Origin of the sequence: Micromonospora sp. NPDC050417 (genome assembly GCF_044458865.1) — a bacterium.
Lineage (GTDB): Bacteria > Actinomycetota > Actinomycetes > Mycobacteriales > Micromonosporaceae > Micromonospora_G.
Window position 1 is genome coordinate 1 of record NZ_JBITIH010000015.1, and the last position, 57,671, is coordinate 57,671.

39 protein-coding genes and 1 pseudogene (1 of these 40 running past the window's edge) are annotated in these 57,671 nt (G+C 69.8%); 21 read left to right on the forward strand and 19 right to left on the reverse strand.

What is annotated here, in order from left to right:
- A partial coding sequence (locus ACIBF5_RS19840; protein ID WP_396813614.1) for a hypothetical protein occupies positions 1-187 on the forward strand: 187 nt, incomplete at its 5' end.
- 172 nt (positions 188-359) lie between these two features.
- Here the strand turns inward: ACIBF5_RS19840 and ACIBF5_RS19845 are convergent.
- The gene (locus tag ACIBF5_RS19845) at positions 360-5,456 is read right to left on the reverse strand and encodes an NAD-glutamate dehydrogenase (RefSeq protein ID WP_396813616.1); all 5,097 of its coding nucleotides are present in this window, start codon (positions 5,454-5,456) and stop codon (positions 360-362) included.
- 294 nt (positions 5,457-5,750) lie between these two features.
- Between ACIBF5_RS19845 and ACIBF5_RS19850 the strand changes: the two genes are divergently transcribed.
- Entirely contained in the window at positions 5,751-7,727 is a 1,977-nt protein-coding gene (locus tag ACIBF5_RS19850; protein ID WP_396813618.1) for a penicillin-binding transpeptidase domain-containing protein, read from the forward strand.
- 677 nt (positions 7,728-8,404) lie between these two features.
- On the opposite strand, the pseudogene ACIBF5_RS19855 reads toward ACIBF5_RS19850, so the two are convergent.
- The 6 genes and pseudogenes from ACIBF5_RS19855 to ACIBF5_RS19880 form a co-directional block, all read right to left on the reverse strand.
- Positions 8,405-9,320 (reverse strand): annotated as a pseudogene (locus ACIBF5_RS19855) (arginase family protein); the annotation flags it as partial.
- 197 nt (positions 9,321-9,517) lie between these two features.
- A complete protein-coding gene (locus ACIBF5_RS19860) occupies positions 9,518-10,447 on the reverse strand; it encodes a tetratricopeptide repeat protein (RefSeq protein ID WP_396813620.1) in 930 nt (309 codons plus the stop codon).
- A gap of 328 nt (positions 10,448-10,775) precedes the next feature.
- On the reverse strand, positions 10,776-12,464 hold the full coding sequence (locus tag ACIBF5_RS19865) for a methylmalonyl-CoA mutase (protein ID WP_396813622.1): 1,689 nt from the start codon (positions 12,462-12,464) through the stop codon (positions 10,776-10,778).
- A 177-nt stretch (positions 12,465-12,641) separates the two neighbouring features.
- Positions 12,642-13,070, reverse strand: a complete 429-nt coding sequence (locus ACIBF5_RS19870) for an Asp23/Gls24 family envelope stress response protein (protein WP_396813624.1) — start codon at positions 13,068-13,070, stop codon at positions 12,642-12,644.
- Between the two features lie 224 nt (positions 13,071-13,294).
- Entirely contained in the window at positions 13,295-14,266 is a 972-nt protein-coding gene (gene meaB / locus ACIBF5_RS19875) for a methylmalonyl Co-A mutase-associated GTPase MeaB (RefSeq protein ID WP_396813950.1), read from the reverse strand.
- 2 nt (positions 14,267-14,268) lie between these two features.
- Positions 14,269-15,468: an acetyl-CoA C-acetyltransferase gene (locus tag ACIBF5_RS19880; protein ID WP_396813627.1), complete on the reverse strand. Its 1,200-nt coding sequence runs from the start codon at positions 15,466-15,468 to the stop codon at positions 14,269-14,271.
- Positions 15,469-15,532: 64 nt separating this feature from the next.
- On the opposite strand from ACIBF5_RS19880, the gene mce reads away from it, so the two are divergent.
- Complete coding sequence (mce, locus tag ACIBF5_RS19885) at positions 15,533-16,006, forward strand: methylmalonyl-CoA epimerase (RefSeq protein ID WP_396813629.1); 474 nt, start codon at positions 15,533-15,535, stop codon at positions 16,004-16,006.
- A 101-nt stretch (positions 16,007-16,107) separates the two neighbouring features.
- On the opposite strand, the gene ACIBF5_RS19890 is transcribed toward mce, so the two are convergent.
- Positions 16,108-16,989 carry a hypothetical protein gene (locus ACIBF5_RS19890; RefSeq protein WP_396813631.1) on the reverse strand — a complete coding sequence of 294 codons (882 nt, stop codon included), beginning with the start codon at positions 16,987-16,989 and terminating at the stop codon, positions 16,108-16,110.
- A 172-nt stretch (positions 16,990-17,161) separates the two neighbouring features.
- Here ACIBF5_RS19890 and ACIBF5_RS19895 point away from each other — a divergent pair, with 172 nt between their 5' ends.
- The 6 genes from ACIBF5_RS19895 (at position 17,162) to ACIBF5_RS19920 (ending at position 26,239) form a co-directional block, all read left to right on the forward strand.
- Positions 17,162-18,112 (forward strand): TIGR03621 family F420-dependent LLM class oxidoreductase, encoded by a 951-nt coding sequence (locus ACIBF5_RS19895; RefSeq protein ID WP_396813633.1) that lies wholly within the window; start codon positions 17,162-17,164, stop codon positions 18,110-18,112.
- 315 nt (positions 18,113-18,427) lie between these two features.
- A complete protein-coding gene (locus ACIBF5_RS19900) occupies positions 18,428-19,669 on the forward strand; it encodes a cell division protein DivIVA (RefSeq protein ID WP_396813635.1) in 1,242 nt (413 codons plus the stop codon).
- Between the two features lie 379 nt (positions 19,670-20,048).
- Positions 20,049-22,223, forward strand: coding sequence for a hypothetical protein (locus ACIBF5_RS19905; RefSeq protein WP_396813637.1), 2,175 nt, complete (start codon positions 20,049-20,051; stop codon positions 22,221-22,223).
- A 33-nt stretch (positions 22,224-22,256) separates the two neighbouring features.
- Positions 22,257-23,441 (forward strand): low temperature requirement protein A, encoded by a 1,185-nt coding sequence (locus tag ACIBF5_RS19910; RefSeq protein ID WP_396813639.1) that lies wholly within the window; start codon positions 22,257-22,259, stop codon positions 23,439-23,441.
- 104 nt (positions 23,442-23,545) lie between these two features.
- A complete protein-coding gene (locus tag ACIBF5_RS19915) occupies positions 23,546-24,778 on the forward strand; it encodes an AI-2E family transporter (RefSeq protein ID WP_396813641.1) in 1,233 nt (410 codons plus the stop codon).
- A 96-nt stretch (positions 24,779-24,874) separates the two neighbouring features.
- Positions 24,875-26,239: a hypothetical protein gene (locus ACIBF5_RS19920; protein WP_396813643.1), complete on the forward strand. Its 1,365-nt coding sequence runs from the start codon at positions 24,875-24,877 to the stop codon at positions 26,237-26,239.
- Positions 26,240-26,273: 34 nt separating this feature from the next.
- On the opposite strand, the gene ACIBF5_RS19925 is transcribed toward ACIBF5_RS19920, so the two are convergent.
- The 5 genes from ACIBF5_RS19925 to ACIBF5_RS19945 are packed head-to-tail and all read right to left on the reverse strand — an operon-like array spanning position 26,274 to position 31,647.
- On the reverse strand, positions 26,274-27,566 hold the full coding sequence (locus ACIBF5_RS19925) for a Coenzyme F420 hydrogenase/dehydrogenase, beta subunit C-terminal domain (RefSeq protein ID WP_396813645.1): 1,293 nt from the start codon (positions 27,564-27,566) through the stop codon (positions 26,274-26,276).
- Positions 27,563-28,864 carry a polysaccharide pyruvyl transferase family protein gene (locus tag ACIBF5_RS19930; protein WP_396813647.1) on the reverse strand — a complete coding sequence of 434 codons (1,302 nt, stop codon included), beginning with the start codon at positions 28,862-28,864 and terminating at the stop codon, positions 27,563-27,565. The genes ACIBF5_RS19925 and ACIBF5_RS19930 overlap by 4 nt, the downstream gene beginning before the upstream one ends.
- A 22-nt stretch (positions 28,865-28,886) precedes the next feature.
- Positions 28,887-29,525 (reverse strand): PIG-L deacetylase family protein, encoded by a 639-nt coding sequence (locus ACIBF5_RS19935; RefSeq protein WP_396813649.1) that lies wholly within the window; start codon positions 29,523-29,525, stop codon positions 28,887-28,889.
- On the reverse strand, positions 29,525-30,388 hold the full coding sequence (locus ACIBF5_RS19940) for a glucose-1-phosphate cytidylyltransferase (RefSeq protein WP_396813651.1): 864 nt from the start codon (positions 30,386-30,388) through the stop codon (positions 29,525-29,527). Before ACIBF5_RS19940 ends, ACIBF5_RS19935 begins: the two co-directional genes overlap by 1 nt.
- Positions 30,388-31,647: a methyltransferase domain-containing protein gene (locus tag ACIBF5_RS19945; RefSeq protein WP_396813653.1), complete on the reverse strand. Its 1,260-nt coding sequence runs from the start codon at positions 31,645-31,647 to the stop codon at positions 30,388-30,390. The genes ACIBF5_RS19940 and ACIBF5_RS19945 overlap by 1 nt, the downstream gene beginning before the upstream one ends.
- A 179-nt stretch (positions 31,648-31,826) precedes the next feature.
- Here ACIBF5_RS19945 and ACIBF5_RS19950 point away from each other — a divergent pair, with 179 nt between their 5' ends.
- From ACIBF5_RS19950 to ACIBF5_RS19965, 4 genes are all read left to right on the forward strand, one after another.
- Complete coding sequence (locus ACIBF5_RS19950; protein WP_396813655.1) at positions 31,827-32,867, forward strand: NAD-dependent epimerase/dehydratase family protein; 1,041 nt, start codon at positions 31,827-31,829, stop codon at positions 32,865-32,867.
- Positions 32,864-34,033, forward strand: a complete 1,170-nt coding sequence (locus tag ACIBF5_RS19955) for a methyltransferase domain-containing protein (RefSeq protein WP_396813657.1) — start codon at positions 32,864-32,866, stop codon at positions 34,031-34,033. Before ACIBF5_RS19950 ends, ACIBF5_RS19955 begins: the two co-directional genes overlap by 4 nt.
- Positions 34,034-34,117: 84 nt before the next feature.
- Positions 34,118-35,032 (forward strand): glycosyltransferase family 2 protein, encoded by a 915-nt coding sequence (locus tag ACIBF5_RS19960; protein WP_396813659.1) that lies wholly within the window; start codon positions 34,118-34,120, stop codon positions 35,030-35,032.
- Positions 35,032-36,540, forward strand: a complete 1,509-nt coding sequence (locus ACIBF5_RS19965; RefSeq protein WP_396813661.1) for a lipopolysaccharide biosynthesis protein — start codon at positions 35,032-35,034, stop codon at positions 36,538-36,540. The genes ACIBF5_RS19960 and ACIBF5_RS19965 overlap by 1 nt, the downstream gene beginning before the upstream one ends.
- A gap of 119 nt (positions 36,541-36,659) precedes the next feature.
- On the opposite strand, the gene ACIBF5_RS19970 is transcribed toward ACIBF5_RS19965, so the two are convergent.
- Positions 36,660-40,388 carry a PQQ-dependent sugar dehydrogenase gene (locus tag ACIBF5_RS19970; RefSeq protein ID WP_396813663.1) on the reverse strand — a complete coding sequence of 1,243 codons (3,729 nt, stop codon included), beginning with the start codon at positions 40,386-40,388 and terminating at the stop codon, positions 36,660-36,662.
- A gap of 608 nt (positions 40,389-40,996) precedes the next feature.
- Positions 40,997-44,680, reverse strand: coding sequence for a PQQ-dependent sugar dehydrogenase (locus ACIBF5_RS19975; RefSeq protein WP_396813665.1), 3,684 nt, complete (start codon positions 44,678-44,680; stop codon positions 40,997-40,999).
- Positions 44,681-45,141: 461 nt separating this feature from the next.
- Here ACIBF5_RS19975 and ACIBF5_RS19980 point away from each other — a divergent pair, with 461 nt between their 5' ends.
- From ACIBF5_RS19980 to ACIBF5_RS20005, 6 genes are all read left to right on the forward strand, one after another.
- Positions 45,142-46,458, forward strand: a complete 1,317-nt coding sequence (locus tag ACIBF5_RS19980; protein ID WP_396813667.1) for a glycosyltransferase family 4 protein — start codon at positions 45,142-45,144, stop codon at positions 46,456-46,458.
- Positions 46,459-46,519: 61 nt separating this feature from the next.
- Entirely contained in the window at positions 46,520-47,431 is a 912-nt protein-coding gene (locus ACIBF5_RS19985; RefSeq protein WP_396813668.1) for a Wzz/FepE/Etk N-terminal domain-containing protein, read from the forward strand.
- A 35-nt stretch (positions 47,432-47,466) separates the two neighbouring features.
- Positions 47,467-48,819, forward strand: coding sequence for an O-antigen ligase family protein (locus tag ACIBF5_RS19990; protein ID WP_396813670.1), 1,353 nt, complete (start codon positions 47,467-47,469; stop codon positions 48,817-48,819).
- Between the two features lie 25 nt (positions 48,820-48,844).
- Positions 48,845-49,687 (forward strand): glycosyltransferase family 2 protein, encoded by an 843-nt coding sequence (locus ACIBF5_RS19995; protein WP_396813672.1) that lies wholly within the window; start codon positions 48,845-48,847, stop codon positions 49,685-49,687.
- Positions 49,684-50,535, forward strand: coding sequence for a glycosyltransferase (locus ACIBF5_RS20000; protein WP_396813674.1), 852 nt, complete (start codon positions 49,684-49,686; stop codon positions 50,533-50,535). The genes ACIBF5_RS19995 and ACIBF5_RS20000 overlap by 4 nt, the downstream gene beginning before the upstream one ends.
- Positions 50,532-51,518, forward strand: a complete 987-nt coding sequence (locus ACIBF5_RS20005) for a glycosyltransferase family 2 protein (RefSeq protein ID WP_396813676.1) — start codon at positions 50,532-50,534, stop codon at positions 51,516-51,518. Before ACIBF5_RS20000 ends, ACIBF5_RS20005 begins: the two co-directional genes overlap by 4 nt.
- On the opposite strand, the gene ACIBF5_RS20010 is transcribed toward ACIBF5_RS20005, so the two are convergent.
- Together ACIBF5_RS20010 and ACIBF5_RS20015 are read right to left on the reverse strand one after the other, a co-directional pair.
- Positions 51,494-52,315, reverse strand: a complete 822-nt coding sequence (locus tag ACIBF5_RS20010) for an alpha/beta hydrolase (RefSeq protein WP_396813678.1) — start codon at positions 52,313-52,315, stop codon at positions 51,494-51,496. The two genes, ACIBF5_RS20005 and ACIBF5_RS20010, sit on opposite strands and share 25 nt — an antisense overlap.
- Before the next feature lie 133 nt (positions 52,316-52,448).
- Complete coding sequence (locus tag ACIBF5_RS20015; RefSeq protein WP_396813680.1) at positions 52,449-52,775, reverse strand: hypothetical protein; 327 nt, start codon at positions 52,773-52,775, stop codon at positions 52,449-52,451.
- Between the two features lie 182 nt (positions 52,776-52,957).
- Here ACIBF5_RS20015 and ACIBF5_RS20020 point away from each other — a divergent pair, with 182 nt between their 5' ends.
- Both ACIBF5_RS20020 and ACIBF5_RS20025 read left to right on the forward strand, forming a co-directional pair.
- Positions 52,958-54,070, forward strand: a complete 1,113-nt coding sequence (locus tag ACIBF5_RS20020; RefSeq protein ID WP_396813682.1) for an Ig-like domain-containing protein — start codon at positions 52,958-52,960, stop codon at positions 54,068-54,070.
- A 406-nt stretch (positions 54,071-54,476) separates the two neighbouring features.
- Positions 54,477-55,568 carry an Ig-like domain-containing protein gene (locus ACIBF5_RS20025; RefSeq protein WP_396813684.1) on the forward strand — a complete coding sequence of 364 codons (1,092 nt, stop codon included), beginning with the start codon at positions 54,477-54,479 and terminating at the stop codon, positions 55,566-55,568.
- Here the strand turns inward: ACIBF5_RS20025 and ACIBF5_RS20030 are convergent.
- Both ACIBF5_RS20030 and ACIBF5_RS20035 read right to left on the reverse strand, forming a co-directional pair.
- On the reverse strand, positions 55,558-57,240 hold the full coding sequence (locus tag ACIBF5_RS20030) for a 3-hydroxyacyl-CoA dehydrogenase family protein (protein WP_396813686.1): 1,683 nt from the start codon (positions 57,238-57,240) through the stop codon (positions 55,558-55,560). The genes ACIBF5_RS20025 and ACIBF5_RS20030 overlap by 11 nt on opposite strands.
- Positions 57,241-57,313: 73 nt before the next feature.
- Positions 57,314-57,671 carry the end of an alpha/beta fold hydrolase gene (locus tag ACIBF5_RS20035; RefSeq protein WP_396813688.1) on the reverse strand. It continues 554 nt past the right edge of the window, so the window shows 358 of its 912 coding nt (coding positions 555-912); the start codon falls outside the window, past its right edge — the gene reads right to left on this strand; it ends in the stop codon at positions 57,314-57,316.

Genomic DNA, 57,671 nt, shown 5'->3' on the forward strand with positions numbered 1-57,671 from the left:
GTACGAGGCCACAGGCTTCACGAGGCGGGACGCCCCGGCGCTGCTCCGGTCGTACGCGATGTATAACGACCCCACCCCCGCCAACATTCCACCGATCATGGCCCCGAGCATGTTGATCAAGCCCAAAAACCTCGCACCGAAGACAGCCGGTACGAGTGGTGGGCATAGGTCAGAGGGCCTGCGGTGAACCCCGAAGAGTGGGGCCGCCTGAAGCGAGCCAAGCCCCTTCGCAATCAGGCACCGAGTCGGCCGCACACACAAACGGGGCGGCCCGCCGACGTCGGCCAACCGCCCCCACGGGGTGTTAGGAAGGGCCCCTTGTTATACAAAAAGCGATAACAAGGGGCCCTTCCTTACTGCTAGCTGGCGCCGGAGGTGCGGACGAGGGTACGGATCTGGCGCAGCAGTACGGAGAGGGCCGCCAGATCGGAACGGGACTCGTCGAACTCGCCCATCGCCTTCTGCGCACGGTTGATCGAGGTCTCGTTCGACTCCTCCCACTCCCGTACGCGTTGCTCCGCCGGCACCGAGTCGGAGGTCGACTGGAGCACCTCGGCGGTGAGGGCGGCGAGGGCGGCGTACAGGTCGTAGCGGAGCGCCATCCGGGCCAGGGTCTGCCAGCGGTCCTCCCGTGGCAGCAACGAGATCTTCGACAGCAGCGAGTCGACCCGGAACCGGTCGGAGAGGACGAAGTAGACCGAGGCGACCTCGCCCACGTCGCGTCCGGTGACGGCCGCCGTTTCGACCACGTCGAGCAGGCCGAAGCTGTACATCAGCCGGGTCGCCTGTTCGGCGAGTTCCTGCGGCAGACCTCGGGAGACGAGCAGGTCGACGTGGGCGGCGAGCGCCTGACGTTCGCTGCCGCAGAAGAGGTGTCCCAGTTCCGGCAGGAGCCGGGAGACGCCGTCGCGGAGCCGGGCGATTTCGCCGGGTACGTCGATCGGCGAGCGCCGGTTGGTGACGAGCCACCGTACGGCCCGGTCGAGCAGGCGCCGGGTGTCGAGGTAGACGCCGGTCTGCACCTCGGTCGGCACCTTGTTGTCGAGCGCCTCGACCGCGTCCCAGATCTCGCGCAATCCGAACACGTCGCGGACCACCACGTAGGCCCGGATCACGTCGGCTGCGGTGGCTGCGGTCTCCTCGACGACCCGGTAGATGAACGAGATCCCGCCCCGGTTGATCGCCTCGTTGACCAGCACCGTGGTGACGATGTCGCGGTGCAGTCGGTGGTCGGCCATCCGGTTGGCGAACCGCTGGCGTAGTGGCGTCGGGAAGTAGCCGGCGAGCACGTCGGCGGTCCACGGCTCGTCGGGCAGCTTGTCGGCGAGGATCTCCCGCTCCAGGACGATCTTGACGTACGCGAGCAGCACCGCGAACTCGGGCGCGGTCAGCCCGTTCTCGGTGCGTACCGCCAGTTCCTCGTCCGGCGGCAACGCCTCCAGCTCACGGTTGAGGGCGCCGGACTTCTCCAGGTCGCTGATCATCCGGCGGTGCACCGGCAGCAGCGAGGCGGCCTGGGCCTGGGCGTTGCCGATCGCGCGGGCCTGGTCGTAGTTGTCCCGCAGCACGTGCTCGGCGATTTCCTCGGTCATCTCGGCGAGGAGTTCGTCGCGCTCCGGAACGGTCATTTCGCCGTCGGCGACCGCCGCCCCGAGCAGGATCTTGATGTTGACCTCATGGTCGGAGGTGTCCACCCCGGCGGCGTTGTCAATGAAGTCGGTGTACATCCGCCCACCGGCGAGCGCGTACTCGATCCGGCCGAGCTGGGTGAAGCCCAGGTTGCCGCCCTCACCAACGACTCTGGCGCGCAACGCCTTGCCGTCGACCCGGATGGCGTCGTTGGACTTGTCCCCGACCTCGCTGTTCGACTCGGCGGTGCCCTTGACGTACGTGCCGATGCCGCCGTTCCAGAACAGGTCGACCGGTGCGGTGAGGATCGCCTTCATCAGCTCCTGCGGCGACATGGCGTCCACCTCGCCGTCGAGGCCGAGCACCGCCCGGACCTGCGGCGTGATCGGGATGGTCTTCGACGTACGCGGGAAGATGCCGCCGCCTTCGGAGATCAGGTTGGCGTCGTACTCCTCCCACGACGAGCGGGGCAGGTCGAACAGGCGCCGCCGTTCGGCGAACGAGGCGGCCGGGTCCGGGTCCGGGTCCAGGATGATGTGCCGGTGGTCGAAGGCGGCCACCAGTTTGATGTGCTCGGAGAGGAGCATCCCGTTACCGAAGACGTCACCGGACATGTCGCCGACGCCGACCACGGTGAAGTCCTGGGTCTGGGTGTCGACGCCCATGTCGCGGAAGTGCCGCTTCACCGACTCCCAGGCACCTCGGGCGGTGATGCCCATCTTCTTGTGGTCGTAGCCGGCGGATCCACCAGACGCGAACGCGTCGGCCAGCCAGAAGCCGTGCGACACGGAGATCTCGTTGGCGATGTCGGAGAAGGTGGCGGTCCCCTTGTCCGCCGCGACCACCAGGTACGGGTCGTCGCCGTCGTGCCGGACCACCTCGCGCGGCGGCACGATCTGCCCACCGACCAGGTTGTCGGTCACGTCGAGCAGAGCGGAGATGAACTTCTTGTAGCAGATCACCGCCTCGTCCCGGTCGCCCGGCTTCTGCTTGAGCACGAAGCCGCCCTTGGCCCCGACCGGCACGATCACCGCGTTCTTCACCATCTGCGCCTTGACCAGGCCCAGCACCTCGGTACGGAAGTCCTCGCGCCGGTCAGACCAGCGCAGCCCGCCCCGGGCCACCGGCCCGAACCGCAGGTGTACGCCCTCGAAACGGGGTGAGTAGACGAAGATCTCGTACTTCGGGCGAGGTGCCGGCAGCTCCGGAATCGCCTGCGGGTCCAGCTTGAAGGCCACGTACGACTTCGGCCGCCCGTCGGTGGCCCGCTGGTAGAAGCTGGTCCGCAGGGTGGCCTGGATCAGCGTCAGGTACGACCGCAGGATCCGGTCCTGGTCGAGGCTGGTCACCTCGTCCAGCGCCTCGCCGATGCTGGTCACCAGTTGCTTGCTCTGCAGCTCCCGCTGGCCGGCGTCGAGCTGCGCCGTGGGCGAGAAGCGGACCTCGAAGAGCCGTACCAGCAGTGAGGCGATCTCCGGGTAGGTGATGAAGGTCGACTCCATGTACTCCTGGGAGAAGACCGTGCCGGCCTGGCGCAGGTATTTCGCGTACGCCCGCAGCACCACCACCTGCCGCCAGGTGAGACCGCCACGCAGGACCAGTTCGTTGAAGCCGTCCACCTCCGCCTCGCCACGCCAGGTGGCGGAGAAGGCGTTCTCCACGTGCGGGCGCACCTCGGCCAGGTCCCGCGCCCCGTCCTGCAACTGGAGGCCGAAGTCGTACAGGTAGATCCGGCCGTCGACGCGTTCCACCTCGTACGGGTGCTCGTCGACGACGCTGACCCCGAGCGAGTGCAGGACCGGCAGGACGGCGGAGAGCACCATCGGCTCGCCGTACCGGTAGACCTTGAACCGGACCTCCACCTCGTCGTCGGTGGGCAGACCGGCGGCGCCGGGACGGGGCGGGCGCTGCTTGCGGAACATGTGCATCTCAAGTTGGCCGGGCTCTTCCAGCAACTCCAGCTTGGCCAGGTCCTTCATCGCCTCGTAGGGCGTGTGGTCGTCCTTGTAGCCCTCGGGGAAGGCGTCGGTGTACCGGCGGAAGAGGCGCTTGGCCTGCTCGTCGCCGAGTTTGCGTTCCAGGACGAGGCGGTAGTCGTCGTCCCAGAGCCGGGTGGCGTCGGCGAGCCGCTCGGCGAGCAGGTCCGCGTCCACCGGGCCGGGCGGGTTGGCCGGGTCGGTCCGGACGATGAAGTGCACCCGGGCGAGCATCGACTCGGTGACCCGGGTGGTGTAGTCGACGCCGATCCCGTTCAGCTCACGCAGCAGGATCTCCTGCATCCGCAACCGGTTCTGGGTGGTGAACCGGTCTCGGGGCAGGTAGATCAGGCAGGAGATGAACCGACCGTAGCCGTCCCGGCGCAGGAAGAGCCGTAGTTGGCGGCGTCCCGCCATGCGCAGTACGCCGATCACCGCGTGGTACAGGTCGTCGGTCTTGATCTGGAACAGCTCGTCGCGCGGGTACGTCTCCAGGATCTGGAGCAGGTCCTTGCCGGAGTGGCTGCGCGGGCTCAGGCCGGAGCGCTCCAGCACCTCGGCGACCTTGCGTCGGACCACCGGCAGTTCCCGCACGCTGGTCCGGTACGCCGACGTGGAGAAGAGGCCCAGGAAGCGGCGTTCGCCGACCACCTCGCCCGCCTCGTTGAAGATCTTGAAGCCGATGTAGTCGAGGTACGCCGACCGGTGCACGGTGGCCCGGGAGTTGGCCTTCGTGATGATCAGAAGGCGCTTCTCCAGCACCTTGTCGTGCGCCTCCGGCGTCATCGACGCGAGCACCCGGGGCGAGGTCGAGTCCTGCCGGAGGATACCCAGACCGGTACCGAGAACCGCCTCCAGCGCCTGCTCCGCGCCGCTGCCGTCCGGTCCCACACCGGTGTCCGTGCCGACCCCGACGCCCTCCGCGTCGACCAGCCGGTACTCCCGGTAGCCGAGGAAGGTGAAGTGCTCGTGGGCGAGCCAGCGCAGCAGCTCCACCGAGTCGGTGATGTCCTTCTCCGGCACCGGTGGCCGGTTCTCCGACGTACGGGCGGCAGCCAGCTCGTCGGCGAGTTCCAGGGCCCGCTGACGCATCTTCGGCCAGTCCTCGACCGCTTCGCGTACGTCGGTCAGCACCCGCTGCAACTCGCCACGGAGCTTCTCGCGTTCGGCCGCGTCCCGGATCGGGTCGATTTCGATCCGCATCCAGCTCTCGACCACGTCGCCGTCGATCGCGTCGTCCGGCTCGACGTCGGCGGCGACCTCGGTCAGCCGGCCGAGCGGTTCACGGCGCACCACGACCAGCGGGTGCACCAGCATGTGCAGGTCGAGGTGGTGCGCGGTGAGCAGCGCGGTCACCGAGTCGACCAGGAAGGGCATGTCGTCGGTAACGATCTCGATCACGGTGTGCTGCTGTTCCGGGGCCGGCTCGTGGATCCGGAGCTTCAGCTCGCCCGGCACCCGCTGCTGGGCCAGGTCACGGTGGGCCTGGGCGGCGGAGAGCATCTCGGCGGCGGTGAAGCCGATCAGTTCCTCGTCCGGGGCGAACCGCCAGAACCGGTCCACCAGGGTCGCCGCGTCGTGATCGTCGCCGGCCAGCGCGACCGCGTGGGCGACCAGCCGTTCCGCGTTCGGAACCGGCTCGTCGAGATCAGCGTCCTCGACGTCGTCGGCCAACGCGTCCGCCGGCAGACCCAGATCATAGAGCGTGTCGACGCTGGCACCCGTCACGCCGCTGTCAAGGCGAGGGCCGTGGCCGTCGTCGTCGATCACCGGGTCAAAGCCGTCGTCCCGGCTGGTCTCTGCCTGCCGGAGATCGGGCTCCGGAAACTTTATCGCCGGACGCCGGTCCATCGGTGCCACTCCCCTCGACCCACCGCGTTGTGGGTACTCAATCCGCCCAGTATGCCTCTGTCGGTTCTCTCCTTGATCGGCGGACCGACAGCCGGACGTATGGATCGCGACTTCGCCCTTTCACCCCTTGTGGGTACGGAACACGGGTGTTCCTGAGTACCCCTACTCAGCGCGTCATCACACCTGGATCTCGACTGGTCGCGAGCCCGGTTCGTGGGCACGACCAGCCTCGACGCCCGTACTACCGTCAGGGGTCGAATCGGGGATGAACGACCGAAAGGTGCTTGACAGCACATGCGCCCACACGGACACCGCCACAACGACAACCTTGACCGACGGCGCCGTCTGCGGCGGCCGGTGCTCGCCGCGCTCACCGGACTCGGTCTGGTCGCCACGCTGCTGACCGGATGCTCCCGGGAGGCCCCGCCGGAACAGGCGGTGGACGACTTCCTCCGGGGGTGGCAGGAGCGCAAGCTCGACCAGGTCCGGTTCGTCGACGGGCAGGGGCAACAGATCACCGGACCCAAGGTGGCCGAGGAGATCGCCTTCCTGACCGGCGACCTGCCGACACCGGCGGTACGCCGCGACGGCGAGGCGTCGGTCGGCGGGGACGCCGCGACAGCGAAGCTGACGGTGGACTGGACACTGCCTGGTGGCACCCACTGGGCGTACCCCACGACGGTGCGGCTCAAGCGTGACACCGAGGACCGCTGGCGGATCATCTGGGAGCCGCGGATCGCCCACGACGAGCTGACCGAGGGCGACCAGCTGACCCTACGACGGGTCAGCGCCACGCGTGGGGCGATCCTCGACGGCGCCGGGGCACCGATCGTCACGCCCCGGTCGATCATCGTGGTTGGCGTCCAGCCGAGCGAGGTGACCGACGTACCCGCCCTGGTCAAGCAACTGGAGACGGCGTTCAAGGCGATCCGGCCGGCAATCAGCCCGCCGATCGAGCTGAGTGACCTGCCGGATCGGATGAAACAGGCGAAGCCGGACGCCTTTGTCGACGTGGTGAGTCTCCGGAAGGAGGCGTACCAGCAGATCAAACCCCGTATCTACGACCTGCCGGGAACGAAGTTCCGAGAGGAGCAGCGGGAACTCGCCCCGACCCGGGAGTTCGCCCGTGCCCTGCTCGGCTCGGTCGACCCGGTGCAGAAGGACGACCTCGACGCCAACCCCGGCGTCTACGTCGAGAGCGACCTGGTCGGCCACGGCGGCCTCCAGGGGCAGTACGAGAAACGACTGCGGGGCACCCCGGCGAACACCGTGGTGATCAGCCGGAGGAACCCCGACGGCAAGATCGAGCCGACCGACACCGAACTGTTCCGTACCGAGCCGACTCCGGGGACGCCGCTGCGGACGACCATCGACGTCAAGACCCAGAACGCCGCCGACGCCGCCCTCGCACCGGACCCGCACCGGACCGCGATGGTGGCGATCCGGATCAGCGACGGCTCGGTACTCGCCACCGCGAACGGTCCCGGCGGTGGGGCGGAGAACCTCGCCCTGACCGCACAGGTGCCGCCCGGCTCGACCTTCAAGATGGTCAGCACCCTCGGCCTGCTCGACGGAGGCGCGGTCAGCCTGGACGCCCCGGTCGCGTGTCCGAAGACCTTCACCGTCGACGGGCGGTCGTTCAAGAACTCGAACGACTTCGAACTGGGCAACGTACCGTTCCGTACGAACTTCGCGAAGTCCTGCAACACCGCGTTCGCCGCGGTGGCGCCGAAGCTCGGCGACACCGGACTGGCCGACGCGGGCCGCAGCCTCGGCCTCGAAGCCACGTGGGACCTGGGTGTCGAGGCGTTCACCGGCAAGGTCTCGACCGGCGGTTCGCCGGCCGAACGGGCCGCCGCCGCCTTCGGCCAGGGGACCACCCTGGTCAGCCCGATCGCCATGGCCGCCGCCACCGCCGCCGTCGCGAAGGGCCAGTGGCAGCAGCCGAAACTCGTCCTGGACCCGGCGCCGCCCGCGTCCGCGCCAGCCGGTCCGCCGCTGAAACCCACGTCGGTGGAGCCGTTGCGGACGATGATGCGCGAGGTGGTCACCGTCGGCAGCGCGACCGCGCTCAAGGACGTCCCAGGCGGGCCGGTCCAGGGCAAGACCGGGACCGCGGAGTACGACGACAACCCGGCACACACCCACGCCTGGTTCGTCGGCTGGCAGGGCGACGTGGCGTTCGCGGTCTTCGTGGAGAACGGCGGCGGCAGCGGTGAAACCGCGGTCCCGATCGCCGAGCGGTTCCTCCGCAACCTCGCCGCCCGCTGACGGCACCGGACGCGGAACCCTGGTCGTCGGTAGCCGCCGCTCCGTGCGGGGCGGCGGCGCCGCCGGTCAGGCGGGTTCGGCCGCCGTACCCGGGGCGTCGACCTCGGTCGCGCCGGTGCCGGCGGCCGGGTCCACCGCCGGGGTACGCCGAAGGCGCCCCGGGCCGGCGGACGGCGGCGGTCCGACCGGTTCCGGCGTACGTGGCAACGGCGCCGAAGCGGTGACGCCACGGCCCTCCTCCGGGTCCTCCTCTTCCCGTCCGGGCGCCGGAGAGAAGGGAGCCGCTTCGGTGGCGCGGCTGTCGTCGTCGCGCGTCAGCCGAGGCTCGACAGCCGAAGCGGAAACCGGGGCTGGTGTCGGCACGGAGACCGAAGCGGGCGCCGGGACCGGAACCGGCTCGACCGGGATCGCCTCGACACCCATGCCGGCCACCGACGACAACCCGCGCCGGGGTGCGTTCGACGCCTTCCCGGCACGGGCCGACGCACGATCGGCACCAACGTTCGCCACCTCGGCGCCGAACGCGCTGACCGGGCCGAACGCGCTGGTCACACCCGTCGCCCCGGTTCGCACGGAGGTGCCGGCGGGAGCCGACGCGGCGGCGGGTTCGCGTACGGACCGCAGCCCACGACCGGTGGCGGAGGGCTGGGTCGGCAGCAGCCGGGCCGGCGGGTTCTCCGGAGTCGTGACCGGGGCCAGTCCGGCCGCCAGGGTGCCGACGATCTCGGCCGCGTACGTACCCTCCGGGTCGTAGTCGGGGTCGAAGACGGTGATCTCGACGCCGAGGCAGTGCGGGGTGTCGACCAGCCCGGCAAGGAGCAGCTCCAGCTCCGGGAAGGCGATGCCACCGGGGTCGGGCGCGTCGACCGCGGGCATCACCGCCGGGTCGAGTACGTCCACGTCCACGTGCACCCAGTAGCCGGCGCAGTCGGCGAGCTGGTCGTGCGCCCACTGCGCGGTCCGGGCCGCCCCCTCCGCCCGCAACATTGGCACCGGGCGGGTCACGATGCCGGCCGCCTGGAGGTCGAGCCGGTACTCGTCCTGGGCCCGGACTCCGAGCACCACCACGTCGACGTCACGGAAGTACGGTCGGCGCCCCTCGATCGAGGCGAGGTCGGGCTGCCCCCGCCCGGTGACCAGAGCCAGCCCCTCCCCGGCGGCGGCGCCGACGTACGACGCGTTGCCGGGGTGCCGGAAGTCGGAGTGTCCGTCGACGTAGACCAGACCGATCCGGCCCCCTACCGCCTCGCCGAGGCGGTGCATGGCCAGCGCGGAGCCGAGCACGATCGAGCAGTCGCCACCGAGCACGACCGGAAACTCGCCCCGGTCGATGATGGCACCGATCCGCTCGGCGAGCGCCCGCGAGTACGCCGCGATCGCCCCGGCGTGGGCGACCCCGTCGCCGGGGCGCCAGTCGCCGGGGTCGTACCGCGACGGGGTGAGGCAGCCCGCGTCCCGGGCGCCGAGCCGGGCGATCAGGTCCTGGTCGCGCAGCGCCCCCGGTGCCTTGGCACACCCCGGCACCGACGTGGCGGTGGGTGGACGCAGGCCCAGGTTCGAGGGTGCGTCGAGGACGGCGATCCGGCGCATCATGAGCTCCCGTCCTCGTTGCCGACCGCGGGGCTGACCGGTGTGCTACTCGTACTCACCTGGTCAGGCCCTCCGAACCCATGTGATCACACTTTCCCCACGCCCTGGGTCAGGCATTTCGCACTTGCCTCAGCCGACTTTTCACGCTCCATGGTCATCCGTTGCGCCACCGTCCGGCCGCCCGGCCAGCCGGGCGCCGGTCAGAACAGCGCGCTGGCGAGCGCCCGCCGGGCCCCGGCCACGGCCGGATCGTCCGGACCCGCCACGGTGAACAGGGAGATCAGGTGCCGCCGGATTCCCTCCCGGTCGTCGCCCGAACTGCGCCGGACCAGGCCGACGAGCCGCGCGTACGCCTGCTCGGCCTGCCCGCTGAGCACCTCGATGTCGGCGGCCAGCAGGTTCGCCGGCACGTCGTCGGGCTTCTCGGCGGCGGCGGCGAGGGCGGACGTCGGGTCGACTCCGGTCACCCGCCGGGCCAGCGCGACATGCGCCAGGCCCGCTTCGGCTGCGGCGTCCGCCGGGGCATCAGAGAGGATCTTCTTGTACGCCCGCTCGGCCGCGTCCAGGTCACCGGTGATGAGTGCCTCGTCGGCCTCGCCCAGCCGGGGATCCTCCGCGGTTGCCACCGCCACTCCGCCGGCCTTGAGTACGGCGTCGATCCACTGCCGTAGCTGCGACTCGGGCACGACCCCGGAGAAGGCGTCGACCGGCTGGCCGCCGATCACCGCGTAGACCATCGGGATGCCCTGCACCCGGAACATCTGGGCGATCCGGGGGTTGCTGTCAACGTCGATCTTGGCGAGCACCCAGGCGCCGCCACCCTCCTCGGCCAACCGCTCCAGCACCGGCGAGAGCTGCTTGCACGGCTCGCACCACTCGGCCCAGAAGTCGATCACGACCGGTGTGGTCAGGGAGCGTTCCAGCACCTCCGACTGGAACGTCGCCTCGGTGACGTCGATGACCGCGACGCCACCTCCGGCCGCGGCGCCGGACGGCGCGGCAGCGGGTGCGGACGGGCTGGCCGGGGGCGTTCCGGCGGGTCGGGCGGTCGGCTGGGCGGCGCTGCGCAGCGCGCCGAGGTCTACCGCGCCGCGAGTGAAGATCGACGAGGTGATCCGTGGGTCGCTCATGGTTGTCTAGTCTCGCACGCGCGACGCCCAACCCAGACCCGCCGCCACGGCCGCGAACATCACCCCGGCCAGCGCTCATGGCACGAAAATCGGGAATAGATCCGGTCAGCACGGTGGCGTGAGCGGGGACTGCCGCTCGACGAAGACCGGAGATGGTCACCAGCCAGCCACCTGGCCACGTCAGCGGCGACCAGTCCGACCCACGAGGCGCCGGTCACCACCGGCCGGTACGACCACCGCGCACCGCCCCGGCCGGCCCCGCCACAAGGTCAGGAAGGGCCCCTTCCTCTACCGAAAACGATAAGAAGGGGCCCTTCCTTACCCGGGGTCAGAAGCGGGCGGGCTCGCGGTAGATGCCCCACTCGCCGCGCAGGGCGTCGCAGATCTCGCCGAGGGTGGCCTCGGCGCGTACCGCGTCGAGCATCGCCGGGATCATGTTCTCCTCGGTCCGGGAGACCTCCACCATCCGGGCCAGCGCCGCCTCGACCCGGGCCGCGTCCCGGGCGTTCTTGCGTTCGGCGAGGACCCGACGCTGTTCCAACTCCACCTCGTGCGAGATGCGCAGGATCTCCAGCTCCTTGGCGACCGTACCGGTGTGCACGTTCACTCCGACGATCTTCTTGTCGCCCTTCTCCAACGCCTGCTGGTAGCTGAACGCCGCCTCGGCGATCTGGCCGGTGAACCAGCCGTCCTCGATCCCGCGCAGGATGCCGGAGGTCATCGGGCCGATCGCGTGCGGCCCGTCGCCGGCGAGTTGACGGATCCGGGCGAAGATCTCCTCCGCCTCGGCCTCGATCCGGTCGGTGAGCGCCTCGACGTACCAGGAGCCGCCGAGTGGGTCGGCGACGTTGGTGACACCGATCTCCTCCATCAGCACCTGCTGGGTACGGAGGGCGATCTCGGCCGAGGAGTCGGTCGGCAACGCCAGCGTTTCGTCGAGGGCGTTGGTGTGCAGCGAGTTGGTGCCGCCGAGCACCGCCGCGAGTGCCTCCACCGCGGTCCGTACGACGTTGTTGACCGGTTGCTGCGCGGTCAGCGAGACGCCGGCGGTCTGGGTGTGGAAGCGAAGCCAGAGCGCCCGCTCGTCGGTGGCGCCGTAGACCTCGCGCAGCCACCGGGCCCAGATCCTGCGGGCCGCCCGGAACTTGGCGATCTCCTCGAAGAAGTCGAGGTGGGCGTCGAAGAAGAAGCTGAGACCGGGGGCGAAGACGTTCACGTCGAGCCCCCGGGAGAGTCCGAGTTCGACATAGCCGAAGCCGTCCGCGAGGGTGTACGCCAATTCCTGTGCGGCGGTGGAGCCGGCTTCCCGGATGTGGTAGCCGGAGACCGACAGCGGCTTGTAGCGCGGGATCTCCTTGGCGCAGTAGGCCATCAGGTCGCCGATCAGGCGCAGGTGCGGCTCGGGGGCGAAGAGCCACTCCTTCTGTGCGATGTACTCCTTGAAGATGTCGGTCTGCAGGGTTCCGTCCAGTGCGGACAGGTCGGCACCCTGCCGCTCGGCGGCGACCAGGTACATGCAGAAGACCGGTACGGCCGGGCCCGAGATGGTCATCGAGGTGGTGGTGCCGGCCAGGTCGATTCCGTCGAAGAGGTTCTCCATGTCGACGGCCGAGTCGACGGCGACACCGCAGTGCCCGACCTCGCCGAGCGACTGGGCGTCGTCGGAGTCGCGCCCCATCAGGGTCGGCATGTCGAAGGCGACCGAGAGGCCGCCACCGCCGGCGCCCAGGATCATCTTGTAGCGCTCGTTCGTCTGGGCCGCGTTGCCGAAGCCGGCGAACTGCCGGATGGTCCAGGTCCGGCCCCGGTAGCCGGTCGGGTAGAGACCCCGGGTGTACGGGTACTCGCCCGGCCAGCCGATCCGTTCGAAGCCGGGGTGGTCGGTGCCGGCTGGCGGCCCGTAGACCGGTTCGACGGGCATGCCGGACAGGGTGGTGAAGTCGGCGTCGCGTTTGCGGGCCGCGTCATACCGGGCCTGCCAACGGGCCCGGCCGGCATCGATCTCGTCGGCGTTCATCCGGAGTGCTCCTCCTTGAGTCCTCGACTGCAGGTCGAGCATAGAGGGCGTTCCTGAACGATCGCTAAGCAAGCATGCCGGTCAGGACCTTCCGCCACCGGATCGGCGGCGACCCGGGGGCGAAAGGTCCCAGAATAATGGCAATTAGGAGACTGGCCGACCGACCGGCGTACGGGCTCAGGCTCCGGCGGCCGGCGCCGCCGGCAGCTCGATGTCGTCGACCTTCACGTTGACCTCGGTGACCTGGAGGCCGTACTTCTCGACCGCCTCGATCACCTTGACCCGTACCGCCTCGGTCACCTCGCCCACGACCTGGCCGGCCTCGATCACGATGACCACGTTGATGACGGCAGCGGTGCCCTTCACCTCCACCGAGACACCACGCCCGGCGTCACCCACCTCGTCCAGCCCGACCCGGTCCAGCACGCTGTTGAAGAACCGCGCCACGTCACCACCGAGATCGGCGACGCCCGGCACCTCACGTGCCGCCGTACCGGCGATCTTCTCCACGACCTCCTCGGAGATCGCGGTGGTGCCGCGCGGCGCCGCCGTGGCCTCCGCCGCGGTCCCGGCGTCGCCCGTGGTGTTCTGCACAACCTCGCTCATGCTTGCTTCTCCCCTGGTCTCGGCGCCGACCCGGCGCCCTGCGCGATCAGGGAGCCTACTCGCCAGTCCCCAGCCGCACAGTGACCTGACGGATAGTGTCCACCTGGGACGGAGCTGTCCCGGCAGGTCCGAGGACCGTCCTCAGGCGCCAGTCGTCGCCGGCCGCCCAGGCGCCGGCCGCCCAGGCGCCGCCCGCCCCGGGGGCCGCGCCGCCGACCGCGACCTCAGCCGGCGACGCGCTGGTCCAGCTCCGCGAGCAGCTCACCGGCGGCGGCGTACGGGTCCAGCGAACCATCGGCGACCTTGGCGGCGAGGGTGGCGAGCCCGGTGCCGGCGTGCAGCGAACCGAGCCGTGCCCGCAGCACACCGAGGGCGATCGCCTCCACCTCGGCGGTGGCCCGCGCCTCGCGGCGACGCCGCAGTTCGTCGTGCTCGACCAACCAGGCCCGGTGCCGTTCGACCGCCCCGAGGATGTCGTCGATCCCCTCGGGGCGGGCCGCGACCGCCCGGACCACCTGCGGGCGCCACTGCCCCGGCCCACGCTCACCGAGGGCGATCATCCCCTGGATGTCGCGGACGGTGGCGTCGGCGCCGTCCCGGTCGGCCTTGTTGATGACGAAGACGTCGGCGATCTCCAGGATGCCGGCCTTGACCGCCTGGATCGCGTCACCCATGCCCGGCGCGAGCAGCACCAGCGTGGTGTCCGCGAGCGAGGCGACCTCGACCTCGGCCTGCCCGACGCCGACCGTCTCGACCAGCACCACGTCGCAGCCGGCCCCCTCCAGCACCCGTACCGCCTGGGGCGTCGCCGCGGCGAGTCCGCCGAGGTGACCCCGGCTGGACATGGACCGGATGAAGACGCCCGGGTCGGTGGCGTGCTCCTGCATCCGTACCCGGTCGCCGAGGATCGCCCCGCCAGTGAACGGACTCGACGGGTCGACGGCGAGCACCCCGACCCGGTGACCTTCCGCGCGCAGGGACCGGACCAGCTCGTTGGTGGTGGTCGACTTGCCCACCCCGGGCGCTCCGGTCAGACCGATCACCTGGGCCCGCCCGGCGTACGGCGCGAGCGCCGCCGCCACCTGCGGCAGCAGTTCGTCCCCGGACTCGACCAGGGTGATCAGACGCGCCACCGCCCGCGCGTCGCCGTCGCGGGCCCGGGCAACCAGCAGCGGTACGTCCCGACCGCGTCGCACCGTCACTGTCGCTCGCCGGCACCGCTCGGTACGTGAATGATCAACGCGTCGCCCTGGCCACCACCACCGCAGAGCGCCGCCGCACCGGTGCCGCCGCCCCGTCGACGCAGCTCCAACGCGAGTGTCAGGACCAGCCGCGCGCCGGACATGCCGATCGGGTGGCCGAGGGCGATCGCGCCGCCGTTGACGTTGACGATCTCGTCGCTGATCCCCAGGTCACGGGTGGACTTGATGCCGACCGCCGCGAACGCCTCGTTGATCTCGACAAGGTCCAGGTCGGCGATGCCGAGACCGGCCTTGCGCAGCGCCTGGTTGATCGCGTTGGACGGCTGCGAGTGCAGCGAGTTGTCCGGTCCGGCCACGTTGCCGTGCGCGCCGATCTCGGCCAGCCAGGTGAGCCCGAGTTCGACCGCCTTGGCCTTGCTCATCACCACGACCGCCGCCGCGCCGTCCGAGATCGGCGAAGAGCTGCCCGCGGTGATCGTGCCGTCCGGGGTGAAGGCGGGCCGGAGCCGGGCCAGCGTCTCGACCGTCGTCTCCGGGCGGATCCCCTCGTCCGCGCTGATCACGACCGGGTCGCCCTTACGCTGCGGCAGGTGGACCGGGATGATCTCGTCGGCGAAGATGCCGTTCTTCTGCGCCGCGGCGGCCCGCTGGTGGCTGGTCGCGGCGAAGGCGTCTTGCTCCTGCCGGGTGATGCCGTGCCGGGCCCCGTGCCGCTCGGTCGACTCCCCCATCGCGCAGCAGTCCCAGGGGTCGGTGAGGCCGTCCAGCGCCATGTGGTCCTTGACCACCACGTCGCCGTACTTGTAACCGGCGCGCTGGCCGAGGAGCAGGTGCGGGGCGTTGGTCATCGACTCCATGCCGCCGGCCACCACCACGTCGAACTCGCCGGCCCGGATCAACTGGTCGGCGAGGGCGATCGCGTCGAGCCCGGAGAGACAGACCTTGTTGATCGTCAGGGCCGGTACGGACATCGGGATGCCGGCCTCGACCGCGGCCTGGCGGGCGGGGATCTGACCGGCGCCGGCCTGGAGCACCTGTCCCATGATCACGTACTGCACCTGCTCGGGGGCGACCCCGGAGCGCTCCAGGGCGCCCCGGATGGCGATCCCGCCGAGCTTGGTGGCGGGCAGGTCCTTGAGGTTGCCCAGAAGCCGCCCCATCGGGGTACGCGCACCGCTGACGATCACCGAAGCCATGACTCTCCGCCTCCGAGGGTGGGCCGATCGTGCACCTTAACGATTGTTCGGCCAGACTAGCGCCATGGCAGAAGAGCACCCCGACGAGACCGCTGCGGACTACGTCACAGACATAGGTCTCCAACGTATCGATCACGTCGGTGTGGCGGTTGCCGACCTTGACACCGCGATCGAGTTCTACCAGCGGGTCTTCGGCATGCGGTGCGTACACACCGAGGTCAACGCCGAACAGGGCGTACGCGAGGCGATGCTCCAGGTCGGCCCGACCCCCGACGGCGGTCACCTGCAACTACTCGCACCGCTGTCGCCGGAGTCGACGATCGCGAAGTTCCTCGACCGGTCCGGGCCGGGTGTGCAGCAGGTGGCGTACACGGTCGTGGACGTGGACGTGGCCAGCGCCGTCCTGCGCGAGCGGGGCATGCGCCTGCTCTTCGACACCCCGAGGCGCGGCACCGCCGGCTCGCGGATCAACTTCGTCCACCCGAAGGACGCTGGCGGGGTGCTGGTCGAACTGGTGGAGCCCGCCACCGGGCACTGAGCCGCCGCACGGCAGTGAGTCGATGCCGGCAGCGAACGCACCGCTGGCGGACCGGTCGGGGGGAGCCGGCCGGTCCGCCAGCGGGCCGCGGTGGGGCCGGGTCAGGCCGGCACGGTGTCGTACGAGCGGATCAGGTCGGCCGGCAGCGGCTCCAGGTCGGTCGCGCGCAGGAAGTCTCCGAGGGTGGTGCCGGTGCACTCGGAGTCGACGTTGCGCGCACCCGCGCGTTCCTCGACGTCACGGCGGTTCACCGCACGGAAGTCGATGGAGAAGCGCGTCTTGCCGGAGGTGTTCGGCACGGTGGTGTGCAGTTGCGCACCGGAGAAGAGCAGCACGCCGCCGGGCGGGGTGATGACCCGGATGTCCGGCTCGCGGTTGATCTGCTCCTCGGCCTCCGGCTGCTTGCGGGTCTCCATGTCGACCTGCTGCGCGGCGGCGGTGCGCCCGTGCGCCACCCACTGGGCGTAGTTGTAGTCGCGGGAGCTGTTGCGCACCCCGGCGTCGAAGTACGGCGGATGGAAGGCCATGACGTTGGCCTCCTCGACGTCGTACACCGGCATCCAGAAGTTGAGCTGCGACATCGGGGCGGAGAACCAGGTGTCCCGGTGGGACTCGAACTGGAGGGTAAGGCCGGCGTTGAGGTATTCGCTGGTCATGCTCCGCAGCCGGGGTACGTCGAAGTAGGTCTGCTCCGGGTCGGCGCCGAGGTCGGCGAGCATCCCCCGGACCAGTTCCTTGCTGCGCGGATGGTTGATGAAGGTCGGCTTGAGGTCGGCCAGCACCCGTACGTAGTCGGGCCCGGCGAGGTGATGTTGCGCGTCCGGCGGGAAGTGCGGAGCGAAGGCCGACTCGGCCATCTCCCGGGCGAAGGCGACCAGCGCCATCGAGTGCGGGGTGGGCGAGTAGACGAACAGGTCTCCGCCGAAGAGCTTGCGCCGCCGCTCGTCGTCGGACATGGGCGAATCGAAGTACACCACCGTCATAGCGGCCTCCTGCGCGAAGGGATCCCAGCCGGGGGTCACGTTAAGCCGCACCACCGTGAACCCGAAAGGACCTCCGGGACGGACCTGGGCCGGTTGTCGACAATCCGACTTGGGTGCGACCGCCGCCGCGAAGACCGGCCGTACGCCGCAACGGTCCGCCTAGAGTCGGGCGATGCCCCCGCTCCCGTTCCGCTTCACCGCCTCGATGCCGCCGTTGAACCCGTCGGTGCCGCGGTGGCGCGACGAGATCCGCCGGATCGAACAGCTCGGCTTCAGCTCGGTGTCGGTCTCCGACCACTTCACCGGCGGCTGGGCGATGGACCCGCTGGTGGCGATGACGGTGGCGGCCGAGGCGACCACCCGGCTCCGGGTGCTCGGCATGGTCTTCTGCAACGACTTCCGGCACCCGGTGCTGCTGCACAAGTCGATGGCCAACCTCGACGTCTTCTCCGGCGGCCGGGTGGAGGTCGGGCTCGGCGCCGGCTGGCTCCGTGACGACCACGACGCGGCTGGCCTCCCGTTCGACCCGGCCGGGGTGCGCGTCGACCGCCTGGCCGAATCGATCGAGGTGGTGACCGGCCTCTTCGGCGACAAGCCGGTGACCTTCACCGGCCAGCACTACCAGCTCACCGAACTCGACGGCCTGCCCAAGCCGGTGCAGCGCCCCCGGCCTCCCCTGCTGGTCGGTGGCGGCAGCCGCCGGGTGCTCGAACTGGCCGGCCGCACGGCCGACATCGTGGGGGTCAACCCACGGCTCGCGCCGGACGTGGACCCGCTCGCCGCCGTCGCGGAGATGAGCCCGGAGCGGATGGACCGGAAGGTGGCCTGGGCCCGGGACGCCGCGCTCGCCGCCGGCCGTGACCCGGGCGCGATCGAGTTCCAGTTGCGGATGTTCGACGTACGGGTGACCGACCGGGGGGTCGAGCACCGCTCCACGTCGAGTCACGCCGCCCTCGCCGACCCGGTCGCCCTCGCCGCCTCCCCCTCGGTGCTGCACGGCGAGGTCGAGGAGTGCGTGGAGAAGCTGCTCGCCCTGCGCGAGCGGTACGGCATCAACTACCTGCACCTCGGCGGCAACCTGGAGGCGGCGGCCCCGATCGTGGCGCGGCTCGCCGGTCGCTGATCCTCCGACCGGAGGCCTGGTCACGTGACGACTATTCCTGCGATCGGCTGATTGCCTTTCCACCGGTTCGATGGAGGTCTATTCGCTCGTTCAGGCAAACGTCGGTGCCCGTTGGGACGTACGTCAGGAATGGAACGGCACCTGGTCCTGTCCATCCCCGCCGGGCAGCCGGAACACCCCTCGCCGACTCCGCGAGCTGGCAAGATCACGCCAGCGTACGCCAGGCCGGGTGTCCCTCGTTGACCATGTGAACGGCACGTGATAACGCCGGTCAGCTCTTGCGAAGGCCCCCGGTGTGTCTGCAAGTATGTCCCAATGCCCCAGCAGCAGTCCTCCCCTCTTACGTTCTTCGAGAACGCGAACTCTCAGCCCGACTTCACGGTCGCCCTTCGTGGCTACGACCGGGAGCAGGTCAACGGCCACCTCGGGCGGCTGACCGCGGCGCTGGCCCAGTCCGAGCAGGCACGCGCCGAGGCCGAGCAGCGGATGAACGACGCCCAGCGTCGGCTCCGCCAGGCCGAACAGCGCCTCACCTCGGTCGAGCAGAAGCTCACCGACACCAACAAGCAGCTTGAAGAGAACAGCCGGCCCACCCTCTCAGGGCTCGGCACCCGGGTCGAGCAGATCCTCCGGCTCGCCGAGGAGCAGGCGAACGACCACCGCAGCGAGGCCAAGCGCGAGTCCGAGGGCATCCTTTCGGCCGCCCGGCTTGAGGCGCGTGAGATCACCGACAAGGCGCGGGCCGAGGCTGCCGCGATGAAGGCGACCGCCGAGCGGGAGGCGGGCACCGTCCGCACCACCGCCGAGCGGGAGGCCGCCGAGGTCCGGGTGCAGGCCCGTCGCGAGGCCGACACGCTGCGCGCGGACGCCGACCGGGAGACCAAGCAGCTCCGTACGGTCACCGCGCACGAGGTGGCCGAGCTGAAGTCCACGGTTGAGCGCGAGGTCGCGACCCTGCGGGCGACCGCCGAGCGGGAGATCACCCAGCAGCGCGCGAAGGCTGCTCGGGAGGCTGAGGAGAAGCGCGCCGAGGCGACGAAGCTGCTCACCGATGCCCGGGACAAGCGGGACAAGGATCTACAGGCGTTGGAGCTCCAACTGGCCGAGCGCCGGGAGAAGTCCGAGCGCGAGGAGTCGGAGCGGCACGCCGCCCAGGTGGCGCAGACCCAGAAGCTGGTCGGCGAGGCCGAGCAGCGGGCCCGCGCCGCCCAGGAACGGGCCAAGGAGATCGAGCAGCGCGCCGAGGCGCGGCGGATCGAGTCCGAGCGCAACGCGGCGGAGACCGTGGAGAAGGCGAAGGCGCTGGCCGACAAGACCCTGAACGAGGCGCGGGCGGAGTCCAACCGGCTGCTCAACGAGGCGCGTACCGAGGCGGATCTGACCACGCAGGCTGCTCGCCGCGAGGTCGAGGACCTGACCCGGCAGAAGGACGCGGTCACCTCCCAGCTCGGGCAGATGCTGTCCGGCCTGGCCGGGATCGTGCCGACCGCGCCGCCGAAGGCGGACGCCAAGCAGGACGACGCCGGGGAGCGGAAGACCGCAGACGCGGCGAGCTGATCGGGTTCATCCGGCCGTCGCCGGATTGGTCGAACGGATTTGTCGGGCCGGATCTGTCCCGTTCCTCGGGACGGATCCGCCGAGCGGGGCAGGAGAGTACGTGGGGCCGTACCGGATGTGACCGGTACGGCCCTGCGGCCTGTCCGGGTTCAGCCGCGCGCTGGCGGGCAAGAACGACCCACCCTACCGAATCGGGCAGACGGCACAATAAGGAAGTAGTTACCTTCATCCCATCGGGCCGGACCGTATCGCCGCGAGACGACACAGCGCATGTGAGGATGGTGACATGTCGCACGGCGAGGAACTGTTTGCTCTTGGCGGGGAAGTGGCTACGGAGCCCAGCTTCGAGTCGGCCCTGAGGGGCTATGACAAACGACAGGTGGACCGGTACGTCGTTCGGGCGGAGAACGAGATCACCACGCTCGCCGCCGAGCGCGAACAGGCGTTCACCCAGATCCACAAGCTGGCCGGTCAGGTCGAGCAGCTACAACGAGAACTCACCGAGGTCCGGCGCCAGTCCGGCAACGTCGACCCGATGTCGCTTCGACACCTCGGCCCCGTCGTCGGACAGATGCTGGCCCTGGCCGAGGAACAAGCCAAGATCGTCCAGTCGGACGCCACGCGGGTCGCCGAGGCACAGCGTACGGAGGCCGACCGCATCCTCACCGAGGCCCGCGACCACGCGACCACCGCCCTGCGCGATTTCGAACTCGCCCTCGCCGCCCGCCGCCGCGAGGAGGAACAGACCGCCGCGAACCGCAAGGCGAAGGCCGATGCGGACGTGGCCGCCGCGTCAGCGGAGGCCACCCGCCTCCGAGAGGCCGGCAAAGCCGCGCACGAGCAGGGACACCGGGAGGGTGCACTGCTGCGACAGGCCGGCGAGGCGGCCCTTGCCAAGGCCCGGCAGGAGAGCGAGGCCACCCTGACCAAGGCCCGCAAGGAGAGCGAGGCGACCCGGGCCAAGGGCAAGCAGGACGGCGAGGCCGCGCTCGCCAAGGCCCGTCAGGAGAGCGAAGCCACCCTGACCAAGGCCCGCAAGGAGAGCGAGGCGACCCTCACCCGCGCCCAGCAGGAGGCGACCCGACTGCGCGACGCCGCCAAGGCCGCCCTCGCCAAGGCCAAGCAGGACAGCGAAACGACCCTGGCCAAAGCCCGGCAGGACGGCGAGACCTCGCTGTCCCAGGCCCGCCAGGAGGCGACCCGGCTGCGCGACATCGCCCAGGCCACGCTCGCAAAGGCCAAGCAGGACAGCGAAGCCGCCCTGGCCAAGGCGAAGCAGGACAGCGAGGCGGCCCTGGCAAAGGCGCGGCACCAGAGCGAGGCGATGACCACCAAGGCGCGGCAGGACGGCGAGGCGACCCTCGCCGAGGCACAGCGGCAGGCCGCACAACTCCGCGAGGCCGGCGAGACGGCGCTGGCCAAGGGGCGGCAGGAGGGTGCCCGGCTGCGCGAGGCCGGCGACGCCGCCCACGCCAAGGCCCAGCAGGCGGCGGAGCGGGTCACCGAGGAGACCGCGGAGATCGTCCGGCGGTCACGGGTGGACGCCGACGCGTACGTGGAGCAGGTCCGCGCCCAGACCCAGCGGGAGCTGGACGGCTGGCGGACCAGCGTGGACCACGAGATCGAACAGAAGCGGGCCACCATCGACGACGAGGTCGCCGCCCGCTGGAGCGTCGCGGAGCAGGAGCTGAACGCTCGGCGTACCGCCGCCGACCAGGAGTTCGCGCAGTGGCGGACCAGTATCGAACAGCAGCACGCGACGCAGCGGGCGGAGTTGGAGCGGGAAGCCGCCGAGATCCGGCGGGTCGCCGACGAGCACGCCGTACAGGTGCAGAAGCAGGCCGACGAGCACCTCGCCAAGGCGCGGCGGGAGGCCGAGGAGCAGGCGACCGCTGCCCGACGCCAGTTCGAGGAGTACACCGCCACCGCACAGCAGCACCTCGCCACCACCCAGCAGCACCTCGCCACCACCCAGCAGGAGGCCGCCGCCGGTCGGCAGCAGTTGGCCGAGGTGATGCAGGAGATCGCCAAGGCCCAGCAACAACTCGCCGACCTGCGGCAGGAGACGGTCGCCTCGCGCCAGGAGGCGGACAGCATCCAGCGCCGCCTCGCCGATGCCCACCAGCAGTTGGCCGGCGAACAGGAGCGACTGACCGGCACCCAGCGCTCGGCCGAGCACGCGGAACAACTGGTGGCGGAGGCCGGCGCGGACGTACAGCGGGCGGCCGACAGCGCCGTGGAGCGCCCGGCGGCCCGGCCCAGTCCGACCGCACCGCCGGAGGCGCCGGTCAACGCCGACGCGATCACCAGCGACGTGAACGGCGAGCCGACCGTCGCGGCGGTCCCGGGTGAGGGCGGGCGGGAGGCGACCGCCACCAAGATCACCAGCACCGGTGACAGTGGCAAGCTCAGCGCGAAACCGACCACCGACGAGCGGAGCGCGAAACCGACCACCGACGAGCGGAGCGCGAAGCCGACCACCGACGAGCGGAGCACCAAGCCCAAGAAGGTGTCGGTCGACGCCGAGCAGAAGGTGTCCGTCGAGTCCGAGTAACGGCCTCGTCGAGTCGGATCAGCCGGACCGGGGATGAGGGCCAGCGACCAGGCCGCACTGGAACGCGACCCGGAGGGTTCGCGCCGGGTCACTCTCCTGGAACTCTTCTTCGACCTGGTGTACGTCGTCGCGTTGGCGCTCATCTCGGGCCACCTCGCAACCCACCACACCTGGCTCGGTGCCATCGAGTCGCTACTGCTCCTGATGGGAATGTGGTGGGTCTGGTCGATCACGGCGTTCCTCACCGACCTGTACGACCCGCAACAGCTCTCGATCAAGCTGATCACGATCACGGTGATGCTGGGCAGCCTGCTGATGGCGGCGGCACTGCCCCGGGCCTTCGGCGAGTACGGTCTGGTCTTCGCGTGCGCCTATGTCGGCATCCACTTCAGCCGTGGACTCTTCCTCGTCCCGCTGCTGCGGGGGCAACAGGCCCAGAAACGCGCAATCCGAATCTTCTTCTGGTTCGCCCTCTCCGCCGTACCGTGGATCATGGGTGGGCTCGCCGACGACCCCGGGCTCCGAGCCGGGCTCTGGGGACTGGCGCTGGTGCTGGACTATGGCGCGTTCAGCCTGGGTTATCCCACTCCCCTGCTCGGCCGGCTGCCGAAGACGCAGTACAACGTCACGGCGGAGCACCTCGCGGAGCGCTACCAGCAGTTCATCATCATCGCCCTCGGTGACGGAATCCTGGTCATCGGGTTGACCTTCAGCAGGACCGACTTCGACCTCGGCCGGTCCCTGGCCTTCGTGGTCGCGTTCACCAGTTCCCTGCTGCTCTGGCGGATCTACTCCCACCGGGCCGGCGAGGTGCTGCCGCTGGCGATCGAGTCGGTTGTCGAGACGCGGCGGTTCTTCCGGGTCGCCCCGTACACCCACCTGGCGATGGTCGCCGGGATCGTCATCACCGCAGCCAGCTTCGAGATCATCCTTCGGGACCCGCTCGGCCACACGAACTGGGGAAAGGTCCTCGTCCTGCTTGGCGGCCCCGCCCTCTTCGTGCTCGGGCGCGCCCGGTTCGAATACGAGGTCTTCGGCCGGATCTCCACATCAAGGATGGTGGCGCTGCTGTTTCTCACCGCGCTCACCCCCGCGATGATCCTGCTGCCGCCGGTGGCGATCGCCGCCGCCGCGACGGTCGTCCTGGCCGGAATGGCGGTGTCGGACACCGCGCGCAGTTGGGGACGGGTGCCGGAGACACCGTCGCCGCCGGCCTGAGCAGCACCGGTCTGAGCAGCACCGGTCGCGCCGGCCCGGCGAGGGTCGGGCTGGCCGGTTACCGATAACCTGCCGGGACAGGAAACGCGAGGCGGGAGGGGCCGGTGGCGGCGGAAGAACCGGAGGCGGGAACCGCCGAGGACGAACGGAACGCGCCGACGCCGGAACAACGCCGGGCTGGCGAGCCGGCAGCGGCCACCCGGGCAGGCACCCTGGCGTCGGGAGCGCTGACAGCGGAGCCATCCGACGGCCCCGAGCAGAACACCCCGGAAACCCGGGAGTACGCCCCGGGCCGCTTCGGACAGCCCGGCCGGCCGCTACGTCGCAGTCCGTTCCTGATCGGCTTCACCGGCGGGCTGGGGGTGCTGCTGGCGTACGCGACCTTCCTCGCCGTACGCGGCGCGGCCTCGATGCTCATCCTGATTTTCATCGCCCTCTTCCTCGCCATCGGGCTCAATCCCGCGGTGGCTCGGCTGCGCAAGTGGGGGCTGGCGCACGGGCTCGCCGTGACGGTGGTCGCGCTGACCGTGCTGCTGGTGCTCGCCGGTGGCATCTTCGCGCTGGTCCCGCCGGTGGTGACGCAGACCGGGCAGTTCCTCGAACAGGTGCCCACGTACGTCGAGGAGCTGCGCCGCAACGCGACGGTGAACGAGCTGGTCGAGCGGTACGACCTGATGGACCGGATCCAGGCGGCGGCGAACCCGGAGACGATCGGCCAGGCGGTCGGTGGTGTGTTCGGCGGCGCCCAGTTCATCTTCGGCGCCATCTTCAACGTACTGACCGTGCTGGTCCTGACCATCTACTTCATGTCCGCCTTCGACCGACTCAAGACCCTCGGCTACTCCCTGGTGCCCGCCTCCCGCCGGCAGCGGGTCAGCCTGATCACGGACGAGATCCTCGCCAAGGTCGGCGCGTACATGGTCGGTGCGCTGGCGATCGCCGTGCTGGCGGGGCTCTGTACGTTCGTCTTCGCCATGATCGTCGGGTTGGCGTACCCCTTCGCACTCGCCGTCGTGGTGGCCGTCTGCGATCTGGTGCCACAGATCGGTGCCACCCTCGGCGCGGTCATCGTCAGCCTGGTGGGATTCGCCACCGATTTGCCGGCGGGAATCGCCTGCCTCGTTTTCTTCGTCATCTACCAGCAACTAGAGAATTACCTGATCTACCCCAAGGTGATGGAGCGGTCGGTCAAGGTGAACGACGTGGCGGCCATCGTCGCGGCCCTGGTGGGGGTGGCTCTCTTCGGCGTGATCGGTGCCCTCGTGGCGATTCCCGCGATGGCGGCGATTCAGCTGATCCTGCGGGAGGTTGTGCTGCCGCGTCAGCAGACACGGTGACCGATCTCATTGTCAGTCCACAATCCGTCACAAAGAGCAATTCCGTCTCTTCCAAACCCGCTTGTAGGATCATTCAAGATCTCTGAGGGGGCATCGATGACTGGTGACGAATCTGCACCGCCGGTCCCCCCACCCTCTCCCGACGACACGGGTCCGGCCAACGCGTCCACGCCGGACGGGGCGGTGGAGCCGCGTTCACCCCGACGCGGCCCGTTACTTGTCGTGGTCATCGGCATCTGCCTTGCCGTGGTCGCCGGCACCGGCTACCTGATCGTGAGTCTGGCCGGACCGGGACGGGACGCACCGCTGGTGATCGATCAGCCGAACACCGTGCTCTGGGGTCAGACCATCAGCCGCCCGATCGAGATCGCGGCGGACCACGTCACGCTCCGCATGCTCACGGTCGCCACCGGCGGCGATGCCGCCGTCCGGATCCGCCCCGGCGTACGCGACACGGTCATCGAGGACACCCGGATCGAGTGCACCGACGAGCACACCGACGGCATCGTTCCCGGCGGCTACTCCGCGTTGCGGGTCCGGGTCGACGGGTGCCGGCAGCCGTTCCGGCAGAGTCCGGACGCCCCGGCGAGCATCGTCGACTCCACCGCCAACGGCAGGCCCTACAGTCCGGGCCGTTCGGTGGCCGCCACGCCGCCCCCGAAGGACTTTGGCACCGACCCGCCCTCGGCCGAGAACGCCGCCGGCGCCCCCACCCCGATGAGCTACTGGCCCGCCGCCGAGAGCACCGGCGTACCGGCCGGCACGGTGCTGCGGGAGTCCGGTTCGCTGGACCTGCGTAAGCCGGGCGAGGTAATCAGCAACCTGAACATCACCGGCTGCGTCACCGTACGGGCGGCGAACGTGGTCATCCGCAATTCGCGGATCACCTGCGACAGCGCCACCTTCTCGATCCGGACGTACGAGTCGGCCAGCAACCTGGTGGTCGAGGACGTCGAGATCAACGGCATGGGCCGGAACTCGTCCGCGGTCTGCTGCGCCAACTACACCCTGCGCCGGGTCAACATCCACAACGTGGTCGACGGTCCCCGACTCAGCACCAACACCACCGTTGTGGATTCCTGGATCCACGATCTCGCCCGGGTGCCGGACTCGCACAACGACACCTTGCAGACCACCGGCGGAGACAACATCGTGGTCCGCCACAACCGGCTCGAACCACATAAGCCCGGCACCGAGGATCCGCTCAACGCGTGCCTGATGATCGGCTCCACCACCAGTGACTCCGTGACGAACCTGCTGGTCGAGGAGAACTACTGCGACGGCGGGAACTACTCGATCGGGGTAAGGGACGACCTGGTCGCGTCGAACATCGTGATCCGGGGCAACCGGTTCGGCCGCAACTTCCGCTACGGCGTCATCGCCCGCTCGGACCAGGCCGGAATCAGCTGGGACCGGAGCAGCAACGTCTGGTTCGACAGCGGCCAACCGGTCGTTCCGTGAGCCCGACGCGAGGGCCGCTCGCCCCGGCCCGGCGCTACACCGAACGGTCGTGCGGTGCGTCCCGGTACGGGGTCAGCACGGCCGGCTCACGCAACCGCTTGCGCTTGATCCGACGGACCGTACCGACGGTCGACTGAAGCTTCTCCCGGGTCGAGAGGTGCCGGAACCACATCCGGGCCATCGGCAACCGGCGCAGCCGGGGGGTCATCAGTCCGGCGGCCCGGAGCGTGCTCATCCGCCCCCAGACCGCCCCCCGGGCGCGGAGCAGGTTCGGCTGCGAGGCCGGCAGGATCTCCGCCGCCACCGGTTCCAGCACCAACGCACCCGCCGCGATCGCCGCCTCGACCAGGCGTACGCCGCGCTCGGTCCGGGCCAGCACCAGGGAGCGTCCCGGGTCGTCGCCGGTCGGGCGGTACCACGGGTCACCGACCGCGACGTCGGCGAACTCGCCGGTGTGGTCGGCGCAGAGGTAGCAGCGCCACTGCCGGTGCTTCTGCAGGATGTCGCCCCAGGACTGCTCGTAGGTGAGCGTCCGCAACTCCCCCGGTGGGTCGTCCACGGTCCGGGTCCGGGCCAGCCCTGGCCAGCCGTTGCCCCGGTAGTGCACCGACTCCGCACGGTCCGGGTCGGTCACCCCGAGCTGACGCATCATCTCCAGCGTGCCGGCGGTGCTCGGGGTGCCGGCGCAGAAGACCGCGATGGTGAGGCCGACCCGGGCGTCCAGGGCGGGGCGTACCTCTCGCGCCATCCGGACCGCCGCGACGTCGCAGGGTTTGCCGATGAAGACGCAGGGCGCGTCGGCCGACTCGACCAGGTCGAGCCGGTCGGCCGGGCTGGCCGGGGCGTACCGGGAGCCGGCGGCGGCGAGCAGCTCTTCGCGGCTGCGCGACAACCGGGTCTCGTTCAGGTACGGCACGTCCGCGCGGGCACCGATGTGCAGCGTCCCGGCCATCTCCTCCTGCTCCAGGCAGTACGCGGCCAGCGCGGTGGCCACCCCACCGCTGGAACCGGCGAACCGGATCTTCGGGTCGGCGGCGTACCCTTCCCAGATTTTCCGGACCGGCCCCCAGGCGGCCCGCAGCTCGGGGATCTCCCCGGGTGCGGGGGCGCTCGCCTGGTGCTCCAGCTTCACGCCGGGGCAGCAGGCCAGGGCAGCGGCGGCGCCGCTCCCGGAACTCCTGCCGACCGGGGTGATCGGGATCGGTCGGCGCCCCTGGTCGAGCACGTCGACCATGCGGATCTCGTCGGGGGCCAGGTAGGCGCAGACGCCGCACCCGGTGCAGAGCTTGTGCGCGGCCACGTCGTGCACGGTCTGGGGCCGCGTCACCGGCGTGCTCCCGCGCCGCGCCGGGCCCGTTCGGCACGGGCCACGGCGACGATCTCGTCCATCTGCTCACCGGCGCGGGCGATCGCCACCGGTATCCGTTCGGCGAGTTCGACGGCCGTGTCGGCCCGGGAGGTCCAGGACCTCCAGAGGGCGTCGAGCAGATCGTCGTCGGCGAGCTTGCGGGCGTCGGCCACGTGCCGTTCCTGGCCCACGCTGGCGAAGACGCCCCGGGCCTTGAGGCTGTACGCGATGTTCGCCACCGGCACGCCGGTGGAGAGCGCGGCGATGGTGGCGTGCATCCGCATCCCGCAGAACCAGTCGGTACGGGCGATCACCCACTTGGTCTGGTGCGGGTCGAGACCGGGCGGGCTGACCGTGACCCGATCGCCGTACCGCCCGACGAGGGCGGCGTGCAGCCGGTCGCTCGCGGCGGTGTCGTCGTCGGTCCCCTGCGGCGTACGCACGTGCGGCACGATGATCACGCGGGTGTCCACCTCGTCGAGCAGACGCTCGCAGATTCGGCGGGCCACCTCGGCGCTGTCGGCGGCGAGGCCGAACTGGGCCCTGCCCTCGGCCCGCGCCATCAGCCCGCTGACGTTGATGCCGACGACCGGGCCGCTCGCGGCGGCGAACCACCGCTCCAGCGTCTCCCGCGCGGGTTGGTCCGGCGGGCGCTGTTCCAGCGCGAAGGCCACGTCGACCCCTTCGCGGTGCCGGGCCGGGTCCAGGTCGGCACCGAGCAGTTCACCCAGGGCCGCGTAGCTCTCCGGGTCGCGGGCCCACGCCATGGCGGCGCCCCGGGTGAGCGCGGCGGCCTCGGCCCGGATCCGGTCGGAGCGGAACGGCCCGTAGGTCTGCGGCAGCAGCACCAGCGGCCGGCGGCGCAGCAGGGTGAGTCGCTTGGGCCAGGCCACCGTACGGAACCGGTGCTCGCCGTAGATGTCGCTGAAGCTGTCCCCACCGCTGACGTCGAGCACCACGTCGGCCCGGTCGATCCGGGCGACGCCGGAGTTGCCGAATCCGCCGAGCGCCGCGCTGACCCGCATGTTGAGGTACGACTCGGGGCGGTGGTACCGCCGGGAGTGCCGGGCGCCGGCGAGTGAGATCGAGACCGGCCGACCGCCGACGAAGGCGTGCCCGGAGCGCTGGCCCCAGCCGTCGTCGAAGACGGTGATGTCGGCCTGTGGCTCCCGGGCGAGCAGCCCGCCGAGGGTCGCCGCCCGCAACGCCCCCACCCCCAGGTTGAGGTGGGATCCCGGTACGCCGAACAGGCAGGCGGACAGCGCCTCGCCGCTCATCGGGCCGGCTCGCTGTGCTGGGTCATATCTCGATTACCGCTTTCTCACACCGGAACGCCTCGGCGTACCGGGATCGGCATTCCATGCCCCGCAGCCGGGCCAGCCCGAGGAAGACCTCGTCGTCCCACCAGTCCCGATCCTTCTGGGAGGGGTAACTGGTGTGTAGCAACTCCACCTTGCGCCGGGCCTGCTCGTCGGTGAGCGGCAGGTAAATGTTGCGCCGGCCCAGGTCACCGTCCCACTTGGGGATTTCATAGTGCAACACCGACGCGCGGCGAAACGAGGTGGGTACCAGTTCGGCCAGGGTGCGATGGTCCTGATGGGCATCGTCCGCCCCCGGCGCCAGGACCAGATCAGGACTGGTCGCGGCGGCAGCCGCGTCAATAGCCCGCTTGGCCTGTTCCCAGTGCGCGGGCACCCGGCCGTCGGGGAGTTGGTGCAGGTCGAAGTCGAGCTGGGCGTCGGGCAGGAAGGCGGCTGCGGCGGCGCGGGCCTCGGCCTGCCGGTTCGGCGTACCGGTGAGCAGGAGGTAGTGCACCCGGAGCCCCGGGTTGACCGCACCGAGTGCCAGCAGCAGTCCACCGGCGCCGATCTCGATGTCGTCCGGATGTGCCCCGACCAGGACCAGCGAGCGGACCGAACCCAGTCGCAACGTCGTCATCAGCGGATCAGGGCGTGGGTGTCGGCCGTGAACGGGTTGTCGATCTGGGCCCCGAGCGGTGCCGGGATCGGTGCCCCGCTGTGCCGGTTGGCGTCCCAGAGCATCCACGGGCAACTGGCGGAGTGGTAGAGCTCTTCCAGCTCGGCCCGGTCCTTGAAGGTGTCGGCGGCGCGCCAGAAGCCGGTGTAGCGCTGTGCCATCAGGCGGCGTTGCGGCAGCAGCCGGTCGAACGCGTGCGGCACCATGTCCTCGCCCTCACGCAACTCGTCGAAGATCTCCGGCCGGAGGATGAAGTAGCCGCCGTTCTCCCACTGCATCAGCTCGCGGATCGGCCGGACCCGGCTCACCTGGTCGGACTCGTCGATGTCGATCACGTGGTGGGTCGACTGCACCGGTACGGCGAGCAGGCTGGCCGTGGCGGTCGAGTCCCGGAACCGGTCGATCATCGCCGGTAGGGGTGCGTCGGTGAGGGTGTCGGCGTAGTTGGCCAGGAACATCTCCTCGCCGTCGACGTGCCGACGGACCCGCATCAGCCGCTCACCGATCGACGCGCCGAGCCCGGTGTCGATGAAGGTGATGTTCCAGTCGGTGATGTCGGTGGCGAAGAGGCGTACGTCCCGGCCCCCCATGGTGAGGGTGAAGTCGTTGGAAAGCGTCTCGTCGTAGTGCAGGAAGTAGTCCTTCACTGCGGCGGCACCGTATCCGAGACAGAGAATAAAGTCTGTATGTCCGAAGTGGGCGTAATAGCGCATGACGTGCCAGAGCAGCGGCCGGTCACCGATCATCGCCATCGGCTTGGGCGCCGAGGCGGCACCCTCCCGCATTCGCATACCCAGTCCGCCACAGAACAGGACGACCTTCATCAGACCACCTCAAGCTCCGGGATGGGGTAGACCAACCGGCCGCCCCACTCGCGGACGTACGCCAGTTGGCTGGAGATCTCGGTACGCAGGTTCCACGGCAGCACCAGGACATAGTCGGGACGGTCCTGGGCCAACCGCTCGGGTGCGTGGATCGGAATGTGCGTGCCGGGAAGGAACCGCCCCTGCTTGTACGGACTCCGGTCGACCGTGTACGCCAGCAGGTCGGATCGGATACCGCAGTGGTTGAGCAGCGTGTTGCCCTTGCCCGGAGCCCCGTACCCGACCACCCGCTTGCCCTCCGCCCGCGCGGTGAGCAGGAAGTCGAGCAGGTTCCGCTTGATCATGAAGACCGCCTCGGCGAAGCCGCGATGGCCGTCGAGAGTATGCAGACCGGCCTCGGCCTCCGCATCCAGCACCGACTTGACGTTGCTCGACGGCTCCCAGCCGAGACCCGAACCGGTCGGGCCGAGATTGTCCGCCGCGGCCGGTCGGGCGTGCACCCGCAGCGATCCGCCGTGCGAGGAGAGTTCCTCGACGTCCGCGACGGCCAGACCCGCCGTCGCCAGCGCCCGCTGCGCGGTGAGCAGCGAGAGGTACTGGTAGTGCTCGTGGTAGATCGTGTCGTACTGCCGGCGTTCGATCAGACGCAGCAGGTGCGGGAACTCCAGCGTGACCAGCCCGGTCGGCTTGACCAGCGCGGCCAGCCCGGCGGTGAAGCCGATCAGGTCCGGCACGTGGGCGTAGACGTTGTTGCCGGCCACCAGGTCGGCCCGGCCGTACCGGGAGGCGAGTTCCGCGCCGGTCTCGGCCCCGAGGAAGTACGTCTCGGTGCGGATGCCCTTGCCCCGGGCCACCTCGGCGATGTTCGCCGCCGGCTCGACGCCGAGCACGGGGATGTCCCGGGCGACGAAGTGTTGGAGCAGATAGCCGTCGTTGCTGGCAACCTCGGTGACGAGGCTTTCCGGGCCGAGGCCAAGCGTCTCGGTCATCATGTCGGCGTACCGCTTGGCGTGCGCCACCCACGAATCCGAATAGGAGGAGAAATAGGCGTAGTCGGAGAAAATGTCCTCTCCGGGCACGTACGCCGGCAGTTGCACAAGCAGACAACTGGAACAGATCCGCACATGCAACGGGTAGAACGTCTCGGCGCTGTCCAACCGGTCGACAGGCAGGTAACTCTCACAGAGCGGAGACATGCCGAGGTCGACGAAGGTCTCGGTCAATCCCGTGCCGCAGAGCCGACATTCCGCAATGGTCATGCCATCCACCCCGAATATTCGCCCACATCCGCGCGGCGCCCGCCGGCACGCTTCGGACACGCTAGTTCCAGCGATTAAGAGCCGGGGTGTTCAGTAAAAAGTCCGACACTCCTCCTTCATGATCAGAGACCGCTCATAAACTCTGCTTCTCACCCCCGCGGACCCCCGGGAGCTTTGCCGTGCGCGTTCTCGTCACCGGTCATCACGGCTACCTCGGCAGCGTGCTCACTCCGCTGCTCCAGGCGGCGGGCCACGAGGTCACCGGCCTCGACACCGATCTCTACGCCGACTGTCTGCTCGGCCCGGCTCCGGCCGAGGTACCCACCCTCCGGCTGGACCTGCGCGACGTACGGCCGGAGCACCTCGCCGGTTTCGACGCGGTCTGCCATCTGGCGGCCCTCTGCAACGACCCGATCGGCAACCTCAACGCCGAATTGACGTACGACATCAACCACCGGGCCACGGTGCGGCTGGCCGAGGCGGCGAAGGCGGCCGGGGTGACCCGTTTCCTCTTCTCCTCCTCGTGCAGCCTCTACGGCGCCGGGCTGGACGACCGCCCGTTGGACGAGCAGGCGGGCTTCGCACCGGTCACCCCGTACGGCGAGTCGAAAATCCTCTCGGAGCAGGGACTGAGCACCCTTGCCGACGACGACTTCTCCCCGGTCTTCCTGCGCAACGCCACCGCGTACGGCTTCTCCCCCCGGCTGCGCGGCGACCTCGTGGTCAACGACCTGACCGCGAGCGCCCTGCTCACCGGCGAGGTCCGACTCCTCTCCGACGGCACCGCCTGGCGTCCCCTGGTGCACGCCGAGGACATCTGCGCCGCCTTCCTGGCACTGCTGGAGGCGCCCCGCGAGCAGGTGCACGCGAAGGCGTACAACATCGGCGTGAGCAGCGAAAACTACCTGATTCGGGATGTCGCGGAACTGGTCGCCGAGGTGGTGGACGGCTCCACCGTCACCTTCGCCGGCGGTGCCTCGGCCGACTCCCGCAACTACCGGGTGAGCTGCGACCTGATCGCCGCCGAGGTGCCCGGTTTCCAGCCCCGCTGGACCGTACGCAAGGGGATCGAGGAACTGGTCGAGGCGTACCAGCGGCACGGCCTGACGATCGAGGTGTTCCGGGGCGAGCGACACCAGCGGCTGCGCCGGATCCAGGCCCTCCAGGGGGCCGGCCGGCTCGACCAGGAACTGCGCTGGACCGCTGGCGTGCCGGCGTGAGCCGGATCTGCGACGCGTGCGGCAGCGCCGCCCTCGTCCCCTTCGCCGACCTGGGCGCGATCCCGGTCTTCTGTGGCGTGCACTGGGCCAGTCGGGACGAGGCGCTCGCCTCACCGCTGGGCGACATGCGACTGGGCTACTGCCCGGAGTGCGCGTACGTGCGCAACCTCGCCTTCGACCCGGCGGCGCTGGTCTACGACACCACCATGGACACCAACCTGCACCACTCGCCGGCCTTCCAGACCTTCTCCGCGGAGCTGGTCAAACACCTGGCGTCGCGGTATTCGCTGGCCGGCGCGACCGTGCTCGACATCGGCTGCGGCCAGGGTGAGTTCCTCCGCGAGCTGTGCCATGTCGCCGGCTGCCGGGGCCACGGGTACGACGCGATGTACGCCGGGCCGGTCGGACCGGATCCGTCCGGGGCGGTCCTCCACAGCGGGCACGCGCCGCTGGACGAGACGACGCCGACGTTCGACTTCGTCACCTCCCGGCACTGGTTCGAGCACCTGGACGACCCGCACGGCTTCCTCGTACGCCTGCGCGAACTCGCCGGCGACCGACCGGTACGCGGCTACCTGGAGGTGCCGGACGCCTGTTACGACCTCGCCACCGCCGGCTGGGAGGTGATCTACCCGCACGTCTCCTACTTCGACGCGTACTCGCTGTGCCGGATCGTGGAGCGGGCGGGTTGGCAGGTCGCGGATACCGGTCCACTCTTCTCCGGGATGTTCCGGTTCGTGGAGATCGCGGTGAACGTGCCGCCGACCACGACCGACCGGAGACTGCCCGGTCCCGCCGACCGGGACCGCCAACTGGAGTCGATCGCCGGATTCGACGCCCGGCACGCGACCGAACGGGAACACTGGCGCTCCACCATCGACCGATTGCTCGCCGCCGGCGACCAGCCGGTGCTCTGGGGTGCCGGTTCGCGCGGCGTGCAGTTCCTGCACCTGGCTGATCCAGACGAGCGACTCGCCGCGGTAGTCGACGTCAACCCACGCAAATGGGGCAGATACCTGCCGGTGACCGGACACGCGGTAGGCTCCCCTGCGAGGCTGACCGACCTGGGCACGCGATCGGTGATCATCACCAACCCCGCGTACCGGAACGAGATCGGCACCGCGCTCCGCGAGCTGGGCGTCACCGCCGAACTGCTGGTCGCCTGAGGCGATGGACAGATGGTCCCGACCGGCAGGCACCCGTTCCACACCACACACCTTGTCGACGATCACTCGAAGCTGAGGAGAGTGATGGACGGAGCGCCCCGGGTGAGTCTCGGCGTTCCCCTGTACAACGCCGAGCGGTACCTCGAAGGCTGCCTGGACGCGCTGCTCGCGCAGGACTACCAGGACTTCGAGATCATCGTGAGCGACAACGCCTCCACCGACCGGACCTGGGAGATCTGCCAGCGGTACGCGGCAACCGACCCACGATTCCGGCTGTACCGCAACCCGCGCAACTTCGGCGGCCACGTCAACTACGCCCGGGTCGCCGAACTCGCCCGGGGCGAACTGTTCAAGTGGGTCGCGTACGACGACGTCTGTCTACCGACGTTCCTGAGCACCTGCGTCCAGGCCCTGGACGCCGCAGGGTCACAGGCAGTGCTCGCCTATCCTCGTACCGTGCTGATCGACGAGGTCGGGACCGTGATCGGCCCGTACGCCGACCGGCTCAACCTGCGCGACCACCGCCCGTGGCGTCGGGTCGCCGGGGTGGCTCTCAACATCAACCTGTGTCACGCCCACTTCGGGGTCTTCCGCCTCTCCGCACTGCGCCGCACCGGGATGATCCGCCCCTTCCTCTCCTCCGACTACACCCTCGTCGCCGAGGTTGCCCGGCTCGGTGAGATCCACGAGGTGGACCACCCGCTCTTCCATCGCCGGATGCACGGCGCCTCCAGCCGGCAGGCCAAGGACGCCACGCCCGCCTCCGCCCTCTCCTGGTACGCGCAGGAGAGCGGCAAGGTCCGGGCACCCCGGCAGCGAATGCTGCTGGAGACGTTCCGCACACTCCTGAGCGGGGACGATCCGTTCGGCACCAGAATCAGCTCGGCCTGCGCGTTCCTCGGTGCGTGGTGGGCCCGGCGGGTACGGGTGTTCCTCGGCCGGTGGCGCCGCCGTCTGAGCCGACGTTCGCGCACCAGCACCGCAAAGGGAAACGCCTAGTGGTCGACACCACCCCCGACACGACGACCCAGTCCGCCCCGGCCCCCACCCGGAGCCGGGTACGGTCGGCGATCGGCTGGTCGTACCTGCTCACCGCCGGCCGGGTCGGTTCGTCGATCGTCGTCACCTTCCTGCTCGCGAAGCTCCTCGGGCCACACGAGTTTGGCCTGGTGGCGATGGCCACGGTCTTCATCCTCATCGCCCAGACGATCATCCAGCAGGGGCTGGTCTCCGCGATCGTGCAGCGGGACAAGCTCACCCCGGAGCACCTCGACGCCGCCTTCGGCGTCACTGTGCTCGGTGGCCTCGGCGTCGGCGCCCTCACCGCACTGCTCAGTCCGGTCTGGTCTCTGATCAACGGCGACCCGGACGGGTTGACGGCGGTCTGCCTCGCGCTCTCCCCGCTGGTCCTGTTGCAAGGGCTGGCCATCGTGCCGGAGGCGGTGCTCCGCCGCGAGTTGCAGTTCCGCGCGGTCGCCATCCGTACGCTGTTGGCCGCCGCGATCAGCGGCATCCTCGGCATCTCGCTCGCCCTGGCCGGCGCGGGCATCTGGGCGCTGGTGGCACAGCAGCTCGCCACCAGCGTGGTCAGCCTGATCGTGCTCTGGGTGGTCTGCCCGTGGCGGCCCAGTCGCCGGCCCCGGCTCGGTGCCATCCGCGAGCTCTGGGCCTTCTCCGCCCACTCGGCGAACGCCGGGCTCGGCCTGATGCTCAGCTCCAAGGCCGACGTGATCTTCACCGGCATCTTCTTCGGCACCGGCGCCACCGGCATCTACCGGCTCGCCTCACGGCTGCCGGACATGCTGGTCGACGTCACCGTCCGCTCGCTGCAACAGGTCGCCCTGCCGTCGCTGTCCCGTCTTCAGGAGGACCGGCACGCGTTCGCCGTCCACCTCACGAAACTGCAACACCTCGGCGCGATCGCCGGGCTGCCGGTGCTCGGCGTACTGACGGCGACCGCGCACCCGCTGGTCGGCTTCCTCGGACCGGAGTGGGCCGGCACCGAGATCCCGCTACGGCTGCTCTGCCTCTTCGGCGCGATCAACGTGTTCGGCGTCCTGCTCGGCCCGGCGCTCCAGGCGATCGGGCAGCCGGCAAAGCTCGCCGCGATCCTCTGGACCCGGGGCATCCTCGGGGTGGCGACCCTGGCCGCGGTCGGCTTCCTGCTCAACGGGCGCGACGACGTCACCGAGGCGAGCGCGGTCGCCCTCGCCGGGATCGGCATGCAGCTCGTGGTCAACGCCATCTCCATCTGGGTGACCCTGCGCCGGGCGATCGGTGCCTCGATCCTCCGGTTCCTCGCCCCGACCCTGCCGGCCCTGCTGGCGGCGGGCGCCGCGGCGTTGACCCCGCTCGCCACCGACCGGATCGGGGTGAACCACCTCAACCCGTTGCTCGGGGTCTTCGTACTCGGCGCCACCGCCAGCCTGATCGCCGCGACGGTGCTCCTGGCGATCGACCGCCGCGCCCGTCAACTGATCCTCGACCGTCTCCACCGCCGCCCCTGACGCCAGGATCTCCGACGCCGAGGCGGCCACCCTCGGCTCGTGGCAGATCCGGCTCTCCCGGGGCTTCGTTAGGAGGGGGCCCTTCCTCTACCGAAAACGATAAGAAGGGCCCCTTCCTTTCACTCGGGGCGGAAGACGATCGCCTTGCCGTTGGCGAGGACGGGCTGGTTGAGAGAGTGCTGGACCGCTGCGGTGCCGGCGTGGTTCTCGATGCCGACGGTGGCACCACCGCCCAGTTCCGCCGGCTTGGTGGTGGCCAGGTCGGCGTAGTTGAAGGCGATCTCACCGTTCACCGAGAGGATCACCTCCAGGGTCACCCGGGCCGACGACGACCCGTACATGCCGATGTTGCGCCACTCGATCACGAACTTCCGGTCCGCACCGGAGCCGGTCTCGGCGGTACGGATGGTGGTGTCCGCCCGAATCACCAGGTCATCCCAGAACGGATAGAGCGCACCGTTCGGCAGACCCGCATCCGGCAGCCCGGTATTGACCGGCTGAGCACCGGACGGATCGACAAACGAAGCGAACCCGTTGCTGGAAACCCAGACCGAACTGTGGTTCTGCCCGTAGAACGGGAACGCGAACGGCAAGCTCACCTGCGCCACCGCGTCGTCCCCGGTCAACGGCACCAACGCACCCTCCGCAGGCACGAACGCCCGGGACTCGACCGACGTGGTGTAGTCGCCGTCGCCGCCCGGCGGTTGCACCGGTGGCGCGGTCAACGCCAGGTTCACGGTGTGCGAGCCACCGGCTGTCACGGTCACCGACCCCGAACCGGTCAGGTCACCGGGAGCCGTACCGGCGACCGTGTAGCTGCCCGGCGTCACTCCGGTCAGGGTGTACGTCCCGTTCGCCGCGGTGGTCGCCGTCCGTCCTCCCGGTGACAGGGTCACCGTGGCCCCGGAGACCGGTGTACCCCCGACCGCCCTGGTCACCGTCCCGGTCACCGTGCCGGTGGTCGGCGGCTGCGGCGGCTCGGGCGGGGGTCCACCGTTGGGCGGGGTGAAGATGACGGCCTTGTTGTTGCCCAGGAGCGGCTGGTTGATGCCGTACTGCACGGCGACTGTGCCGGCCGCGTTCTCGATCCCCACCGTGGCGCCGCCACCCAACTCGGCCGGCTTCGACGCGGCGAGGTCGAGATAGTTGAAGGTGATGTGCCCGGTCTCGGAGATGATCGCCTCGAAGGTGACCCGCGCCGAGGACGAGCCGTACATCCCGACGTTGCGCCACTCGACCACGTACCGGCGGTCCGGCGCGCTGCCGATCACGCCGGTCCGGACGCTGGAGTCGGCCCGCATCACCAGGTCGTCCCAGAACGGGTAGATCGAGGCGTTCGGCACTGTCGCGTCCGGGATCGGGGAGTTCACACCCCAGGCCGGCCCGGGGTTCACAAAGGAGATCTTTCCGTTCGTGTCGATCCAGGCGGTGGTGTAGCTCTGGCCGTAGAACGGGACCGGGAACGGAAGCGTCACCTGGGTGATCGCGTCGTCTCCGGTGAGCGGCAGCACCGTGTCGTCGACCCGTTCGAAGGTGCGACCGGTGGCGGTGGTGCAGGTGTACCCGAAGGTGTCACCGCAGTCGCCGCCGCCGTAGTCGGCCCCGTAGGTGGCGGTGTACGTGGTGGCGCTCGCCGGTGCGGTCACCACGTGGGTACGGGCACCACCGTCCGACCACCGGTCGAAGTCGAAGGTCGACGCGCCGATCGCCTGCGGGGTGGGCGCGCTCACCGTGTTGGTCGAGCCGACGATGACCTGCCGGGTCGCCGGGGTGGTCACGTCCGCGCCGTTGAGGTTGAGGGTCAACCCGCTGGGACTGCTGGCCAGGTTGAGGTTGACCGTACGTGGGTCGAGCCGCACGGTCGTGCTACCGGTCAGCCCGCCGCTGTCGGTCGCGGTCAGAGTCAGTTCCAGGTACGACGGGTATTCGTGGTCCGGTGCCACGAAGGAACCCCCGGCCACTCCACCCACGTTCTGCACCGGGTGGGTGTGGCAGCTGTCCGCGGCGTAGCAGTGCCGGTTGATCAGTTCCCAGTGCAGGGCCGAGGCCGGCAGGTTTCCCTCCTGCGGGTCGGTGGCGTGTCCGGAGAAATTCACCGTCTGCCCTACCTGCCAGTTGAAGGAACTGGCCGGGGTGTCGATCACCGGTTCCGGCGCGTTGGTGCCGACCCGGATCTGGAGCGTCTTGGTGTCGCTGGAACCGCCGATGTCGGCGACCCTCAGCCGGGCCGTGTACGTGCCGACACTGGTGTACGTGAAGCTGGCCGCGGCGCCGGTCGCGTCCACGGTGCCGTCGTTGGTGAAGTCCCACTGGTAGTTGAGGATGTCGCCGGGGTCCGAGTCGGTCGAGCCGCTCGCGTCGAAGTTCACCCGCAGCGGCGCGTTGCCCGAGACCGGGTTGGCGGTGACGACCGCGACCGGTGGCTGGTTGCCGGCACTGTAGTGGAAGCGACGTACGGTGCCGCCGGTCAGGTCGACGTAGTAGAGATCCTGGTCCGGTCCGACCTCCAGGTCGACCGGGCCGGAGACGGTGCTGGAGAACGGGATGATGCTGGCCGGGTCGGGCAGGCCGTCGGAGCCGGCGCGCATCGTCCAGATGCACTCCCGGGAGTAGTCGGCGAAGAAGAGCGCCCCGGCGTACGTCGACGGGTAGTTTCCGCCGGTGGCGGGGTAGAACGCCACCCCGGACGGGGCGGATCCACCGGTCGGGCAGCCGTCGCCGGGCGACACCACCTGGCTGTGCGCGTAGGTGTAGTAGGGCGGGGTGACCGTGCCCGCGGGTGCGCTGTAGAGGCTCTCGCAGAGCGTCAGGTTCGCCGAGTTGTAGCCGCTCTGCGGGTTGTTCCCCTCGTAGCAGGGCCAGCCGTAGTTACGGACCGGTCCGGCCGCCGGGTTGGAGATTCGGTTGATCTCCTCCCAGGTACGCCAGCCGACGTCGCCGACCCAGATCTCGCTGGTGCCGGGGCGGAAGGTCCAGCGGGTGGGGTTGCGCAGGCCGTGCGCCAGGATCCGCCGGTTGTTCGGGTCGGAGCTGGCTGCCAACGGGTTGTCCGGCATCGCCTCACCGGTGGCCGGGTTGATCCGGATCAGGGTGCCGGAGAGCCCGGTCGGGTCGCCGGAGGTACGGATGTCCTGGGACCGCAGCGCGCCCCCCTCGGCGGTGGGCGGGGTCATCGACCCGCCGGCCGGAGCCGGTGGGTCTCCGCAGGGGTTGCTCGGGTTGCCGGCCTGGCCGTAGTCGGTGAAGGTGGCCGAGGCCCCCTCGCCGCCGGTGACGTAGAGCGCGCCGTCCGGGCCGAAGTTCAGCTCCCCGATCGAGTGTGACTCGATCTGCTGGCACCAGTCGTGCAGCAGCACCTGCTCGGCGCCGGTCATCACGTTGCCGTCGGCCCGCAGTCGGGAGACCCGGGCGCTGGTCAGACAGCTACCGGTGACCGCACAGGTGTCGTTGTACGTGGGCGCGCTGCCGCCGATCCGCCCGTCGTAGCTGTAGCTGACGTAGACGTACGGGTCGGCGGGGAAGTTCGGGGCCAGCGCCAGCCCGATCAGCCCGAGGTCCTCGAAGTCGAACACGTTCGTACGCAGGTCGGCGAAGATCGTGGCGGTGGTGTCCGAGGTGCTGTCGAAAACCTTGATCTGGCCATTCTTCTGGGCGACGAACACCCGCCCGTCCGGTGAGAAGACCACTTTGGTCGGGCGGGTCAGTCCGGTGAAGACGACCTGTTCGGTGAAGCCTGCCGGAACGGCCGCGACGGCCCGGTCGGTATCGAATGACAGGCCGGTGAACGCGGGCAGACTCAGGCCCAGTGCGAGCACGATTGACAGTGCGCGCCGGAATTGCTTCGGCATCACTGCTCTCCTCACTTACGGCGCGGTACCGAGGTGCCCGCAGGACATGCGCGAATACGGAATTCAGTGCTCGGCCGCAGTCAGGCTGTCAGTTCGCGGAGCGATGCTCGCCCCCTTAGCGGCCTGTGTTGGCACCCGGTCAGCCGAACCGCATCATCCGATCGACCGTCGTGAAAGGTGGTTACGTCGGGACCGCGTCACTGTATCGACACGCGAACGTCCGATGAGGACGGTCCTGCCGCCGAACAAACCCGACCCTGTGCTACTCACCGTGTTGCGATTGACATGTTTCCGTGATGTATCGGTACCCCGGTCCCCTGGACGCCAAAACATCAAGGCCCCGCTGACCTCGGCTTATCTGCATCTGAAGGGTCCGGGAAGCCTCACTGCCCCTGGACCCGAATCGCCACGGGTCATCCATCGCATCCGCGTGTGACGATTCCCGGTTGGCGGTCGGTAATCGTCGAAATGGTGCCGTCTCAGAATTACCGGAACACTTCCCGCCGGGCTGTCGGTTCGCCGACCGCCGAGGGCAGCCGACCGGGTCGACTTAACGACCGGTCAGCTGCCCGTACCAGACGATCAACCACCGCTGGTCGACTGCCCGATCAGGAGACCGGGTAGAAGACGATCGCCGTACCGTTGACCAGGGTGGGCTGGTCGACGGAGTGCTGCACGGCTGCCGTACCGGCGGGGTTCTCGATGCCGACGGTGGCACCACCGCCCAGTTCCGCCGGCTTGGTGGTGGCCAGGTCGGCGTAGTTGAAGGCGATCTCACCGTTCACCGAGAGGATCACCTCCAGGGTCACCCGGGCCGACGACGACCCGTACATGCCGATGTTGCGCCACTCGATCACGAACTTCCGGTCCGCACCGGAGCCGGTCTCGGCGGTACGGATGGTGGTGTCCGCCCGAATCACCAGGTCATCCCAGAACGGATAGAGCGCACCGTTCGGCAGACCCGCATCCGGCAGCCCGGTATTGACCGGCTGAGCACCGGACGGATCGACAAACGAAGCGAACCCGTTGCTGGAAACCCAGACCGAACTGTGGTTCTGCCCGTAGAACGGGAACGCGAACGGCAAGCTCACCTGCGCCACCGCGTCGTCCCCGGTCAACGGCACCAACGCACCCTCCGCCGGCACGAACGCCCGGGACTCGGTCGTCTTCGCGTACCCGGGCTCCTCCGTCGGCGGCGTGACCAGGGCGAGGTCGGCGGTGTGCGTACCGCCGGCCGCCACGGTGACCTGGGTCGAACCGGTGAGCAGCCCACCGAGCGCCGAGCCGGCGACGGTATAACCGCCGGGCGTCACCGCACTCAGGGTGTAGGACCCGTCGACCCCGGTCGTCGCCGCCCGGCCTCCCGGCGACAGGGTCACCGTCGCCCCGGCCACCGGCAGGCCGGTCGCCAGCGCCGTGACGGTGCCGGAGAGGGTGCCGGTGGTCGGCGGCGGCGTCGCGCCGGGCGGGGTGAAGACCACCGACGTGCCGTTGCGCAGCACCGGCTGGTTGAGCGAGTAGCCGAGCGCCACCGCACCGGTACCGTCCTCGATCGCGACCGTCGCCGAGTCGCCCTGCTCCCGCCCGTTCCCCGCCAGGTCCGCGTAGCTGAAGGTGATCTCCCCCTGCTCGCTGAGTACCGCGGCGAACGTGACCCGGGCCGACGATGACCCGTAGACGCCGCTGTTGCGCCACTCGACCACGAAGCGCCGGTTCGGCGCCGTGCCGAGCACCCCGGTACGCACGGTGGAGTCGGCCCGTTGCACGAGGTCGTCCCAGAAGGGGTAGATCGCCCCGTTCGGCTGTGCGGCGTCCGGCACGGGCCCGTTCAGCGGCGCCGCCGACCCCGGGTCGGAGAAGGAGAGGAAGCCGTTGGTGGAGACCCAGGCGGTGCCGTGCGTCTCGCCGTACAACGGGAACGCGAACGGCAGGTTGACCTGGGCGACGTCCTCGTCGCCGGTGAGCGGCAACACCGCGTCCCCCGCCTGCTCGAACGATCGTTCGGTGGTCGTGGTGCAGGTGTAGCCGAAGCTGTCGGCGCAGCCTGCGGCGCTGGCGTAAGCCGCCGTGTAGGTGGTCGCGCCGACCGGTGCGGTGATCACGTGCGTCGCCGCGCCGCCGTCGGACCAGTTGGCGAACGTGTGTGCCTGCGCGTTGGCGCTCTGCGGGCTCGGCGCGCTCACCGTGTTGGTCGAACCGACGATCACGGTACGGGTGAAGGGCGTCGTCCCGGCCGACGCCCCGACGCTGAGCTGGAGCCCCGCCGGCTCACTGGTGAAGGTCAGGTCGACCGTCTGCGGGTCCAACCGGCGGACCACCGTGTCGGTGAGCCCGTCGGCGTCCCGCGCGGTCAGCTCCAGCTCCAGGTAGGAGGGGTAGTCGTGGTCCGGCGCGACGAACGACCCGGAGGCCACCCCGGTCCACTCCTGGAGCTGGTGGGTGTGGCAGTTGCCCACTGTCTCGCAGTGCTCCATTCGCAGCCGCCAGCTCAGACCGCTTGCCGGCAACGTGCCCTGCTGCGGATCGCTGGCGTGGCCGCTGAAGCTGAGCGTGTCGCCCACCTTCCAGGTGGTGCCGGCGACCGGGGAGTCGACCACCGCCGTCGGCGCGGTGTTGCCGGGCTGGATCGCGACGGTGGTGCTGGCCGTGACGCCGAGCGTGTCGGTGACGGTCAGCCGGGCCGTGTACGTCCCACCGGCCGGATAGGTGAAGCTTGCGGTCGGCGTGGTCGCGTCGACCGTGCCGTCGTTGGTGAAGTCCCACTGGTAGGTGAGCCGCCCCTCGTCCGCCGGGTCGGGGTCGGTCGATCCGGTGCCGTCGAAGCTGACGGTCAGCGGCGCGGTGCCCGAGGTGGGCTGAGCGTTGATCAACGCGGCCGGCGGCTGGTTGCCGGGGAAATAGCGGATGCGGCGTACGGTGCCGCCGCCCAGGTCGACGTAGTAGAGCTCGTTGCCCGGCCCGATGGCCAGGTCGGTCGGGTTCGCGGCGGCCTGCCCGAACGCCTCGATGTTGTTCGGGCTGGGCAGTCCGCCGGGGGTCGTCGGGCGCATCGCGTAGATGCAGTTGCGCGAGTAGTCGGCGAAGAAGAGCGCACCGGCGTACGCGGCCGGGTAGTTGCCGCCGCTGGTCGGGTAGAAGGCCAGGCCGGAGATGGCGTCGCCACCGGAGCTGCAGTTCTCCCCCGGCACCACGGCCCCGGTGTGGTTGTACGTGAAGTAGGGCGCGATTTGGCCGGTGCCGCTGTAGAGACTCTCGCAGAGGTTCAGGTTGGCGTTGTCGTAGCTCGACATCCGGCTGGCGCCCTCGTAACACGGCCAGCCGAAGTTGGTCGTCCCGGCGTTCGGGTTGACCAACCGGTCGATCTCCTCCCAGACGTTCCAGCCGACGTCGCCGAGCCACACCTCGTTCGTGCCGGGGCGCATGGTGAACCGGAACGGGTTACGCATTCCCAGCCCGACGATCCGGCGGGCGTTCAGGTCTGCCGAGCCGATCAGCGGGTTGCCCGGCGCGGCGGCGCCGGTGGTCGGGTTGAGCCGGAGCACCGTCCCGTCCAGCCCGGTCGGGTCACTGGTGGTCCGTACGTCCTGGGCGCGCAGCGCACCGCCCTGGGCACCCGGCGGGGTCATCGAACCGCCCGGCGGGTCACCGCAGGGGTTGATTGGGTTGCCGAGTTGGCCGTAGTCGGTGGCGCTGAAGCTGGCGCCGTCACCCGCGCTGGCGTAGAGCATGCCGTCTGCGCCGAAGCGCAGGTCACCGACGGAGTGGCTGGGGTACTGCTGGCACCAGTCGTGGATCAACACCTGCTCGCTGCCGGTCATCACGTTGCCGTTGGCCTGCAACCGGGAGAGCCGGCCGGTGACCACGCACCGACCGTTGTTGGCATCACCGCAGGTGTCGTTCCAGACCGGTGCGGTCTGGCCGGGCGGCGCGTCGTAGGTGTAGAGCACGTACACCCACGGGGTGGTCGGGAAGTCGGGGGGCAGCGCCAGCCCGAGCAGGCCCCGGTCCCACTGGTTGTGCACGTTGGTGGAGAGGTCGGCGAAGATGGTCGGCGTCGGGTCGGCCAGGTCGTCGAAGACCTTGATCTGCCCGCCCTTCTCGGTCACGAAGACCCGCCCGTCCGGGGCGAACTCGATGTTCGTCGGCTGGTCGAGACCGCTGAACACGATCTGCTCCTGGAACCCGGTGGGCAGCGTCACCGCCTCCGCCACGGTCGCCCGCAACGGTGCCAGCACGCTGCCCAACAGGACCCCGACCAGTCCCAAGCGCATGATTCGACGCAGGCGCGTCATCGCACCCCTCCCCCACACCCCCACCGGGGTACGCGTGTCCGCGTACCGGATGCGGTCACCGGTGCCAGCCGGACGACCGCAGGCACAGGGTAGCCATCTCATCAACAATTACAAATGGCTCGTTCTGAGCATCGACTCAGCGCGACCGACCGGCACTTTCACTTGGCAGGTGTTTCAGCAGGCTAGCCGGGGAGGGCACGGGAGGCGTCCACCCGCAACGTAACCGTACGTACTGATGAAGTCCGGATGAACGCATGAAAGAGCAATCGGCCGATCGGCCTCCGCCTTGTAATTAAGTCGACATCACTCGCGAATCGCCGCTGCTTGCCCATCCCGCGCCGGTAGGGAAATGTCTTCGTAGAACAATCTCCCGGTACCCGGGAACTCTTCCGGTCGCGGCGTGCACACGCCGCGACCTTCCATCGAAAACATCGTCCGAGCTGCGCGGATCGGAGTTGGGGATGGCCAGCCGACGTCCACATGTCGTCATCGTCGTGGTCAACCTGCCTGTCGAACGGGACCGCCGGGTGATCCGGGAGTGCCTGGCCCTTGAAGCGGCCGGGTACCGGGTCACCGTGATCTGCCCACGCGGCCCGGGGCGGTTGACCACGCTGCCCGGATCCGTCGACACCGCGATCCGGTCGTTCCCACAGCCACTGGCCGGCACCGGCGTGCTCTCCTTCGCCGCCGAGTTCGCCTGGGCGCTGATCGCGGTCACCACCCGACTGCTCGGGATCATGCTGCGCTCGCGGGTCGACGCGGTGCAGGCGTGCAACCCCCCTGACGTGTTCTGGGTCGTCGCGCTCCTGATGCGGGCCCTCGGTCGTCCGTTCGTCTTCGACCACCACGACCTGAGTCCCGAGTTGTACGAGTGCAAGACGGAGCATCCCCGACCAGCGGTACTGCGCATTTTGCGGCTGTTCGAGAAGCTCTCCTGGCGTTGCGCCTCGGCCGTGGTCTCGACCAACGAGTCGTACCGCGAACTGGCCATCACCCGGGGCGGCTGCGATCCGGCACGGGTGGTGGTGGTCCGAAATGGACCTACTCTGGCCGAGGTGGGACCGATCAGGACGGAATCGGTCGAGACGGAACCGGTCGAAACAAGTCCGACCGCTGTCACCAATCGTCGAACAATTGTCTACCTCGGTGTCATCAATCCACAGGACCACGTCGAAGCCGCCGTACTGGCCGCCGAGCACCTGGTCGGCCTCCGCGGCGGCGAGGACTGGCGGATGGTGATCGCCGGTGACGGAGAGTGCCTGCCCGAGCTGCGCGAGCTCGTCGATCAGCGGGGCATCTCCGACGTGGTGACGTTCACCGGATGGCTGGAGGGCGACGAGGTCGACGCCCTCCTACGGTCGTCGTCGATCGCCATCCAGCCGGATCCACCCACCCGAATGGCCGAATTGTCGACCATGGCGAAGACGGTGGAATACGTCGCCCGTGGCCTTCCGGTCGTCGCCGTCGACCTGCTGGAGACCCGGCGTACCGCCGAGGACGCGGCCAGCTACGTGCCGAACGGCACCCCGGACGAACTCGCCAAGGCTCTTGACCAGCTACTCGGCGACGACGCCGCGAGAAACGCAATGAGCGTGGTCGCCCGGCGACGCTTCACCGACCAGCTAGCCTGGGACCACCAGGCCACGACGTACATCAGACTCTGGGATCGGCTACTCCGGCGCAATCCAGCGGGTTACAACTCGGTTTCGGACAAAACCGGGACGGATGCCTCGCGCCAGACTCGACCCCAGCATGGTACGAAAGAGTCGGTCCCGTGAGTCCGGACCAACCTCACCAATTCTCTGACGCATCCGTTCGCGCACCTAAAGGGGTCGATTGATGGACCTTCTCGACCTGCTGAAACTCATGTTTCGGCGATGGTATGTCACGACGCCGGTCGTGGTCCTGACCCTCGCGGCCGCGTTCACGCTCGGTGCCGCGATCCAGCCCGAATACAAGACCTCGGCGGCGGTCCTCCTGGTGCCACCGACCACCAGCCCGGCCGCCCCCACGCCCAACGCGAGCCCCCAGCCCGGCAACCCGTGGTTGCGAGCCGGCGAGAACTCGATGGCACAGGCCATCCAGATCCTGATTTCCGCGCACGAGGCACGGGTCAAGGTGCAGGCCGCCGGCGGCAATCTCGACTACGAGGTCGGGCTGGTCAACCGCAGTCCCATCCTGACCATCGAGGTCACCGCGGCCAGCCACGGAGAAGCACTCGCCACCGTCACCGCCGTGACCAAGCTGATCGGCGAAGAGGTGGCCGGCAAGCAGGCCGAGTACAAGCCGAAGGCCGGCGAGCAGATCACCACCCAGGTTCTCGACCCGGGCCTGAACATCGTCCAGTCCCGCTCCAACGTGCTCCGGGCCCAGATCGTGGTGGTCGCCATCGGCCTGCTGCTCGCCGCCGCCGCCGCAGTCGGTTTCGACGCGATCGTTCGTCGGCGGGACCGCGCCCGGCTGACCGAGCGGCACGGCGGTCGTCCGTCGATGGCGTGGAACGCCGGACAGGCCACGGTCGGTGGCGCCCGGCGACCGATCCCCGGACCGAAGGGCGGCTCCGACGCGGGCGACGCCACCCAGGTGGTCGGCAACGTCGGCAACCTCGGCGGCCAGGGCAATCCCAGTGCCGGCGAGCGGGCGGGCGGCACGCCGCAGCAGATCTCGGCGGACTTCGTCCGGGCCCCGCAGTCCGACGACACGATCCTGCTCACCGCGGTCCGCCGTCCCACCGACGACACGGGCAAATAACCACGGCCCGATGACGTACCAACGGAGCGGATGACGTGCCCACGTACCTTTCCTCGCGACGATCCGCCACCGTGTACGACGGGGTGACCCCCCGCGTACGCCATTTCCCGGACGCGACCGCGGCTTTGATCGCCTCCGTACTCCTCTCCTACCTGCTGCCCGCGCGACTGATCTTCCCGCCGCTGACCACGCTCGGCCGGCCCGGCGTGATCATCGGGTTCTTCCTGATCGTCTGGTGGGGCCTGACCCGGATGCACCCCACGCTGGTCACCCGTGGCCAGCAGCCGATGCGCTGGGCCCTGGCGCTCTACCTGGCCACCATGGGCGTGTCGTACATCGCCGGTGAGGCCCGGGGCATGTCGGTGCTGGAGGCGAACAGCGCCGACCGGACCATCCTGATGGCGTTGGCCGGGGCCGGCGTGCTGCTCGCGGCGGCGGACGGGGTGCTCACCCGGGAACGGATCGACCACGTGCTGCGCTCCCTGGCCTGGGGATCGACCGTGATGGCGCTCTTCGCGCTGGCCCAGTTCATCCTCCGGGTGGACTTCACCACCTATCTCAAGCTGCCGCCCCTGCTGACCTTCCAGAAAGACCTGGTCGGCTTCGACGCCCGAGGCGGCGGCGGCCTGGTCCGGGTCGCCGGCACCGCCGGGCACTACATCGAATTCAGCGTGCTGATGGTGATCGGGCTGGTGGTGGCGATCCACTACGCCCGCTTCTCCGACAACCGGCGCGGTCGGCAGATCTACGGCACCCTGGCCATGATCCAGGCGGCGGTCATCCCGATCTCGCTCTCCCGGACCGGAGTGCTCGCCCTCGCCGCCGCGATCCTGCTCTTCATCCTGGTCTGGCCGCTGCGGACCACGTTCAACGTCCTGGTGATCGGGTTCTTCCTCGCCGCGCTGATCCAGGTCGCCAAGCCCGGCCTGCTGGCCACCCTGCGGGCGCTGCTCTTCGCCGGCGAGAACGACCCGAGCGTGCAGGGTCGCCTGGAGGACTACGCCTTCGTCGCGCCGTACATCAAGGAACGGCTCTGGTTCGGTCGCGGCGTCGGCACCTGGCTACCCGAGCTGTACCAACTCCTCGACAACCAGTGGCTGGTCACCCTCGTCAGCACCGGCATCGTCGGGGTGGCCGGGCTGGCGCTCCTCTTCCTGGCCGGCATCGTGGTCGCCGGCCGGGTCCGCCGATTCGCGTCGAGCGAGCGGGACCGCGACCTCGCGGCCGTACTGGCCGTGACGATCGGCGTGGCGGCGGTCTCCGCCTTCACCTTCGACGCGCTCTACTTCACCACCTACTTCATCACGGTGCACCTGCTGCTCGGCCTCGCCGGGGCGCTGTGGCGACTGACCCGGGCCGAGCGCATCAACTCCAGCGGGGCGTCATGACCGAGCGAACCACCGAGGTGTACGCGTGACCGGTATCGACATTCTCATGATCACGTACGACCGGCCGGAGTACGTCCGGCTCTCCCTGCCGCACCTGCTGGCGAGCTGCCCGCCGGATGCCCGGGTCTGGCTCTGGCACAACGGCACCGACCAGCCCACGCTAGACGCGGTGGAGGAACTGCGCGATCACCCGAGGGTGCACCGGTTCCACCACAGCCCGGTCAACGCCGGCCTGCGCGAACCGACGAACTGGCTCTGGCGCGAGTCGACCGGCGACCTGCTGAGCAAGGTGGACGACGACTGCCTGCCCGACCCCACCTGGTTGCACACCCTGCGCCAGGCCCAGGACGACGTACCCGAGTTCGGGGTGATCGGCACCTGGCGCTTCCCCGACGAGGACGTGGACGACGAACTCGTCGCCGCCAAGCTCGCCGACTACCCGAACGGGCACAGGCTGATGCGCAACCACTGGGTCCAGGGCAGCGGCTACCTGCTCAAACGCGAGATGGTCCGTCAGGTCGGCCCGCTGACCGAGCAGGACACCTTCACCACCTGGTGCCTGCGCGGGGCCCGCCTCGGCTGGATCAACGGGTGGTACCACCCCTTCCTGCCCGAGGACCACATGGACGACCCGCGCAGCCCGCACACCATCTACCTGACCGACGAGGACTTCATGGCCCGCCGGCCGCTCTCGGCCAAACGGACCGGGGTCACCACCGTGGCCGAGTGGACCGAACAGATGCGCCACTCCGCACGGGTGGTCCAGGCCGCCTCGCTGGACCTGCGCGAATACCAGGGTTGGCGGCGCCGACGGCGTACGGTCGCGCGCCGGATCCGGCTCGCCCTGACCGGGCGGGCGCCCTGGTGACCAGCGTGGTGATTGCCGCACACAACGAGGCGGCGGTACTTCCCCGGTGCCTGCACCGGCTGCTTGACGACGCCGCGCCGGGAGAGTTCGAGGTGGTGGTCGTGGCGAACGGCTGCACGGACGCGACCGCGGAGCTGGCCCGGTCGATCCCCGGCGTGCAGGTGCTCGAACTGGTCGAGGCATCCAAGTCGGCGGCGCTGAACGCCGGTGACGCGGCGGCGACCCGCTTCCCCCGGATCTACCTCGACGCGGACATCCCGCTCTCCGCCGACGAAGCCCGGAAGCTCGCCGCCGCGACTGCCCCCACCCCTGGCGGAGGTGGCCTGCTCGCGGCGGCACCCTCCCGGCGGCTGGACACCACCGGTCGGCCACTGCTGGTACGCGCCTACTACGCGGTCAACTCGCGACTACCCGCCTTCCGGGACGCGCTCTTCGGTCGGGGCGCGATCGTGCTCTCCGCCGCCGGACGAGCCCGCTTCGATCAGTTCCCGGACCAGGTCGCCGACGACCTCTTTCTCGACTCGCTCTTCGAGGTGGGTGAAAAGCGGGAGGTCAACCAGGTGACCACCCTGGTCGCCACCCCCCGGTTGACCCGGGACCTGCTCCGCCGACTCGGCCGGGTACGCGCCGGCAACACGGCGATGCGCGCCACCGACACCCGGGTACGCCGAGCCCGCCGCGCGTCCTGGCTGGTCGACGTGGTGCTGCCGCGACCGTGGCTGCTGCCGGCCGGGGTCTGCTACGCGGCGCTCACCATCGTGGCCGGGATCTCGGGCCGCCGAGCGAGTCAGGGGGCCTGGGGTCGGGACGAGTCGAGCCGCCTACCGGCGGAAGGAGCCCACCGATGACGGACCGCCCGACACATCCGGCGGTCAGCGTCGTCGTGGTCTCCTACCAGACCCGTGACCTGATCCGGCGCGCCCTGGGCACCCTGCGTACGAGCAGCCCGGCCGGGTCGTACGAGGTGATCGTGGTCGACAACGCCTCCACCGACGGCTCCGCCGAGGCGGTGGAGAACGAGTTCCCCGAGGCGCGGGTGGTACGACTGACCCGCAACGTCGGCTTCGGTCGGGCCGTCAACGTGGGTGCGTCCCGGGCCCGGGGCACCTGGATCCTGCTGCTCAACCCCGACACCCAACCGGTCGGGGACGTGATCGGCGAGTTCGTGGCGTACGCCCGGGCCAACCCGGAACATCGGGTCTACACCGGACGGACCCTGCACGACGACCGGACCGACGACGGGCGGTCGGCGTTCGCCCTCCCCTCGCTCTGGGGCTACGTCTGCTTCGCCACCGGTCTCTCCACTGTGTTTCGCCGCTCCCGGCTGTTCAACCCGGAGGAGCTACCCGGGCTGGACCGGTCCGCGCCGGCCCGGGTGCCGGCAGCCTCCGGTTGCCTGCTGCTGTTGCAGCGGTCTCTCTTCGCCGAACTGGGCGGGTTCCTGCCGGACTACTTCATGTACAGCGAGGACATCGACCTGTGCCACCGGGCCACCCTGCTCGGGGCCTCCCCGGTGCTGGTGCCGGGTGCCCGGGTGGTGCACGTCGGCGGCGCCTCGTCGACCGGGGTCAACAAACGGATCATGCTGCTTCAGGGCAAGACCACGTACCTGCGGCTGCGCTGGAGCCCACGACGGGCGGCGGCCGGACGGGCGTTGCTCGCCGCCGGAGTCGCGGTACGCGCGGCCGGTGCCCGGCTCACCGGCCGGGCCGGTTACTGGCGCCAGGTCTGGGCCGCGCGTCGCACCTGGCTGGCCGGTTGGCCACCGCCGACGCAGTTGCCGGCGGTGGAGGTCGCTGGTCCGGCTCAGTCCGCCACGCCGGGCGTCTGAGCGGCCTGCCCCAGCCCCGCCGGCCGCTCACCGAAGGCGGCGACGGTGCGGTCGGCGTACGCGCTGGCGTCGCCGTACGTCATCGGACCGTCCCAGGTGGACGGCAGTGGCACCGGTACGGCCGGGTTGACCCGCCGGACCACCTCGTCGAGCACGGTTTCGGCGTCGCCGACCCAGAGGTGCTTGGCACCGGGCACCCCGACGACCTCGGCCTGCCCGATGGCGGCGAAGCGACGGCGTGCCTCGTCCGGCCGGAGGTAGTCGTCGAACTCCGGCACCAGCGCGGTCAACGGCTTGCCGGACTCGTCCCAGACGGTCAGGTCCTCCGGGTTGGAGAAGCGCAGCGGCGGGGAGAGCAGGATCGCCCCGGTCACGCCCGGTTCGCAGCCGTACTTGAGGGTCAGGTCGGTTCCGAAGGACCAGCCGAGCAGCCAGATGTCGGGGAGGTCGGCGAATTCCGCGTACTCGATGGCGGCGGCCACGTCGAACCGTTCGGTGATGCCGTTGCCGAACTCGCCCTCGCTGGTGCCCTGCACACTGCTGGTGCCGCGAGTGTTGAACCGGAGCACGGCCAGGTCGGCGAGGGCGGGTAGCCGCCAGGCGGCCTTGCGCAGCACGTGGCTGTCCATCATCCCGCCGTGGGTGGGAAGCGGATGCAGACAGATCAGGGTGGCGACCGGTGGCCGGTCGGCCGGCAGGGCCAGCTCACCGACGAGGCGCAACCCATCGGCGGTCTGCAGTTCGATCTTCTCCCGCCGGGCGGGAAGGATGGACGACGCGCGGATCGCTGTGCTCACCGTCCCAGTCTCGCGCGCCGACGGCAATCCCGCCCACCGGGACGGTACGGCGTGACGAAGATCCCCCACCGTGTAAGGAAGGGGCCCTTATACAACGGAAAGCGATAACAAGGGGCCCTTCCTTACACCGGGGTCAGCCGTAGCGGGGGGCGCTGCGTGAGCGCTGGATGTTCGGTGCCCGGCGGTCCCGCGCCCGCCAACAGCCGCTGTGCCAGTGCCGGCGATCGGTGAGGTCGCCGCGACCGTCGGCCGGCCACGCCACCAGGTGCGCCGTGCCGGGCGAGATCTCCTGCTCGCAACCCGGGCAGCGGTACGTTTTGACCGCACCGCCGGCGGTGATGGCGCGCACCTGCCAGTCGCCGTCCTGCCAGCTCTGCACTGCCTCGACGCCACGCCGCGTCCGCTCGCCGTCCAGTGGGGCGGCGTCGGTCGAGCGGGGGCGATTACGACGGGGACTCACGTTCAGAAGAATACGGTGCCGCTCGGGCAGACGGCAGTATGTACCCCCGCGCCCTGTATTCCTAACACAAGACGAATGTCAGATCACGGTCAGTAAGTTCCGGTTGTCCCTATAAACGCTCTAACGTCCGTGAACAGAGGTTCGGCTCTGCGGGAGCCGACCCGTGCGGCGAGGAGATTTTCATGTGGGGAAAGCGCGTAGCCGTGGTGGCCGTCGCGGCGACCGTGGCTGCTCTGGGTGCGGTGGCACCCGTTGCCTGGGCCGGGGGGCCAGGTGAGCCGATGTTCGGCGACCTGAACCGCGACGGTGTGGTCGACCAGGCCATGCTCGACAGCGCCCCGTCCGTCAACCGCGCCCCGTTACTCGACTGCACGGTCTCCGTACGCCTGGGCAAGTCCGGGGGCGGTTACCTGCCGCCGACCGAGTACCCGTACCTGACACTCGACGGGCCGGAGCCCAACTGCCCCGACCTGGGCGTCGCGGTCGACCTGGGCGGGGACACCGACATCGAACTCGTCCTGGCCTGGTTCGCCGGCCGCCCCCAACCGGTCGAACACGACCTGCTGGTGCTGGAGAACTTCAAGCCCTCCGCCGGCTTCGACGCGATTTTCCAGCCGAGCTTCATGGGGCTGGCCGACTTCAACGGCGACGGCCGCCAGGACGTCTACCAGTGGACCGACCAGGGGACGGGGTTCGCCACCTATCTCAACACCTCCGTGGGCGGCCTGACGCCCGGCCCGGTGGCCTGGTGCTCCGGCCGACCGCAGTACCAACTAGCCGACTTCAACGGCAACCGGGCGATGGACGTGGTGATCGCCTACGTCGAGGGCTGCGCCGACTACTTCTCCGGGGTGGTGGTGATCCGGGACGACGGGATGGCCTGGCATCTCCAGGGCGACCCGTACGGCGACCACCTCTGGACGGTGAAGGTGCAGTACACCAACGGTGACCGCATCCCCGACGTGGTCACCAAGGACATTGTGACCGGTGAGCTCACCTACTTCGTCGGCAACGGCGACGGCAGCTTCATCAAGACGCCGAAGGCGGTGTCGGACAAGGCGTCGGTGAGCCGTACCAAGAAGACGAGCATCCCGGTGATCACCAACGACGCCGCCACCAAGCAGGCGAAGATCACGATCGTCACCCCACCGAAGTACGGCACCGTACGGATCACCAGTGACCGCACCGTGGTCTTCACGCCGAACAGCAAGCCGGGCAAGACCGACCGCTTCGTCTACCGGTTGACCGACCACGGCCGCAGTTCCGAGGCCGGGGTCTCCATCAAGATCAGTTGAACCCGGACGGGCACCGGGGGTACGAGGCGTCTGGCCCCGTACCCCCGCGTTTCCGTCCAGACCGCCGGCGGCGCCCCCGTCAACCTGGAAGAAGACGTACGCGTGAATCCGGAACACAATGCACCCGTCGATCCGGAACAACCTGCGGGCGATCACGATCGGCGTACCGGCCGATACCCGGCCGGCCGCCCGGTCAGGTCGATAGACAGATCACCGTCACCGCGTTCCGGATCGTCCCGCGACCCGGCATCGTCTGTTAGCAGCCGGCGCTCTCAAGCCGGCACCACCCGGCATCGAACCCACCTCAGGGGCGCTCGATGTCCGGGCCCGAGCCGGTCCGGCTGACCGGCATCGTCGGGCAAGTGGCCGGCCAGGAAGGCTGGTCCGAAGGCGGGGAGGCAACATCATGTGGAGGAAACGCATCAGTGCCCTGGTGGTCGCGACGGCGCTGGCCGTGGTCGGCGCGGCACCGTCGGCCTGGGCGGGGGGCCAGGGCGATCCGCTCTACGGCGACCTGAACGGCGACGGCGTGGTCGACCGCGCGGTGCTGGCCGGTGGCGGTGAGAACGAGTGCGGTGTCCAGGTCACACTCGGCAACGGCACGGGCGGATACGGTGTTCCCACCACCTACACCTACGACACCCCCGGCGAGTACGGCTACTGCCCGGACATGGGCGTCGTCGTCGACCTCGGCGGTGACGGCACGGTGGAACTGGTGCTCGCCTGGTTCGACGGCCGGCCCCCGGGAGTGGAAACCGACCTGCTGGTGCTCCGGGACTACCAGCCGGCCGGCGGCTTCGACGCGATCTACCAGCCGAGCTACATCGGACTGGCGGACTTCAACGGCGACGGCCGCCAGGACGTCTATCAGTGGACCGACCAGGGCGACGGTTTCCACACCTTCCTGAACACCGCCTCCGGGCAACTGGTACGCGGCCCGATCGAATGGTGCAGCGGCTGGCCCGAGTACGAGTTCGCCGACTTCAACCGCAACGGCGCCACGGACGTGCTGATCGCCTACTTCGAGGGCTGCGACGAGAACTTCACCGGCGTGGTCGTGCTGCTCGACAACGGCACCGCCGTGGAACTGGAGGGTGACCCCTGGGGCGACTCCTACTGGGCCGCGACAGTGGTCGACGCGAACACCGACGGCACCCCGGACGTGCGTACCACCAACGAGAGCACCGGCGAGGTCACCCACTTCATCGGCAACGGGCGGGGCGGGTTCGGTGCGGCACCACTCGCCGACGACGACACCGCCTCGACCAAGGGCAACAAGAAGGTCGACATCCCGGTGCTGGCGAACGACTTCTACACCAGCGCCACGAAGATCACCATCGTGACGCCGCCGAAGTACGGCACGCTCCAGATCACCAGTCGTCGTACGGTGCTCTACACCCCGAACGGCCAGCACACGCAGAGCGACAAGTTCGTCTACCGAATCGCTGCCGACGGCAAGACCGACATCGCCGGGGTGACCGTACGGGTCAAGAGCTGACCGTCGCCTCCCGGAAGCCCCGGCCGGTCCCCCGGCCGAGGTGACCGGCGGTGACCAACTGCTCCAGCAGTGGCGCGGGGGCCAGACCTGGTTCCCGCGCCGCCTGGTAGAGGCCCCGCTGGATTTCCAGCGCCACGTCGAGTCCCACCTGGTCGAGCAGCGCGAACGGGCCGACCGGGTAGCCGCAGCCGAGCCGCATGGCGTGGTCGACGTCCTCGACCGTCGCGTACGACGCCTCCAGCATCCGGATCGCGTCGTTCAGGTACGGGAAGAGCAACGCGTCGACCACGAACCCGGCCCGGTCGGCGCAGACCACCGCGGTCAGACCGAGCGCCCCGACGACCGTACGCGCGACGGCAGTGGCCTGCGCCGAGGTCCGCACGGTGCGCACGACCTCCACCAGTTGCCGCTCCCCGACCGGGCGGGGGAAGTGCAGCCCGATCACGTCGGCCGGACGACCGGTCGCCATCGCGAGGTCGATCACCGGGAGCACCGAGGTGGTGGTGGCGAGCACCGCGTCCGGCCGGCAGATCTGGTCGAGTCGGGCGAAGAGGGCCCGCTTGGTCTCCAAATCGTCGACGACCGCCTCGACCACGAGGTCGACCTCGGCCAGCCGGACCAGTTCCGCCTCGTCGGTGGTGACCTCGACAACCCGGTAGCCGGCGGCGACGAAGCCCTCGGCGAGGGTGGTGGCGAGGGTGGTGGCGAGCGGTCCCGGACCGACCAGGCCGACCGTGCGCGGGGCGGTGACGTCGGTCGGCTCCACCGGCGGCGGGGTCAGTTCGTCCGGTACGACAGTGCCCGAGCCGGGCCGGAGGTAGGTGTAGAAGCCACGGCCGGTCTTGCGGCCGAGCAGTCCCGCGGTGACCATCTGCCGGATCAGCGGGACCGGGGCGTGCCGTCGGTTACGTCCACCGCGCCGGTGCATCGTCTCCAGGATCTCGTACGCGGTGTCGAGTCCGATCAGGTCGAGCAGAGCGAGCGGGCCCATCGGCAGGCCGGCACCGAGGCGCATCGCCGCGTCAAGGTCCTCGCGGGTCGCGTACCGGGACTCGAAGAGTTCCACCGCCTGGTTCAGGTAGCCGAAGAGCAGGGCGTTGGCGATGAAACCGGCCCGGTCGCCGATGGTCACGTCGACCTTGCCGAGCCGGGCGCAGAGCGCCTCGACGTCGGCGACCACCTCGGGCGCGGTGACCACCGTCCGGATCACCTCGACCAGCTTCATCACCGGCGCGGGGTTGAAGAAGTGCAGCCCGACGACCTGCTGTGGCCGGGTGGTCGCGACCGCGATCTCGGTGACGCTCAGCGACGAGGTGTTGGTGGCGAGAATCGTGTCCGGCCGGCAGATCCGGTCGAGTTCGCCGAAGAGCCGCCGCTTGAGGTCGAGGCGCTCGGGCACCGCCTCGATGACCAGGTCGACGTCGTCGAGCGCGGCCAGGCCGACGGCGAAGGTGACCCGGCCCAGCAGGGCGTCGCGCGCTTCGGTGGCAAGCTTGCCCCGGGCGACCGCCCGGTCGGTGGAGCCGGTGAGGTTGGCCCGTCCCCGATCCAGTGCCTCCTCGGAGATCTCCACCGCGAGCACCCTGACGCCGTTGCGGGCGAAGACCTCGACGATGCCGGCGCCCATGGTGCCGAGTCCGATGACGCCGACGCTGGTGATCTCGCGTGCCACAGCCGCCTCCGCCGCTCCCGGGCCGCCCCTTGGGTGAACGGCCGCTAAGTTTTCTGCGCGCGAGTGTGCCACGTCAGGCGCCGGCGCGGACCGCCGCCTCGATCGCAGCGGCACCTGTGTCGCCGAGGGCGATGGTGTAGTGGTTCACCCCGGGCACCGTCGCCTCGCGCACACCGGGCAACCAGTGGGTCGCGTACCCGGACGGGTAGAGGGGTTTGTCCGCCTCGTCGAGCAATCCCCGAGGCGCCCGCAGGAAGACCGCCGGCACCGGCAGCCGTGTCGGGGCGACACCGGGGTACGCGTACTGGTCCCGGGCGTCCCGGACCGCCGCCGGCAGCCGGCAGGCGGGCTGGAGTTCGGGAGCCGCACCGACCAGGTCGTAGTCGACGTACCGAAGCATTGCCGGGGTCCACTCGGCGAAGGAGGGGTGC

Bases quoted from the DNA above. Each gene is read 5' to 3' on its own strand.
- ACIBF5_RS19845 (WP_396813616.1), bottom strand. From the start codon at position 5,456: ATGGACCGGCGTCCGGCGATAAAGTTTCCGGAGCCCGATCTCCGGCAG.
- ACIBF5_RS19850 (WP_396813618.1), top strand. From the start codon at position 5,751: ATGCGCCCACACGGACACCGCCACAACGACAACCTTGACCGACGGCGC.
- ACIBF5_RS19860 (WP_396813620.1), bottom strand. From the start codon at position 10,447: ATGAGCGACCCACGGATCACCTCGTCGATCTTCACTCGCGGCGCGGTA.
- ACIBF5_RS19865 (WP_396813622.1), bottom strand. From the start codon at position 12,464: ATGAACGCCGACGAGATCGATGCCGGCCGGGCCCGTTGGCAGGCCCGG.
- ACIBF5_RS19870 (WP_396813624.1), bottom strand. From the start codon at position 13,070: ATGAGCGAGGTTGTGCAGAACACCACGGGCGACGCCGGGACCGCGGCG.
- ACIBF5_RS19880 (WP_396813627.1), bottom strand. From the start codon at position 15,468: ATGGCTTCGGTGATCGTCAGCGGTGCGCGTACCCCGATGGGGCGGCTT.
- mce (WP_396813629.1), top strand. From the start codon at position 15,533: ATGGCAGAAGAGCACCCCGACGAGACCGCTGCGGACTACGTCACAGAC.
- ACIBF5_RS19890 (WP_396813631.1), bottom strand. From the start codon at position 16,989: ATGACGGTGGTGTACTTCGATTCGCCCATGTCCGACGACGAGCGGCGG.
- ACIBF5_RS19895 (WP_396813633.1), top strand. From the start codon at position 17,162: ATGCCCCCGCTCCCGTTCCGCTTCACCGCCTCGATGCCGCCGTTGAAC.
- ACIBF5_RS19900 (WP_396813635.1), top strand. From the start codon at position 18,428: ATGCCCCAGCAGCAGTCCTCCCCTCTTACGTTCTTCGAGAACGCGAAC.
- ACIBF5_RS19910 (WP_396813639.1), top strand. From the start codon at position 22,257: ATGAGGGCCAGCGACCAGGCCGCACTGGAACGCGACCCGGAGGGTTCG.
- ACIBF5_RS19920 (WP_396813643.1), top strand. From the start codon at position 24,875: ATGACTGGTGACGAATCTGCACCGCCGGTCCCCCCACCCTCTCCCGAC.
- ACIBF5_RS19930 (WP_396813647.1), bottom strand. From the start codon at position 28,864: ATGAGCGGCGAGGCGCTGTCCGCCTGCCTGTTCGGCGTACCGGGATCC.
- ACIBF5_RS19935 (WP_396813649.1), bottom strand. From the start codon at position 29,525: ATGACGACGTTGCGACTGGGTTCGGTCCGCTCGCTGGTCCTGGTCGGG.
- ACIBF5_RS19940 (WP_396813651.1), bottom strand. From the start codon at position 30,388: ATGAAGGTCGTCCTGTTCTGTGGCGGACTGGGTATGCGAATGCGGGAG.
- ACIBF5_RS19945 (WP_396813653.1), bottom strand. From the start codon at position 31,647: ATGACCATTGCGGAATGTCGGCTCTGCGGCACGGGATTGACCGAGACC.
- ACIBF5_RS19960 (WP_396813659.1), top strand. From the start codon at position 34,118: ATGGACGGAGCGCCCCGGGTGAGTCTCGGCGTTCCCCTGTACAACGCC.
- ACIBF5_RS19970 (WP_396813663.1), bottom strand. From the start codon at position 40,388: ATGCCGAAGCAATTCCGGCGCGCACTGTCAATCGTGCTCGCACTGGGC.
- ACIBF5_RS19975 (WP_396813665.1), bottom strand. From the start codon at position 44,680: ATGACGCGCCTGCGTCGAATCATGCGCTTGGGACTGGTCGGGGTCCTG.
- ACIBF5_RS19980 (WP_396813667.1), top strand. From the start codon at position 45,142: ATGGCCAGCCGACGTCCACATGTCGTCATCGTCGTGGTCAACCTGCCT.
- ACIBF5_RS19985 (WP_396813668.1), top strand. From the start codon at position 46,520: ATGGACCTTCTCGACCTGCTGAAACTCATGTTTCGGCGATGGTATGTC.
- ACIBF5_RS20005 (WP_396813676.1), top strand. From the start codon at position 50,532: ATGACGGACCGCCCGACACATCCGGCGGTCAGCGTCGTCGTGGTCTCC.
- ACIBF5_RS20020 (WP_396813682.1), top strand. From the start codon at position 52,958: ATGTGGGGAAAGCGCGTAGCCGTGGTGGCCGTCGCGGCGACCGTGGCT.
- ACIBF5_RS20025 (WP_396813684.1), top strand. From the start codon at position 54,477: ATGTGGAGGAAACGCATCAGTGCCCTGGTGGTCGCGACGGCGCTGGCC.